This window comes from Alteromonas sp. MTD1 (genome assembly GCF_042848195.1).
Lineage (GTDB): Bacteria > Pseudomonadota > Gammaproteobacteria > Enterobacterales > Alteromonadaceae > Alteromonas.
In genome coordinates this window covers 1-57,671 of sequence record NZ_BTGG01000002.1, presented here as the reverse complement: position 1 = coordinate 57,671, position 57,671 = coordinate 1, and the positions used below count along the sequence as shown (strand labels likewise).

Sequence of the window (57,671 nt, the reverse complement as noted above, 5' to 3'; positions counted from 1 at the left end):
GTGTTCCGCGTAACTACCGTGAGACATACCGATGAAAATAATCAAAAGCGCTCTAACCGCCGCTTTACTAGTCGCAACGCTTCTATCCGGGGGCGTTAGTGCTGGTACGTTTGCAAAAACAAAATATCCAATAGTTCTAGTACATGGTTTATTCGGATACGAAGATATCCTAGGCGCTGACTATTTTTATAAAATTCCACAACGTCTAACGCGTAATGGTGCAACCGTCTTCGTCGCCGAAGTTTCTCCCGCTAATTCTTCAGAGGTTCGCGGCGAGCAACTTCTAACCTATGTGAATGAAGTCCTCGCAATCACTGGCGCACAAAAGGTAAACCTGATCGGGCACAGTCATGGCAGCCCAACGTCGCGCTATGTAGCTAGTGTTGCGCCTGAAAAAGTGGCTTCGGTTACGTCTGTTGGCGGGGTAAATTGGGGAAGTAAAACGGCAGACCAACTTCGAGAAACGTTAACAGAAGGCAGTATAGGCGAGGGAGCTGCAGGGTTAGCGGTTAACGCGTTCGCAGAGCTTATTGAACTAGCATCTGGTTCAGATCCAAGAGACAAGCCCACTGACTCACTTGCAGCGTTAAATTCGCTTACGACCGAAGGGTCAATTGAGTTCAACGAGAAATACCCAGAAGGGGTACCGTCTGCATATTGCCGTAACGACGGTAAAAAGTATGCTGAAAATGGCGTAGTGTACTTCTCTTGGAGCGGTGGAGTAACACTAACTAATATCCTCGATCCTGTAGATGGTCCGCTGACAATCACAGGTTTAGAGTACGGTGAGCCAAACGACGGGTTGGTGGCTTCATGTAGTTCACACTTAGGGCAAGTGCTTAAAGACAACTACCGAATGAATCATATGGACGAGGTGAACCAAACGCTTGGTATCACTAGCTGGTTTGAAACAAGCCCTGTAGCTGTGTTTTTGAATCATGCACAAAGACTCAAAAGACACGGCCTGTAGTGAAGAAGTATTTGATTTTGATAGCAGGGCCTTTGGCCCTGTTATTATATTTATTCCTTGATGAAAGTGGCCGAGACTCAAACTTTGCTACTGACTCCAACGACTTGGCGTACAATTATGAGAGCGACATCGTTGCGACTATAGATAACAACACCGGAGACATCTCACTATCTCTATTGTCTTCTCCTTCAACAAAGAGCGCATCGTTAATTGACTTCAAGCTACACTTCGGTCTTAAAGATGAATTTGACAGATTTATCTTGGAGCACGAGGGAGAAGAAGCAAGCACGGTCGTCATTAAATACAGCGAACAAGCAAGCAGTCGTTTTAATCAATCATCTGTCGATTATGCAATAGCATTATTTAGTCGGTATATAGACTATAAAATCGCGCTTTCTACCGAAGATGTTAACGTAGACTTAACCTCTCACGAATTATCGGATGTGTCGTATAAATTGGATTTTAGAGATGACCTTAGACACAGGTATTTTACGGCTGAAGAATATCATTATTTGTTCAGTGAAGACGCTTCTATTGATAGAGCAGCTTTAAAAAGACTGCAAATTTCAAAAGAGAAATCTCTCTCACGTGAACAACGAAAAGGCCTAATTATGGACTCGCTGAAGCATGCATCAGAAAATGAGCGCCAGGCCTTTAAACCCACAGTAGATATGTATGAACTTAAAAAAATAAAAGAAAAATATCCCGATCTATCATCTCGCTATAATGCTGTAGCTGCTCAATTTGGTAATGATGTAGCAGACCGCTTAATACAAACGTGGCAAGCACAAGAGGATTGGGATTCTCGCGTTAAGGCATATCAGAAATTCAAGCAACAACTCACAAAAGAGATTGGTGAAGGCGCTGAGCTTCTAGAAGCAGTTAGCCGCTATGAAAAGGAAAATTTTTCAGCCAATGAATTAAAGCGGTTGCGTGTTTTAACTCGCTAACGTTCATCTGAAGATTTGATTGAACTCACAGGTATAACCATAAAATTACTGAATAGTCATACCGTTATGTAGAGTGATTTGAATGATGTTCAGTGTGTTACTACTCTAGCTACATACGGTATGGATCTGGCGAGAGTAAAAATGAAAATATACGAAACAAAAACTGCTCCTAATCCGCGCAGGGTTCGCATGTTTCTGGCTGAAAAAGGCATTGATGTCGACTATGTTCAAGTTGATATTCAGAAAGGCGAAAACTTAACGGCTGAAATGCGCGCTAAAAATCCGTTAGGTAAAATTCCTATTTTAGAGCTTGAAGACGGAACCTGTATTGCAGAGACAGATGCTATCTGCACATATTTCGAAGCACTTCATCCTGAACCTTCACTCATGGGGACTACACCTATAGAGAAAGCCACAATATCGATGTGGCAACGACAGGTTGAGTTCGCTTTTATGATGCAAATTGGTATGTGCTTTCAGCACACCACAGGTTACTTTAAAGACCGCATGGTTCCCGTGCCTGAATACGGTAAAGAAGCCGGCATTAATGCAGCAAAGTACCTCAATATTTTGGAACGCAGGCTCGAGGTGAAGCCATATATAGCGGGTGATAACTTTTCAATTGCAGATATAACGGCGTTATGTGCAATAGATTTTGCACGAGTAGTAAACATTCGCGTAGGCGATAAACACGTAAACCTAAAACGCTGGTATGACAGTGTGAGCAACAGAGCGAGTGCAAAGGCCTAATGATAGATTTATATACAGCAGCTACGCCTAACGGATGGAAAGCGTCGGTAGCATTAGAAGAAATGGGGCTAGACTATACGGCGCACAGCGTAAACTTAATGAAAGGCGAACAGAAAACACCGTCTTTTTTAGCGATGAACCCCAACGGGCGTATTCCTGTTATCGTCGACCGAGAAGCCGATGGTCATGTAGTATTTGAATCTGGCGCCATCATGATTTATTTGGCAGAAAAGACAGGTAAGTTTTTACCTTCTTCACCAAAACAAAAAAGCCAAGTTATTCAGTGGCTCATGTTTCAAATGGGGGGCGTTGGACCCATGATGGGACAGGCCAATGTATTCTATCGTTATTTGGAAGAAAAAATTCCTGTTGCTATCGACCGCTATCAAAATGAGGCGAGACGCTTATTTACGGTACTAGACATGCAGCTTACAGAGAATGAATACTTGGCTGGCGAATATAGCATTGCTGATATGGCAAATTGGTGCTGGGTGAGGACTTACGAATGGTCAGGTGTAAGTATTGATGGTTTAGATAATTTAATACGTTGGAAAAACAGTATAGAAGCTCGACCAGCAGCGCGCCGAGGTGTAGAAGTACCCAATAAAATAGACAAAGAAGCGCTGATTAAAGGAGCGAAAAACGTAGTTACGCGCTAGATTTTCGTCCAACTGAAAAACACCTTTTATGTCATTCCAACTTGCCTCTTGTTTAGAGGCTTTTTTATTTTCAACCTTTTGGCTATTTGAATAGCAGCGATAAATTCGGTATTTTCCTGTTCTGATAATTAGAACTAATAAAAATAACAGGGATTCACATGAAATGGATTGCGTTTATTGCGCTTGCCTTTTTAAGCGCTAGTGCCTCATCTACTACTTTGCCCTTGGAATACTTTACCAAGCACGGCGATTATCTAGACCTAAAGCTATCTCCTGATGGTAAACATATTGCTGCTCGCGTTAGAACTGATAACCGCATAGTGTTGGCGATTCTAGAAACGAAAACCATGAAAGCAGTCAGCGGTATTCGCCCGCCCAATAACGATATTGTGCACACAGTGAATTGGGTGAACAACGAACGTTTAATATTTGAATACGCTGAAAAGTTCAGCCAGCTTGACTCACCAGTTCCAACGGGTGAGTTATTTGCGATGAATGTTGACGGAAGCAAGCGTGAACTTATTTATGGTTTTAGAGCTAGCGATGCGCAGCTGGGTAGCCGTATTTCAAATAAAGATAATACGTACGCTACGCAAGAGGTATTAAGCTATCTTGAAGGTGACGATGATCATATTCTGATAATTGAATATCCTTGGCAACTTATCGCTATGACGTATTACGACAACCGTAATAAGAAACCCATTATCAGCAAGCTCAATATCTATAACGGTAGAAAGAAGAAGCTAGAAACCCTACCACACGCGCATAGTTACGCGTTGGCAAACAAGTTTGGTGATGTGAACTTTATGGGCTGGCGTGATGAAAACGATAAATTTTACGCTGCCTACCGTGAAAACATGGATTCGCCATGGCAAAGCTTCAAAAATACCTTTGATTTTGATGACACCTACGTTCCGCTTGGTGTTAGTGAAGATGCTAAACATGTGTATTTATCGGGCAGAACAGGTGAAGATCGCATTGCAACCCTATTCAAGTTATCACTAGAGACCGGTGAATACGAAAAAGTATATGAAGACCATAGTACGGACGTAGAATTTTCAATATTTGATAAAAACAGCATGCCTGCGGTAGGCATCACTTATCCTGGAAAAAGTGAATATGTGTATGCGAAAGGTGATTCACGCACTGCACAAATTCATAAAATGCTGGTTGATGCATTCGGCAATCAAACCGTGCGGATTCCAAGTCGTACTCAAGATGGTAAAACACTGTTAGTTCATGTAAGCAGCGATGTTAATCCTGGGGAGTACTATCTGTTTGACAGAGATACCCTAAGTGCTGAGTTTATTTGGGCAAATAGTAGTTGGATAGATCCGAGAACGCTATCATCAATGAAGCCAATAAGCTTTGAAACTGACGATGGGTTAACAATTAATGGTTACCTTACCTTACCAAAGTTTGCTGAAAAGCAGGAAAAGCCGCCGCTTGTAGTAATGATTCATGGTGGCCCTCACCAGCCAGGAACACGTGACTTTTGGCGTTACAACAGTGAAACACAGTTATTAGCGAGTCGTGGCTATGCTGTGCTGCAGGTTAACTTCAGAGGCAGCGACGGCTATGGCAGTAAGTTCATTCGAAAGGGCTACCGCGAGTGGGGTGGCAAAATGATTGACGACATCAACGCTGCTACGCGCTGGACTATCGACAAAGGTTATGTTGATGGTGACAAAGTGTGTGCCTATGGAGCAAGCTACGGCGGCTACGCTGCACTCATGACTGTTGTACGTGAACCCGATATGTATAAGTGCACCGTTGGGTATGTAGGGATCTATGATTTAACCTATATGTTCACCGAAAGTGATATTCCCTCTATTTGGGGCGGTAAGTCTTACTTAAAAAGGGTTTTAGGCGATGACGAGGCTCAGCTTCGCGACTACTCTCCTATCAATCATGTTAATAAGATTAAGGCTAATGTGATGTTAATTCATGGCTCGAAAGACAAACGTGTGCCAGAGATCAACTCAGAAGCATTGGCAGACAGGCTGACAGCGGCAGGTAAAGCACCAGTATACTTGCAGTATAGACAGGCGGGACACGGTGTTTACGATGAAGAAAACCGTGCTGAATTGTATCAGGGCTTGCTCGACTTCTTAGGTGAGAATATTTAAAATTGAAAAAGAAAGGCGCAACTAGCGCCTTTCTTTCTAACCCTTTCTCATAACCTCTTTTCGAGGCGTTTTCATCTTCTTAGCTTATTGAGCTCAGCAATATGCTCAGGCCCAATACCACAGCAGCCGCCGATGACAGAAGCCCCAACGTCAACCCAGCGTTCGGCGAACGAACGATACTTATCAGGTGAGACATCTTTACGCAGGGTAGAGAGCATGGCATTAGCATCATGTTCCCTCTTAACCTCAGAAAAACTATTAGCATAAGCGCCTAGCGTAAGCGATGCATTGTGCTGGTGTGCAAGACGAATGGCATCTTCCATTTCCTCAGGCTGCGAGCAGTTAAAAAGTAAGGCATCTAGCTGATTTACTATGGCTAATGCATCGGTAAGCAACTCACCGGAACGCAGTGTTACGGGAGCTGCAAAGTCATGTCGGTTCTGTAATGAGTAGGAAAGCCAAATAGGCTTGGTCGACTTAGCTTTTATGAGTTCAATAACGCAGTTCGCCTCTTCAATGGAGCTAACGGTTTCTACAAGCCATAAGTCGATGTAGTTTTCTTGCGCGATGATTAAGGGCGAAAGGATACGCGCTAGCTGTTCGGCATCAAATAAGTCCGGGCGATATGAACCAAATGCAGGTGGAATACAGCCTGCTACTCGTATTTCGTTTTTCGTCGAAGTTTTGCTGTTGGCCTCTTCAGCACATTCTCGCGCGATGCGCGCCGCAGCGTTTGCAAGCTCAAGAGCACGTTCTGAAAACACGGGTTCAGAGATATGATAAGGCACCAGTGCATAGGTATTCGTAGTCAATATATCTGCCCCAGCGGCAATAAAATGCTGATGAACTTGTTTTATATAGCTAGGCGCTTCTATGAGTGCAAGCGCAGACCACTGAGGCTGTTCAAAAGGTGCGCCAATGCGCTGTAGTTCACGCCCCATGCCACCGTCTAGAAGTTGAAAATGTAGCGACTTCATTGCCCGTACCTCAGCTTTAATTAAAAATAATTCGCGCTTAGCGGAAGATGCGCACTGCCAATCGATTGGGCTTTGGGGCCCACTTTACCGAACGCTAGCTCCGCGTGAATAAGCCCCCGCGTATCCTGCTGAAGCAGGGCTTTTTGCGTTGCTTCGACTATGCGTGATTTTACTGCTGCGGGCATTGCTCCATCAATAATAATGCCTTCCACATCCAGTAAACTCATCGCGCAATGCGCTGCAAATGCGATACCCTCACTGGCCTTTAAGCACCAGTTAGTTAGCACATCTTCGTTACACGACCAATTACTTGTGTTCTCAAAAATGTGTTCTGCATTATCTCCACTCTCTTTTAGCATGTTGGCTAACACGTAAAGCGATGCGCCAGAGATCAGCTGCGCGTCATTCCCGATGTTAACGAAAGGGAGTGAACCAATCGCACCAGCATTTCCCGATTTTCCAGTAATAAGCGTATTATTAAGTACTACGCCACCGCCTAAGAAAGTGCCCACAAAAATGTACAAGAAACTGTTGTATTGTGCTTTGTTACCAAAATGTAGCTCTGCGTCGCATGCTGCGGCACCATCATTAAGCACAAAAACGGGAAGAGAGAACTGAGTAGATAAAACCCTTTCAATATCAAAATGCTCCCAAGAGGCAAGCGCATCTGCTGGCGCATCAATTTCATCAGCCCATTGCCAAATATGAGACGGCATGGCAACGCCAATGCCTTGAATACGGCTGACCAGCTTCTGACCCACTTTATTCGTTGCTACAACAAATGCCCGTGTCACAAAGTGCAGAAACGTGTCTACTGAGGGAAAGTCAATTTTTTCGTGGATAGTGGCTCGTACTTGCCCTTTTATATCAAGTAGCGTCATATCATAACTACGCCTACCTACTTTAAGTCCAACAGCAAAGGCGCCATCTTCATTTAAGGTAAAAGGCGTTTTAGGTTGCCCTTTAGCGCCTTGCTTAGTTGCCATTGCGCTAACCAAACCGTCTTCTTTAAGCTTTTTTATTATTACGCTAGCCGATTGCGCTGAAAGCCCCGTGTGCTTCGCAATATCAGATTTAGACAAGGCGCCATGTTGCCTCATCAGCGACAGCACAATGCGCTCGTTTGTAGAGCGTGGATCTCGTAAGTTCGAATTCGATTTGTTGTAGATAGTATCTTTATTCAAGGTATTTGAATTAGTTGTTGTATGGTTTTTGATATGACTTGAGGTTATCACAATAAAAGCGGCTTACGCTATGAAGCTTACGACCAAAATAAAGTTAATATTTACGGTAAAAGAAGCGTAGTGAATTTTTCTTTTTTTGATTAAATCAACTAAATTGAATTAATTGCTTTTATAAACGATACTGCACAGCTATATGTTGTTCTTTGCAATAGATGTTGCGTTGCAATCAAAGTGAAATGTTAAGGAGCCAAGTATGAAAGTATTGTGTTTAGGTGAAGTATTAATAGACATGCTGAGCCAAGGAGTAGCTGATACAAATGGTGAATTGCCTACCATGAAACCCTTCCAACCTTATGCAGGCGGTGCACCAGCCAATGTTGCAGTAGCTGTTGCGAAGCTAGGTGGTGAAAGTGCTATGGTTTCAAAGGTGGGAAACGACACATTTGGCGAATTTCTAAGAAACATGCTGACGTACTATAAAGTGAATACAGATCATGTGTGGGGAACCGATTTGGGCAACACAGCGCTAGCATTTGTTAACCTGGACGATAAGGGAGAGCGCTCATTCGATTTTTATATTGATAACGCTGCTCACAAGCACATCACAGAAAACGACTTGTCCACTATTCCTTGCAACGACAACACCGTACTGCATTTGTGTTCTGGTTCTGTTTCAGGCCCTGAATTATTGCCTAGCACGACTTATATACTCAAAAAAGCGCAGCGAAACGACATGATGGTGTGTTTAGACATCAACTACCGCCCTGCATTTTGGGACGATACAGGCAATGCGCCAGAGCGAATTGACGATATGGCAAAGCAAGTTAGCATCATTAAAGCTAGTCGCGAAGAGCTTATTGATTTGTATGGTGCACAACACGCCGACACGAAAGTTCAGCAGTGGTTAGAAAACGGCGTGAAGGTGGTGCTTATCACAGACGGTGGTGAACCCGTTCATTATGTGACCAGTAGTTTTACAGGTAGCCTTGCCTCACCTAAAGCAGATGTGAAAGATACTACTGCGGCAGGCGATTCTTTTATTGGAGGTTTTCTACACTTTGTCACCACAAAAGTGAGCAATACCAACGAATTTAATGATTGGGTGAGTGACTTTGAAAATGTTACTGAAGCGACAGAGTTCGCCATACGCTGCGGTGCTTACACAGTAACACAATACGGGGCGTTTGATGCACTGCCTACTAGAGCAAATTTGGTGTAGTCAACATATCTACTAATAGCTAGCGCCGCTATGTATGGCGCTAGCTATTGAGTGAATTAGTGCTTGTCGGCTCTACTTTGAAACTTGCGTTCTTCAGTGTTTACTTTAATCCATTCCCCTGTACTTATGTACTCGGGAACTTGAACGACTAAACCAGTAGAAAGCGTTGCTGGTTTGGTACGTGAAGTAGCCGAGGCGCCCTTAATCGAAGGGTCGGTCTCTACAACTTCAAGCTCTACGCTCATCGGTAGATCAAGTGCCACTGGCGCGTCGCTTACAATGAGAACTTGGATACCATCAGTTTCTTCGTTAATAAATAACGCTTCATTCTCAATACTGTCTTTGTTTAGGTGATAAGGGGTGTAGTCTTCCTTATCCATAAATACGTACTCGTCGCCATCGATATATGAGAACATAGCTGGGCGACGCGTAAGGTCTGCCATATCTAGCATGTCTGAGTCTTTAAACGTTTCATCGTACTTAGCGCCAGTTACTACGTCGTACATACGCATGCGATAGATACTGCCACCAGCTCGGCCTTGGGGCACAGAGCGTTCGATGTCGCGTACAATGCAGGTCTTACCGTCAAATACGATGGTGTTATTCTTTTTAATTTCACTCGCCTTTGGCATAACGAATTCCTATTGTTTGATAATTCAGGCGCATCAATGGCCTAGAGTCTAGAAGATTGTCCGTGATTTCCGAGCAGTTAGGAAGCTTTTGAATACTTATTTTTGTTTCTTATTCTTCGATAAGGGCTTTCACATTATCCAATGTATCGGCCTCTTGAGCAGGTTTATCCCAGCGAATTCTATGTATACGCGGAAAACGAAGGGCAACCCCGGACTTGTGACGGTTTGAAGGGTGCACGGCATCAAATGCCACCTCTAGCACCAGCGCTTTATTGACCTCACGCACAGGCCCAAATCGTCCTATTGCATTGCGCCTTACCCAGTTATCCAGCTTTTTTAACTCTTCATCAGTAAATCCCGAGTAGGCTTTTCCTATAGGCAGAAGCTGGTCTCCTTGCCATGCACCAAAGGTGTAATCAGAGTAAAAGCTTGAGCGTTTGCCGTGGCCTCGCTGTGCATACATCATAACGGCATCTACCACTAGTGGATCGCGCTTCCATTTAAACCACTGGCCTTTGGGGCGACCGGGCACATACGTGCTATCGAGGCGCTTTATCATTAGCCCTTCTACCGCCCGGTTTTCACATACCGTTTTATGTAGGTTGCGAAGTGAAGCGGGGGAATGAGCCTGTAACGTGGTTGATAGAAACAGTTGTGGTATTGCGCGCTTTGAAAACCAGTCTTCTAATTTGGCCCGTCGCACTGCCAGCGTGTGCTCGGTTAATGGTTCGCCGTCTAGCACTAGCGCATCATACACAATTAGCCCTACCGGATTTGACTGCATAAGTGTCTTTGCAGGCTTCTTTTTATTTAATCGCTGCTGCAGTGCATTGAACGTGTCTACCTCTGGCTCGGCAAATGATTCTGAAGTCGCTGCATTAGCGTTATGAATAACTAACAGTTCGCCATCAAGCACCATATTACCTGAAAGTGACTCTAGTAAATCGGGGAAAGAGTGACTTATATCATCACCGGTACGTGAATAAAGCGCAGCCTCTGGCTTGTCTTTTTCAGTATTAACGGCAAGCTGTACGCGAATGCCGTCGTACTTATTTTCTATTTGCCAGGTATTGGGCAAAAAGCTATCGATATCACTTTCTTCAATAGGGTGAGAAAGCATAACAGGGTGAAAGGTCACCGCATTTTGAATATCCGGTTTGTCTGCCTTGCCCTCTAACCATTGGAGAAGTTCGGTATAGGGCGGCTCAACAGCATGCCACAGCGTTTCTATCTCTTTAATATCTTTGCCGCCAAAGTCTGCCAAAATTTGCTTTATTGAGCGTGCGGAAACCCCAATTCGTAATCCCCGTGTACCAAGCTTTAATAGCGCCCAACGTTGCGAAGGGCTCATCATTGTGAGGTATCTCGCTAGTGTTTCAGACACTTTTTGCTTACTTACAGTAGAAAAAGTATCAACAATGCTGCTTAACGAAGGCAACTCAGTTACAGGCTCACTGTCCGGCCAAAGGTGAGCGACAGTTTCGCTGACTTCGCCTACGTAGTCATAGCTCATGGCAAACAGCTCGGGATCGGTGCGTTCGGTGATCAACTTTTTCACCGTGTTGCGCTTGAAAAAATCGAATTTTAGCGTACCTGCCATTGCCGCAATGGCCCACCCTCTATCGGGGTCTGGCGTGTTGGTAATGTAATCGGCGATAAGCTGAGCTTTGGCTTTGGTACCCGATGTGAAATACAGCTGCTCAAGTAAGTGGCTAAAGGCTTCCACTAGTCTCCCCCTTGCTCGTCTTCATCATAGCCTACCAAGGAGAGCGCTCGTGCTTTGAAGCCCATCTTTTGTGCTTGATACATTAATGCGTCTTCTCGGCCATGTGTTACCCACACTTCTTTGGGGGCCACTTCTTCAATGGTTTGAAGTAGTTCAGGCCAGTCACAGTGGTCAGATATAATAAGCGGTAATTCGGCGTTACGTTGTTTTGCCCGAGCGCGTATTTGCATCCAGCCCGAAGCCATTACTGTGCGCACATTGGGCAAGCTGCGCGACCACCTGTCGGCAAGGGCAGAGGGCGGTGCAATGACAATTTCCCCTGCCAATAATTTTTTGTCAGACACCTCTGAAACCGGAATAAGCGCTCCCAAATCAATGCCGAACTGCTGATACAGTTCGCACAGTTTTAATTGAGCGCCATGCAGGTAAATGGGTTTGGTGTAGCCCGCATCTCGCAGGGCAATGATCACGCGCTGACACTTACCCAATGCATAGGCTCCCACCAAATGGCAGCGCTCAGGAAATACGCGAAGCGAATGAAGTAATTTATCTATTTCATCTTCAATTGGTGGGTGGGTAAATACAGGCAAACCAAAGGTTGCTTCAGTAATTAATACGTCACAAGGTACCACTTTAAATGGCGGGCAGGTGGGGTCGTGTCGTCGCTTATAATCGCCAGATACCACAACGCGGTAGCCGCCGTACTCGATAAGAATTTGGGTAGAGCCCAAAATATGCCCTGCAGGGTAAAAGGTAACTGAAACATCGTTAAAGGTAATAGATTCACCCAGCGAAATAATATGCTGATGCACCGCCATATCTTCGCCGTAACGGGTTTGCATAATAGCCAGTGTTTCTGGGCTGGCGTAAACCGTATTGTGACCAGCGCGCGCGTGGTCTGCATGACCATGGGTTACCAACGCAACATCCACTTCTGACATAGGGTCGATATAAAAATTGCCGGGTTCACAATAAAGGCCTATGTCATTAATTTTTAACCACGTAGATGGATGCACTGCAGATGTCGCTCCTTTGTTTAACAATGCAATGAATACGTGTTTAATACTTAAATTCGACCAACTCTGGTTTATAAACTTTCCGCTATTTCCAACGTATAACGCTGTAAAAAATGCATGAGTATTCAATGACACCACTGCCTTCAGTCTTCGCAGATTGGTTTGCACAAAAAGGTTGGCAGCTGCGCGATTACCAGCGCGATATGCTAATAGAGAAAGACCAACATGCCTGTACGCTATTAATTGCGCCCACGGGGGCGGGTAAAACCTTATCTGGGTTTCTGCCAAGCTTGGTTGAGCTAGAAGAAACACTGCGTAACACAGAATTTAAAGGCCTGCATACCTTATACATTTCACCGTTAAAAGCGCTTACTCAAGATATTCACCGTAATTTATTGCAGCCTATTGAAGAAATGGGGCTGCCGATAACAGCAGAAACCCGCACAGGCGACACGCCGTCACACAAACGCCAGCGTCAGCGAAAGAAGCCACCACATATACTGCTTACTACCCCTGAATCGCTCATGCTGATGTTGAGCTATGCTGACGCCGACAAACTGTTTGGAAAGCTTCAGCGCGTGATCATCGACGAAACGCACAGTTTGATGGCAAATAAACGGGGTGATTTTCTATCGCTTGCGTTAGCGAGGCTAAACGTATTATCAACTAGCTTAAAGCGAGTTGGTCTGTCGGCTACCGTTGCGTTTCCTGAAACTTTAGGCGCGTGGCTAGCGGGAAGCGACGGTGAAGCACATATTGTGAAAGTGAAAGCAGGTGAAAAGCCAAAGGTAGATATGTTGCATTCAAAAGCACGTATGCCTTTTGGTGGCTTTATGGCGCGATATGCCATCGACGACATCTACCAAGCAATAGAGCAAGCGCAAACTACGCTAGTGTTTGTAAATACTCGCGCCCAGTCAGAGCTGCTATTCCAAATGCTTTGGGAGGCAAATAAAGCAGCCTTACCTGTAGCGCTGTATCACGGCAGTTTAAGTAAAGAGCAGCGTAGAAAAACAGAAGCTATGATGGCAAGTGGTATGCTGCGGGCTGTGGTATGTACGTCGGCGTTAGAGCTAGGTATAGACTGGGGGGATGTAGACAAAGTAATACAAGTGGGTGCTCCAAAAGGCGTTAGTCGATTATTACAACGTATAGGGCGGGCAAACCATAGACTGGATGAGCCAAGCGAAGCGCTTTTGATACCTGCCAATCGATTTGAAGCCTTGGAATGTCAGGCGGCTATCACAGCAATTGAAAAAGGCGAATTAGACGGTGAGTCGCCTCAGCCTGGCGCGCTAGATATTATTCCGCAGTTCATTCTAAATTGCTTATGCAGTAATGCCGATACGCCCGATACCCTTTACCAACAAATACTGCAGGCAACGCCGTATCAAGCGCTTGACCCAAGTGACTTTGAAAAGCTATGGCAGTTTACTCTTGATGGCGGTAGCGCGTTAAACGCGTATGAACGATATCAGCGACTTACTCAAAATGACGATGGTACATACTCTCCCGCCAATCGCCGCGTGATTCAGCGTCATCGACAAAACATAGGCACCATTGTTGAAGCAGGTAGGTTAAAAGTAAAACGTATTAGGCGTGGTAATCAGGGTAAAATTATTGGTGAGGTAGAAGAGTATTTTGCGCAGCAGTTAACGCCGGGTGATACCTTTTACTTTGCTGGCGAGGTGCTCAAATATGAAGCTATCAGAGATATGCAGCTTCACGCAAAGCCAGCTAAGGCGAAAGAGCCGAAAATACCCAGCTATGCGGGTGGACAGATGCCATTGTCTACCTATTTAGCTGACGGTGTTCGAGACATACTAGCAAAGCGTTCATCGTGGCGTTCGTTACCCAGTCAAGTTCAAGAATGGTTGACCTTGCAGCAAGCGTTTTCATCGCTGCCTGAGCCAGGCAGAGTATTAGTAGAACAGTTCCCTTTTAGGCAGGCGTATTACACACTGTATTACACCTTTGATGGGCGTAAAGCCAACCAAACCTTGGGCATGTTGCTTACAAGACGTATGGAAAAAATGGGCATCAAGCCACTAAGCTTTAGCGTTACCGATTATGGTTTATCGGTAGCGTCAGTAAATACCGTGTCGCAAGAGCAGCTGCAGCGATTATTTCAGCCTGATATTTTGGGTGACGAGCTTGAAGACTGGATGCTGCAAGCACCTATGCTAAAACGCTCATTCAGGCAGGTGGCAGTGGTAAGTGGTTTAACGGAACAGCGTTATCATGCAAGCCAAAAAACCATGAAGCAGGTAACGTTTTCCACCGATTTAATCTACGACACGTTGCGCGAGCATGATCCTGACCATATTTTGTTGAAGGTGGCCAGAGCGGATGCTGAACGTGAACTGCTTGACTTAAAACGCTTGGCAAACTTATTAATACGCTACGTTGATAGCGCAATGTTGGTGAATTTAGAGAAGCCTTCACCCATGGCTATTCCCATCGTGTTAGATGTGCGCAGCGAACAAGTAAAAGGAGCGGGCGCACAAGCTATTATCGAACAGGCAAACTTGTATGCGGAAGCCGAAAGCATGTTAGATGAAGTAAGGGCATTGTTGTCGGGCAACCGTGATGAGAGTGGTGGTGACAATTCTCATGACAGCAAATGAAGACAAGCGCATAACCATGCCCGGCATTGGAAAAACGGAATAAGTTTTGGCTATAAGTGACACATGGCTTACTCAGCAGTTAGGGCGTAGGCAACTGAGCATTACCAAATTCGCAGATTATCTATGGGTGCTCGACGCTCGAGGTGTAGTGTATTTGCCAGCCTGTGACTGGCTGGTGGTGTCGGACCTACACTTAGAAAAAGGCAGCTTTCTGCGAAGCTATGGTAACCCTTTACCAAGTTTAGATTCTACCGCCACATTACAGCGTTTATCACACATTATTGACGACTATAACCCTACCCGCGTCATCAGTTTAGGTGACAGTTTTCACGATAAACACAGCATGTCGAGAATGACAGAGCATGACCGTACTTACTTATGTGATTTGATAAATCGTGTTAACGAATGGGTGTGGGTTGAAGGCAACCACGACCCTGATTTACCCGAAGGCATACCTGGCACATCGTGTTTTGAGATTGTGTTAGACAACATGGTTTTTCGGCACGAGCCAGAAGTAGCTGATTCTAAAGCGCAAGTGATTGGTCACTTTCATCCTAAAATGCGCACCGCTATCAAACGACGCCGGTTTTCTGGGAAGTGTTTTGTAAACAACGAAAGCCTTTTTATTATGCCCGCTTTTGGGCAGTTCACCGGCGGCCTGGATATTGATGATGACGTGTTAAAAGCCCTTATTTCACCGTCAAAACGTGATGCTTTTATGCTGTGCGATAGCATTATTTTTAAGGTGAAATAGTGGGTTGGCTACAAGGCAGCGGTTACTAAGAGCATCTACTATTCGTAAATCTACTATTAAGAATATTTACGCCGCTGCGCTTATAGCGAGTTTGTGTAGCGAGTTAAAGCGCTTTACGCTTCCTGCTCGCACTTCATTTCAAGTTTTGAATAGGCGATTACAGGCTGTAAGGCAATGTTACTTTTACTTGGTTGAAAGTCTCTTTTCTGTAAACTTTTTTCTACCAGGCGCTGAAGTGCAGCATCTGTATTTGCTTCAATAATTTCTACATTAAAAACATCGCCATTAGAGTCAATTAAATACTTGGTTTTCACAATTATGTTTTGCTCTGCGCAAGATTCCTTCTGCTCGTAAGTTAAATATTTTAGTGGCTGTTCGTTGTTTGTTGATACCCAGTAATTACTTACGCTGTCTGGTTTAGCGAGCGGTTCAGAAGTAAGGTAGGGCGCAGAGCCTTTAGTTGCGCACGCGCCTAAAAATACTGATAAAACGAGAGGTAGATACAATTTGCGCATAAAAAATCCTTTTATTGCAGATACTTGTTATCGCTGATTAGTGCTTTTTAAAAAGCGCCCAGACGTTATCAAAGATCAGATTACCGTGCAATGCTAGCCCGACCAATTAAGCGCTTACAGCAAGTCATCATCATTCTTGTCGAAGCTTAAAACGACCACAGTAAAAATAACGTTTCACGCAAACAAAAAAATGGGACCGCTTTGGTCCCATTTTTGTTAGTAGCCCTGTTCTTGACTAGTACTGCAATCTTTAGTCGCGCCAGCGCTTAGTAAGGTCGTCGTAAGCGTCAATGCGGCGATCACGGAAATAGGGCCAGATGCGTTTTACTTTTTCTGTCCGTTCCATATCAAGTTCTACCGATAGCGTTGTTTCGCCATCTGCCTCGGCTTTTGCCAATATTTCACCCTGAGGGCCTGCAATAAAGCTTTGCCCCCAGAATTGAATACCAGGGTCGCCGTCAACAGGTGATGCTTCAAAACCTGTGCGGTTAGCTACAATTACCGGCACCGAGTTTGCCACTGCATGCGCGCGCTGAATGGTCTCCCAAGCGCCGTGCTGGCGAGCTCGCTCGTCATCAGTGTCGGTTAAATCCCATCCAATTGCCGTTGGGTAAAACAATAAGTCGGCGCCTGCCATCGCCATAAGACGTGCAGCTTCGGGATACCACTGGTCCCAACATACCAAGACACCTAATTTGCCCACGCTAGTTTCAATAGGTGTAAAGCCCATATCGCCCGGCGTGAAATAGAACTTCTCGTAAAAGCCCGGGTCGTCTGGAATATGCATTTTGCGATATTTACCCGCAATTTCTTTGCTTCTATCGAACACCACAGCGGTATTGTGATAAAGCCCTGAGCCACGTTTTTCAAAAAGTGACGTGACTAATACAATGTTGTGCTTTTCTGCAAGCTCACCAAAAAACTCAGTGGCTGGGCCTGGAATAGGCTCGGCTAGGTCAAAAGCATCCGTATCTTCCTGCTGACAGAAATAAAGCGTGCTATGCAACTCTTGCAACAAAATACACTCGCAGCCTTCGGCTGCTAACTTCGCGATTTGTTCGGCACTCTTATTCCAGTTCGTTACTTTATCGTTGTCGGCAACGGCCTGCTGAACAAGACCAACTTTTAGTTTAGTTGGGCGCATGTAGTGTCACTCCTTTATCTAAGGTGGCAATAATCGATTCTTTCAGCGTATTTGTGGGTACTTGCATAGAAATACAATGCAAACTGCCATATTGTTTAATCAGCACGCTGCAGTCGATAGGTTCGACGATATGATTTGGATGCGCCTTTTGTACAACTTGTATCGCTTCCGCGTCTTCGTGCTCACCGTAAACTGGCAGTAGAATCGCGTTGTTGCATATTAGGTAATTGGCGTATGACGCAGGTAGCCTATCGCCCTCTTCGTTTTCAATATAAGGCAAAGGCAAATGAAATTGTGCGTGCTCGGGTAATTCAAGCGCACATTCATCGCATAGCGCCTTAAGCCCTTCATAATGACTATCAAGTGGGCGGTTGTTACACGCTTGAATAACTAAGCCTTTATTTGGTGTAAAGCGCACTAGCGTGTCGATATGACCATCAGTGTCGTCACCTTCAAGATGCCCATGTTGTAATACGGTCACTTTGTTGCAGCCAAGCACGTCTTTAAACGCGTCGGCATAAGCACTTAACGACATATCGCCGTTGCGCTCAGGATTAAGCAAACACTGGGCAGTGCTTAACAAGTGACCTTCTTCGTCAATTTCAAGTGCGCCACCTTCTGCAACCACAGGACTGCTGCGTAGTACAGCCTTACAAAGTGCAGCAAGGTAACGTTGGTTGGCTAAGTTATCTTCGCTAGCATCAAACTTGTTGCCCCAGCCATTAAAACGGAATTCTACAGGCGAGCCGCTGCCATCGGTGTCTTTGCACGTAATAAAGCCATAGTCACGCATCCACGTGTCGTTATACGACGCAGGAATAATAAGTACCTTAGCGTTTTCAGGAAGCAGCGCTTTTAGGCTTTCTATATCTTCGGGTGCGCACAGCATAATAACGCCTGCGTTATTGCGATTAACCGCGGAGACTACGTTTATATATGTAGCTCTAGCGTCGTCTAACCAAGGAGCCCAATCTGTTTTTACATGTGGCCACGCCAACATCACTGCGTCGATATCGTGCCACTCAGGCGCCATTGTGCGGTTGCCTAGCATAGTAATATTCCAACAAGCTTAAAGAAGTAATAAAGCGTAGATTATAACGAGGGCATTGCACGCAACCAAGAAAAGTCGTGATGAAATTAAATGGCGGTGACGATTACCGCTAGTGCTTAACAGTGCGTTTTTTAAGCACTAGCGATTATCAAAGAGGCTTTTAGTTTGTGTTTACTACAACGGCAGACTGTTTTAGGTGCTTATCGAGAAACTTGATAAGCGCATGATAGTACACTGCTGCATTCGGTGTGTAATGAAAGCCGTGTCCGACATCGTCCAATACCATCCACTCGTGATCGATGCCGCTGTCTTTCATGGCAAAGTGCAATCGATATGCGTGTTCTATATCAACAACGGTATCGTCGGTGCCATGCGCAATAAACACGGGCTTAGTAATCTTCTTGTATTGATATAGCGGCGAATAGCTAAAGAGCTGCTTTTGCTGCGTAGTAGGGTCGCCCATAATATCAGTAAGCGCGCGAACGGTGTCGTCATCCTGCAAGTCACTGCGTTGGAAGCGAAGCGCAAGGTCGGTAACGCCTGCAAATGATGCAGCACACTCATACAACTCAGGCGAGCGAATTATACTGTAAAGCGCGGAGTAACCACCGTAGCTGCCACCAATAATACAGACTTTGTCTTTATTTACAGGGTAGTTGTCTTTGGTGTGTTGAAGCGCAAGTTCAATGTCATCTTCAATGAGTCTTCCCCACTGCTGCATGCCTTGCTTAAGAAAAGCTTTACCGTAGCCATATGAGCCGCGATAGTTTACCTGCAATGTGGCATAACCCGCGTCTACCAACACCTGTATGTTACCTGAGTAATGTCGCGAGTCGCTTATCCCAATGGGTCCACCGTGAGGGATAACAACTAATGGTGGGTTTTCTACATCAGGTATGGTCAAGAACGCTTCTAATGTAACGCCGTCTTCAGTTTCTAGCTGCAATAACCTGGTTTTGGCTAGATTCTTTTCGTTAAGCCAAGGGTACAACTCAATAAGAGGAGAAAACGCATCGGTTTGACGATTGTAATAAAACGTTTTGCCGGGGTTGGCACTGTCGTCAGCAACAAAAATCATATTATCGCCACTTGCATCCATACCTATTGCATATACGCCATCAATATCGTTTGCGCTTTTCAAACGTGAGGCAAGTTTGCTGTAGTCATCTGAAAAGTAAACTTGTTTAGTCATACCTTTTTCAACGAATGAAACACCAATAACATCTTTTGTTTCAGGGTGCGTAATTGCGCCGGTTAAATCATAGGCATCATGCTCAAAAACCGTATCAGTAAAGCTCATTTGCTCTATGTTAAAGCGCTTTAGCTTTATCTTGTCGCTATTGTGATTGGTAAGTACAAGTAGCTCTGTGCCCTCTTTGTTGCCACCTACCACACTAAGATGGTCGTTGACGTTGGTTGTGAACACCTTTTTATACCGATACTTGCGGGGCTTCGAGCCTGTACGCGCAAATAGTTCTGTTACTTGACCAACTTCACGTGTCCCAGCTAAGCGCCAGCCTTTGGCATCAAAAATCCATTCATGTAATTTCGGCCCGCTTTTATTCAGTCTTAGTTTTTTTCTGAAATCACTTCTCGTGATTTTTTTACTAATGTCGAGCTTAAACAAGTCTACGTGGTAATCGTAGTCTTCATTGGGCTCATAACTAGCGTAAATTGCTTTAGTGGGCTGATTTGGCAGTGTATCTACCCAGTAACCATTTTGTTTTATAAATGACAATCTAAACGCGGGGCTTCCTTCAGGTGTACGGTCTGCAAACTCTACTAAGACATATCGATGGAAGCGATCGTTGGAATGCTGACGTAGCGAAAGAAAATTATCAGATAGCCACTTCATTTCGTAAATTTTATTAAAGTGATTTTCCCAAGACATTATGCCGTTGCGATGGTTTACCTGCTGTTGAGCACGTTGGAAGGTAATAGGCTCATCGGCTTTCATATTTACCAAATCGTAAATAATTAGGTCGTAGGTGCGTAGCTTTGGCTCTATGAAAGCAACGGCCGTACCTGAAGGATTAACCGTGAAAAGCTTGTACTTAGCGCCCCTGAAAAAGTCTTTTAGTTTTGCTTGCTCTTCTGTCAGTGATGCTGCGTGAGTTATTGAAATAACGCTTGAAAGTGCGAGGATAAAAGCGAGCGTCAACGATATAAAAAGCTTCATTATTCGGCTCCTTCTTTCTTAGCATGCGATTGGTAAAAGCCAATGTAATGATCATTCGGATAGATGCCGTTGACCAATGGATATTGCTCTAGATACGGCGAGTGGTCTTGTTCAAGTATCTTAAGAATAATGGAGGTTCTATTGAGCAACCGTGTACGCATGGTCATGCCCATTTTATCAATCATCAACAGGCCTACGTAGTTTAACTTGCCCGCTTGAACTGTGAATGAGAGGTCTTGATCAGTTATGTCGTAATATATTTTTAGAATATTGCCTTGAGCAACAGAGCCAGTGCGCTCGTATATTTCACTCCACCTGTAGGTACCCGCAGGGAGTTTCATTACTTCAATGTGTTGTTCATAGTTTAGCGGCCCAAACTTGTGACTGTTCATTAAGCCACTGCCTTCAAGCACTATATTTTCAGAATAACCTTTTGAGTAAATAGCAATGACGGCATAACCTTCATCGGCTTCAAGAGGAGGTATGTCGCTATCTGCATAAGTGGGAGCAGATAACAAGAGGAGCAAATAAGCGATAACAGCTTTCACGTACTTCATTCCTTTGATAACTATTTTTGCAAGCGCGCTAAGGTACTTGCTGTTGATGAATTATTCAACTCCGCTTTACTAATTTAATGTTGCAGCGCGATCGCTATTTCAAATGGCGCCCGCCGTTTAAATGCAACGTTTGACCTGTTATGTAGTCGCTGTCAAATAGGTAATGCATAGCCTTTACCGCTTCTTGTGCGCCAGGAACTGTTTGTAATAGCGACTTCTTTATTGCCTTTTGTTTGTATTCCTCAGAGTCGTTCTCGTTAAACATAAGTAGTGCAGGCGCAATACTGTTTACCTTTACCTTCGGGGCCAATTTCTTAGCAAAAGACAGTGTTAGGTTGTGCAAAGCTGCTTTGCTTGCTGCATAGGCAGTATGTTTTTCACTTCCTGTGTCTTGTACGTAGTCTGTCATGTGAATAATATCTGCGCCTTCAGGGCAACGAAGCAGAGCATCTTCTAAAGCGAGATTTATTCTATAAGGCGCAATGGCATGTATGGTCATCATGCGTGCCATAAGCCCATGTTTATTGTTACTGTCTTTTTCTTGTGCCCAATCAGAAGCATTGTGAATAATGGCGCGATAGGTATTACTGATTGCCTTAATCTCATCAATTGCTCGATCAATAGCCTCCTCAGTGCTAAAATCCGCGCATATAACCGTTGCGCCTTTTTCTTTAAGTTTCGCAACTGAAGGTTTGTTGGTTCGGTAAGTAACAACCACATTTTGATGATTGTCGAGCAAGCTTTCTGCCATGGCTAAACCTAATCGTTGGCTTGCGCCTGTAATTAGTATGGGTGCGCTCAAAATGATTTCCTTCATTAAATTAACGGTTTATGTAATTTTGTGCCAAGTGCACGATTGGTAGCAACGACGTTAAATAAAAGTTTTGTTGCCGTGTAATGGATCTGTAACGACTTGGCAATCGTAGAAGATCAAAAAAGAAGTAACAACGGAAAAACACATGTTAGCAAAAGAAGCGGTAATTGTGCGTGATGCACTAGACCCCTCTATTTCAGAGTCTGCACAACGCGTACGTGATGCATTAGAAGCTAAAGGTCTTGAAACGCCTATGGCGGAAAATGGCTTGTCAGACGAGCAGAAGCGCAAGCGCATTGAAAGTGCCATGCGTGATGTTATGGAAACGCTTGGCTTAGACCTGGCGGATGATAGTTTGTGCGATACGCCAAACCGAATTGCAAAGATGTATGTGAATGAGGTCTTCAGCGGCCTTGATTATCTGAAATTTCCGAAAATAACAGCCATTGAAAACAAGATGCAAATCGACCAGCCCGTGCAGGTAAGTGACATCAGCCTTACTAGCACATGCGAGCACCACTTTGTGACAATCGATGGCGTTGCAACTGTGTCTTATATTCCAAAAGATACGGTTATTGGTTTATCCAAAATAAACCGCCTTGTAGGTTTCTTTGCGCAGCGTCCACAGGTACAAGAGCGTCTAACGCAACAGGTGTTGGTAGCGCTTCAAGCATTGACCAATACAGAAGATGTTGCCGTAAGCATTAACGCCACGCACTACTGTGTGAAAGCGCGTGGTATTCGCGATACGAATTCGTACACTAAGACAACGGCACTTGGCGGTCGATTCCTTACAGACGCAGATCTCAAGCGAGAGTTCTTCGCGAAATAGTTTTTTTTACCAAGCATCAATAGTGTTTGAGAATATTCGATTGCAAAAAAGCCGCTCACAGAGCGGCTTTTTTATTCCTGTAGAGTCGTTTTTTAAACGCAACCTATTACGCACATACGCACAGCGGCGTTTCATTTCTCCGCTTCTAAAGATTCGATAATTAAGTTTATTCTTCCGCCAATACCGTTTGCAGGCGTTAAACCCAGCACTTTTTTGCAGCAGTCGCACGACGTTTCCTGCTCATGATACATATCTCGTATTGCCGTGCGTTCAAAATTATTTATTGCACCGCAGTAGGGGCACATATACTCCAAAGCATCACTACTTTGCATAGTCTTATCCATTGCTTGTTTACATTTCCGTATGACTCAGCGTTTTAGCCGTATCGATTTTGTCAGGAGCGCACGTCTTAACGTCATGTAAACGTCATAAAAAGTAGCATGCGCTAGCTAAATACAAAACACCAAAGCAACTCTATTTGCTTACGGTAAGTATAGAGGGTATTTACATTACTGCTGATAAATACAGTAAAAATTTGATAAGTAATTGGAAGACTTAGAATTTAACTGTTTGTTAGTTTTTTGAACGGTAAAGATGTGCTAAATTCGGCGGTGAAAAACAGAGAATAAGTGCTGTTTATGCAGACTAAACACAGCGTAAACAGCACAACAAAAGCATTATTTTACATGAAGCCACATTTGCTGATAGGGCGCTAAACTGATGGATGCACTCTTACCATTAACTCGTGAACTGGTTAAAAGGTCATCGCAATCCTGATGATGAACTGCATTTAAAATTGCGCCGTTTACCTGCTGTTGGTGCTCGCTAAAATTGCACAAAACCAATAATTTTTCGCTCTGTTGCCCTTCACGAAGAAATGCAAAGCAATGCTGATTTCCTGATTCGAGAATGTGTGTTTTGGCGTGCCCAAAAATCGCATTCGACTTTCTAATATTCAGCATGTGCTGAAGACCTTGAAACACATCAATGCTGGCTTTTTCTTGAAGGGTTTTTGCGCGCTCTGGTGCAAGTGCCAACGCGGTATCGCTTTGCGTAACGGCAATGCGATTCACCCATCGATCGTCGTGTTTTTTAGCATCGTCATTGCGGTAGCTGTAGTCATTCAGTTTGGCAATCTCGTCACTAGAATACAGCAGCGGAATGCCACCAACGCTAAACGTTATACCGTAAAGCAGCAACATGCGTTTAACCGCTTCATCGATTGACGCTTTATTGTTATTTTTCAGCGCATCCTCAAGACCGCATAATGATGCAAGCGAGCCGCATACTCGACAATCACCGTTTGAAGGATTCTCGGCAAAAGGTACACCGTTGGCAAAACTTCCGCTAAATCGACCCGTGTAAAACTGATTTAAGAAATAACGATGATCAAATGAATTGATGCCAAGTTCTTGCGCCACCGCATCATCGAAAGTCCAGCCAATGTCATCGTGACAGCGAACATAGTTAACCCATGTGCATTCATCAGAAATTGGAAAACTTTTCTTCATTGAACGCGTTAACAGGCGAGTTTTACGCGTTGCCAAAGAATTCCATAACAACGCCATCAACAACGGGTTATAAGATAACTGACACTCGTCTTTATCGATGTACTTTACCACTTCGTCAGGGTGCACAATGGCTTCTGACTTAAACACCACTGCAGGAGCAGCTATTTGAAGACAGCTGTTAAAGGCTTGTATTAGCACATGTGCTTTGTCTTGGTTTTCGCAATTAGTGCCAAGTTCTTTCCATATAAAAGCAAGTGCATCTAAGCGTAGTGCTGCACAACCGATATTAGCGAGAAACAGCATTTCTGCCGTAATGGCGTTGAAGACCTCTGGATTGCTGTAATTCAAATCCCACTGAAAACTGTTAAATGTGGTCCATACCCATTTCTCCATGGTTTCGTTGTAGGTGAAGCTTCCTCGACGAACCTGCGGAAATATCTCTCTTAACGTTTGCTCATATTGATCGGGTAAGGTCCTGTCATCAAACAGGTAGTAATAATTTTGGTATTGTTCATCACCTGCGAGGGCAGCTTTAGCCCATCGGTGCTCATCTGAAGTGTGATTGAACACAAAATCGAGTACCAAATTAATCCCTTCTTTCTGCAGGGCAGTCGCAAGCTTCTCAAGCTCTTTGATAGTACCAAGCGCTGGATTAACTTTGCGATAATCACTTACTGCGTAACCGCCATCACTGTCGCCTTTTGGTGCATCATATAGCGGCATTAAATGCAGATAAGTTATGCCTAGAGCTTTGTAGTAGGGAATACGGTCGTGAAGGTCTTTAAGCGTTGGACCCATTAAATCAACATAGGCGGCCATACCCACTTGGCTTTCATCGCGATACCACAACGGGTTTTCGAGTCGGCTAACATCTAGCGCTTTTAGCGCTGGCTTGCGGTTTTTTATGCCATCTTTAAGAATGCCGACAAGCTGCTGTAGGTGGAAATAGCAATCGTATTGATGACCATACACGTGTGTGTACTTTTGAAACAACGTGGGAAAATGCGCTTTTAATCGGCGCGTAAATAACGCTGCATCTTTCTTTGAAAGATCAGATAAATCCGTAGAAGCCAATATACGGTTTAAACAAACGTTACTGTCGGCAGCATAATTCATAAGTTACTCGCAATCGCTTGGCCATCAAGCGGTTATGGCTTTTAAAAGACACAAACAATTTTTTGCTGGTCTTAAGCATATGTTAACAACTATTAACAATTATCTTAAACGATTAAGCTTGAGGTGCAAATATTTTCCTTCATAAATTTTAAAAAACAGGTCTACATGCGCGAAGTTGTATCTAAACAGCACAGTGTAAATGCTTGTCATGTTTCAAAGACTGTTTTTGAGAAAGGCCGTGTGGCTAAAAAAAGCATGTGGTTGAAAGAAGCAGTGTTGTTTAGAAAGACACAGTTGTTTATTCTCGACATTAGTCTCAACTGCATTATCTGTGTATCTGAATGGAACAATTAGAACAAGCCCAAGTACTTTATGACACCCTCATCGAATTTGCTGTGACGTACAGCTTCCAAATTGTTGGGGCGTTGTTTATTTTTCTTATCGGCTGGTGGCTATCAACTAAAATAGGCACTGCAGTTGAAAATCTTATGGTAAACCGAGATATCGATATAACGCTTAGCCGATTCACTGGCGGTGCTGTTAAAATCGTTATTCTTGCGGTCGTGACAATCATTGCTTTAGGTAACGTAGGAATTAGCGTCACGCCTCTTATTGCAGCGGTTGGCGCCATTGGCTTAGGTGCTGGCTTAGCAATTCAAGGTATGCTGGCAAATTATGCTGCTGGGTTTACCATCATCATCACTCGCCCATTTGTCTTAGGCGACACCATTCGTGTGCAGGGCGTCTCTGGCGTGGTTGATAAGGTAATGTTGCCCTACACCATATTGATTGATGAAGACAATGTACACATTCAAATACCTAATAAACTCATTGTGGGGGAGATCCTTCAAAATTCAGCCGAGCAAATGCTTATTGAGCTTGAGATAGGTGTAGCTTATTCAAGTGACGTTGATAATGTTGCAAGTATCATTACGCAAGCGGTGCAAAGCGTAGAAGGAATCTCTGACGAGAAAGTACCCACTATCGGTATTGATAACTTCGGCGACAGCAGCATTAATTTTGGTGTACGCGTATGGGCGCCAACCACTAAGCATTTTGAAACTCGCTATGCGCTGAATCAGGCAATATTTAACGCGTTACAGAGAGAAAACGTAGAAATTCCGTTTCCTCAACGGGAAGTGCGTATGCTTCAAGACTCGTAAAGCTCAAGCGGTAGTCCGTCTGGATCCTGAAAAAAGGTAAATTGCTTGCCCGTATATTCATCAATTCGCGCTGGCTCGCAAGCCACCCCTTTTTGTTCTAGCAGATCAATAACACTCATTATGTCTGTTACTTGAAAGGCAAGGTGTCTAAGCTCTTGAGCCTCTGGTCGTGATGGACGACTAGGCGCATCAGGAAAAGAAAAAAGCTCTATTTGACTGCCATCAGGTAGCGCTAGGTCGCATTTGTAAGACTTTCTTGCTTCACGATAATTCTCATCAATTACAGTAAACCCCAGTATGTCAGTGTAAAACGCCTTTGAGCGTGGGTAATCGCTGCAGATAATGGCTACATGATGAAAGCCGTTTAGCATAATGTTGTCCTTGAGTATTCAATGAAAACGAAGAATTTTTGTAGGCTTTGTCATTTATTTTTAACGTTAAATAAAGCCGGATATTGCCCTGCATCGTACAGTAGTTGGTAATTTTCAAAAAGCACTAGAAAACAAAGGTTGAAGAAATGCTGAAAAAATTCGGGTTGGTGGTTAGGTCAGTAGCAAGTGCAGCTTTGATGAGCTTCTTTTTATTTGGATGCACGGGCGTGCCCACAAATGTGAGCCCGGTACAAGACTTTGAACTTCCTCGCTACTTGGGGAAGTGGTACGAAATTGCGCGTTTCGATCATAGCTTTGAAGAGGGGCTTTCGAATGTTACAGCAACCTACACCATGCGCGATGACGGCGGTGTAAGCGTTATTAACAGAGGGTACTCAGCAGAAGAGGGTAGCTGGGATGAAGCGCAAGGCAAAGCTTATTTCGTTGGCAACAGCAGCACTGGCCATTTAAAAGTGTCGTTTTTTGGGCCGTTCTACGCCAGCTACGTGATAATGCAATTAGATAAGCAAGACTATCAGTACGCACTTATTACCGGGCCAGACAAAGACTTTCTGTGGATTTTGGCGCGCTCGCCAAACATCAGCAAGGCAACCGTAGAGGCGCTTGTACAAACTGCCAAAAACGCAGGGTATGACACAAATAAACTCATTTGGGTTGAACACGATAAAGCGTAATTTTTTAATTTAAAAAGTACTTTTTGTTTTGGGGAGAACTGCGCCATGCGGCACCATTGTGCTATTATTGCGCGCATCTTCGTTGTTTAAACAGTACTAAGAGAGTTAAGGCATGCAAACGCTTACTATTACTACCCCCGATGATTGGCACCTCCATTTTCGCGACAATGAAATGTTAGCCGAAACTGTTCCAGCAACAGCGCGCTGTTTCCAACGTGCCATCGTTATGCCTAACTTAGTACCGCCCGTGGTTAATGCAGAAATGGCCATGGCTTATAAAACACGTATTGAAGCAGCAAGGCCACAAGGCAGTAACTTCGAGCCTTTAATGACGCTGTTTTTAACCAATCAAACAACGCCACAAGATATTGTTGAAGCAAAAAAAGCAGGGGTTACCGCATGTAAGCTTTATCCTGCAGGGGCCACCACGAATTCAGATGCCGCAGTGAAAGGTATTCAAGCGCTTTACCCTGTGTTTCAGGCTATGCAAGAACAAGGGTTATTATTGCTTATTCACGGTGAAGTTACTGAACACCACATCGATATTTTCGACCGTGAAAAAGCGTTTATTGATCTTCACCTTGGCCCAATTGTTGAAGCGTTCCCCAAGTTAAAAGTGGTTTTTGAACACATTACTACCTCTGATGCAGCCAATTTCGTTGCTCAGGCGAGCGACTTTGTTGGCGCAACAATCACTCCACAGCATTTGCTACTTAACAGAAACGACCTGCTAGTTGGTGGAGTACGCCCTCATAATTACTGTTTACCTGTACTAAAGCGTAATACCCATCAACAAGCACTTCGTGAGATGGTAGCAAGCGGTAACAAAAAATTCTTTTTAGGTACCGACTCTGCGCCGCATGCCAAACATAAAAAAGAGAACGCGTGTGGGTGCGCAGGATGTTACAGTGCGTGGTCGGCTATTGAGCTCTATGCAGAAGTGTTCGAGCAATTAGGTGTGCTTGATAAGCTAGAAGGCTTCGCAAGCCATTATGGTGCTGATTTTTATGGTTTACCTAGAAATACGACTACAATGACATTAGTCAAAGAATCGTGGACGGTACCAGAGCAAGTGACCTTAGCTGATGGTACCGACATGGTGCCATTTTTTGCGGGGCAAACATTACAATGGAAATTGCGCGACGCGTTTCAAAGTTACTTCTAGTCTGTTTCCTCTTCACTAGCAGCCTGTGGAGCCATGCTCTGCAGGCGAAAAGTATATCTTTTACCTATACATTTTCTGATGACCTACAGTCAATAGTGCCTGCAGAGCAACTTAACTCAATTAACGCGTTTGCTTTAAGCTTATTGCTGTCTGCTGCCCCAACCGTTTCTTTTGAAAGCAAAAGCGCAACTCAAAAACAAAAGGGGCAAGCCTACCTGCCTCATATTATATTTAACCTTGTAAGAACAAAAGAAAACGAACTTGAATATGATTGGATCTCGCCAATGTTAGCCTACGAATGTAGCGAGTTATTTGCTTGTACCCCCAATGCGGGTAGCCAAGAAAAAGACGTTGGCGTGGCCTATATTGCCCTCGCTAAAACAGACAATAGTCTGCGAGATGCTGAGTGGCTTAGCGAGAAAGTCAGCGAGTTTAAAACGTCTTCTGAATTTGATGCGCAGGTATCACCGTTAATTGCGCAATTATCGAAAGACTTTCCCAATAGCGCAGAAAAATACGGGTTAGTTAGTTTGGTAGGTGAGTTACATGCAGATACATCAAACTTGTGGGTGATAGCCGATTTGGTGCCACTTTTTTCCGATTTAAGTGAGCGCGGTGAGTTAGAAGGCATTGCAGCAGACTTTGTTCGAGAAGTACTGCATGAAATGGGCATGTCTGATGCCATTTTATCTGCGCCATGGAAACGAATAGCAAAAGAAGCAACTACCAAGTCGAATGTGCTGGTTTTTTCCGTTATTCGAACCGATGAACGAGATGATGTATTTCATTGGGTGACACCAGTCTCAAAGAACTTGCATGGCTTATTTGGTATCGACAAGCCACGCTTTGCTGCCATTCAAGATGTACCCAAAACGTATCGGGTAGGCACGCTAGCGCAAGATTATCGTTATGACATTGCTCTCGATTTGGGATTTCAGGTGAAAGCCTATGAGTCGTGGCAAGCGCTGGTGGATGGGCTTTTTAGAAATGACATCGATGTTCTGTTCGGTTCTCAGGGGGCTGTTGATATTGGTTGTAACCCTGACGGGCTTAAATGTGAGACAATAAAGCTAACCAGTGAATACGATATTTCTACAGCTTACTTGGCACTGTCTAAAACCGACACGTGCGTGTTAGTGCTTGAGAAGCTGAAACTTGCCTCAGCCAAGGCAAGAAAAAGTAAAAAATATAATGAGCAGCTTTCTGCGTGGAGTGAAATGGTCTCGCAGAACTTTGGCATTGCTCATCATACCGAAAACGGTGTAGTACACCTGTGGAACCCAAATTAATGACAGTTGAAACAATCAAGCATCTCAATATACAACCCACCATTGTAAAAGCACTAGACGCCCAAGGCATTTACCAGCTATCTCCTATTCAAGCACAGTCACTTCCCGACGCTCTGCAAGGTAAAGATGTAATAGGCCAAGCACAAACCGGCAGTGGTAAAACACTTTGCTTTGTTATTCCCGCTTTAGAGATGATAGAAGTAAGCAATTTTTCTACGCAGGTATTAATGCTTTGCCCAACGCGCGAACTCGCTGATCAAGTGGCCGAGCAATGCAGATTGGCAGCCAAAGAAATAGGCAATGTTAAGGTAACCACATTGTGTGGTGGACAGCCCATGGGTCCTCAAATCCAGTCGCTTAAGCATAGTCCTCATATTATTGTGGGAACGCCAGGCCGTGTAATGGATCATGTGGAAAAGCGTCGTATCGATTTAAGTAATGTAAAACTGCGCGTATTAGATGAAGCCGACAGAATGTTAGATATGGGCTTTGAGGATGACCTGCGTATTATTTTCGGACAAATGCCTAGCAGCGTTCAAACCTTATTGTTTTCTGCCACATTTACCGAGCAAATTGAACGCGTAGCAAATCAGTATCTATCAAACCCTATTACATGCAAAGTAGAGGCGCAAGATAATAAGCCTGCGATCACGCAACTAGGTTACAGTGTTTTAGCGCACACCCGCACGCAGGCGCTAAAAGCAGTGCTCACTCATTATCAGCCTAAGAACGCGATTGTTTTTTGTAATCGAAAAGTGCAAGTAACCGAAGTGGTTGAAGCGCTTCAAGAAGACGGCTTCAGCGCCGCTGGGTTACAAGGCGACATGGAACAAATTGCGAGAACCGCAGTATTAATGCAATTTGCTAGCGATGCGCTGCAAGTATTGGTAGCAACGGATGTGGCGGCGCGTGGTTTAGATATTGACGACGTTGCATGTGTAATAAATTACACGGTAAGTGAAGAGCCCGAAACGCATATTCATCGAATTGGAAGAACCGCGCGCGCTGGCGCTAAGGGAATGGCGGTCACCTTGGTAAGTGACGAGGAAGAGCACTTCTTGCGAAAAATTGAAGTGCTTCAAGAAAGTGATATTCCAATTAAAGGCGCGCAAAGCCTACGTTTCCATAAAAATAAAATAACGCAGCCAGATTTCACTTGTATTTCATTAAGTGCGGGCAAAAAGCAAAAACTTCGTCCTGGTGATTTAGTGGGGGCATTAACCAAAGATGCGGGAATACCGGGTGATGACGTAGGTAAAATTGCCGTTCAAAATAGTATGAGTTTTGTGGCTGTGAAAGCCCGCAGTGTGAAAAAAGCGATGGCGCAGTTCAGAGAAGGCAAAATAAAGGGCAAGCGAATTAGAGCAAGAAAGCTTTAATTCATACGCTTATCATAAAACGCAAAAGGACATTGAGCGTGGTTGCTGAAACCGATTTGAAAATACTACTGAAAAACCTAACACCAGTAGCCAGTAAAGAAGATTACGTTTTTACAACGCTTCCTAAAGCCAAAGTGCGTAGCGAGCTTATCGCCGCTGCCAAGGGGGTGTTTCAAGAGAGTGAAGGCACTACGCTTATTATATCGGCCGCTGAGGCACAGCGCTTTGCGCTACCTTTTGAAGGGCGCTTTCGCTGTATAACCTGTGAAGTGCATTCAAGTTTAGATGCTGTGGGTATGACTGCCGCTATGTCTCGTGCGCTGGGTGACGCAGGTATAAGTGCGAACGTAGTAGCTGCTTATTACCACGATCATATTTTCGTACCTGCTGATAAGGTTGACCTTGCGGTACAGGTATTAGAAAAGCTAGGCCGCTAGTTTTTCGCTTTTAGGGTTAAACGCCGCCATTAAGCCAACAGCAAGGCAGTACTGTGCAGCGTAATAAGTGAGCATGACTAAAAACGGCGAGAATGGCAAAGGCGTACGAAATACAGACTGCGCCAATACTGCATCTGAGACAATAAATAATAGCGCACCACCAACAATCAAGCGCGTATTACTAAGCCATATTGCACTTAAACCCATGGTTAAAATAACACTTATATAAGCGAGTACCGGAAAGAAAAGTGTATTAGCTTCAGGAAGAATATGCATCGCCATAAGGAGTGCAAATATCAACACATACAGGCTAATGAGCCCTTTAGCCAATGGTGAAAATGCGTTTGTATGCTGTAAATGATCTGCGCGTTTTGTGAGGCAATAAAATGATAAAACGTAGGTGACATGTGCCAAGAAAAAGCATGCTAAACCAGCTAAAAAGCTGTGCTCGATAGGAAGCGCTAACACAACATCTCCAGCCAAGCTAAAAATTAATGCAAAAGCTAACACCACACGAGCCATACCCGATGTGCTCTTTACCACTGCTAAAGTAAGCAATGCTACAGGAAGCGCCTTAAGTACGAATTGATAAGCATAGGGGCTAAAAAGCAATGATGCTAAGTAAATACTAGACAGTACTGCATATACCACGGCTATTCTTTTTTTCATTATGTGCCTTTTAATAAAAAGCCCCACACCTGAACCGCAGATGAGGGGCTAAATTTATGCGCTTATGATTAAAAGCGCATACTATTTCACGTTGGTAGTGTTACCAAATTTTCACACGCTCTTCAGGTGCTAGATATAGTGCATCTTCTTCAGTTACGTTAAACGCTTCGTAAAACTCTGGAACGTTACGTACTGCACCATTTGTACGGAACTTAGTTGGTGAGTGCGTATCAGTTTGCACTTGGCTACGTAACGCTTCTTCACGATACTTGCTTGCCCATACTTGACCGTAACCAATGAATACACGTTGGTCGCCGGTGAAGCCGTCAAGCACGGGTGCTTCTTCACCCTCTAAAGACAAATGATATGCTTTAAGCGCAATGCTGATGCCACCTAAGTCACCAATGTTTTCACCCAAGGTATATTCGCCATTTACGTAAAGGTCAGGCAGTACCTCAAATTCGTTGTACTGTTGAATAAGGTTAGCAGTACGCGCCTCGAACTCGCCGCGATCGGCATCTGTCCACCAGTTGCGCAGTACGCCGTCACCGTCAAACGTAGAGCCTGAGTCATCGAAACCATGACCAATTTCATGGCCAATTACCGCGCCTATACCACCATAGTTAACCGCATCTTCGGCATTCATGTCGAAAAATGGCGGCTGTAAAATAGCAGCTGGGAATACAATCTCATTAAGCGGTGGGTTGTAGTAAGCGTTTACCGTTTGTGGCGTCATACCCCATTCGTGTGTCCATACCGGGCCACCTTGCTTTTTAAGCATCTCTTCATAATTTACATCGCTTGAACGCTTAAGGTTTCCGAACAAGTCAGACGCATTTACTGTAAGTGCAGTGTAGTCTTTCCACTCGTCTGGGTAGCCAATTTTTACGGTGAACTTAGAGAGCTTATCAAGCGCTTGTGCACGTGTTTCGTCTGTCATCCAATCAAGGTTTTCAATACTTTCTTTGTAAGCAAGAAGCAGGTTATTCACCATTTCCATCATGCGCTCTTTCGCTTCAGGTGGGAAATGCTGTTTAACGTAAACCTTGCCAATAAGCTCGCCCACGTGAGCATTCGACAAGCTTACTGCTCTGCGCCACTGCGGTTGCTGCTCTTCAACACCGCGAAGGACTTTGCTGTAGAAGTTAAAGTTTGCTTCATCTAGCTCAGCGTTTAAACGCGTTGCTGACGCATTTAGTAACCCCCACTGAAGAAATGTCTTCCAATCTTCCAATGCAGTTTCTTTAATCAAACCATCTATGTTTTGCATGTAATCTTTTTGCAAAATACCAAGTGCTGGAATATCTGTTACTTCCGCTTGCGCTAAATAGGCGTCCCACGCGAAATTCGGCATTAGCGCTTTAAGCTCGTCGATGGTTAACTTGTTATAGTTAGCGGCAAAATTACGTGCTTGCTCTTTTTTCATATGAAGCTGAGCAATTTGTGTTTCTAAATCGAAAAGCATTTTTGCGCTGGCTTCTGGTGCATCAAAACCAGCAATCTCAAACATGGTTTGAATGTGTTTTACGTATGCATCGCGTATTGTTTGAGAAGCTTCGTCATCTTTGAAATAGTACTCACGTTCAGGAAGACCTAAACCTGACTGCCATGTGTACATCAAATACTCTTTTGGTGACTTTAAGTCTGGGTATTGAGTTAGGCTAAATGGTGTGCCATAACCGTATCGCGCCGCGTAAGCAAAATATTCGGCAAGGTCGGTATAGTCTTCAATGGCTTCAATTTTTTCAAGTTCTGGCTTAAGCGGTGTTGTGCCAAGGGCATTGCGGTTTTCCATGTCCATGTAAGCACGATAAAAGTCACCCACTTTCTGCTCGTCACTGCCCACTTTGAAATCGCCTTCTGCTGAAGACTTAATAATATCCATTACGTGGTCTTGCGCTTCATCGCGAAGAATGACGAACGAACCATAGCTCGACTTATCAGCCGGAATTTCGAAATTATCAAACCATTTTCCATTTACGTAACTGAAAAAGTCATCACCTGGGTCTACAGACAAGTCCATGTTTTCTTTAATAATACCTGATGACAACGTTTGCTGTTGTGCCGCTTCTTTGGGAGCTTCAGTTTGTTGTTCAGGGGGGGGAGTTTGAGGGCTACACGCGGTTAACGCGAGTGCCACGCTTAAGCTTAAAACGCTTCGTAACATGGTGTGAGGTTCCTTTTTTCAATCTTATCTGTCTAGAAGTAATAGGCGTATTACCCATTCTCTGACTTTTTGTTTTGTTGCTCGAGCCTAGTAAGCCGATGTGCACTTTATTGCTAATAATGCTGCTACACATTATTGCGGCAGATCGTTGCTGCGGCACATCTGTAATACTTGCCTACTTACGGCATTTGGCTGGCTTAATTTGTAGCATGTAAGGGGTAATAGAAAAAGTGTTTATGGTGAAAATACACAGCTTGTAACAACTTGTAATGCGTAATTCGCTATAGTGGCTTTAGCTTTATTTAAGCATGCATGAATACAAGGAAAACCTTATGTCTGAGCAGAAGCTACCGTTTGATTCTATTTCGCCCTGTGAGTATGCCGATGCCTTGCCACGAGAGCAGTTTATGGATTACGTCATTAAACCGCTATGGCAAGGTATGCCTCGTATTTCAGGCCCTGCTTTTACTGTAAAGTGCGAGCCAGGCGACCATCTAATGCTGCATGCTGCCATTTATCGAGCAAGCCCGGGCGATATTATTGTGGTGCAAGCTGATGATAAATTTGCAGTCGCTGGTGGAAACGTGTGTGCTATTGCGCAATCACGAGGCATTAAAGGGTTTGTTATTGATGGTGTTATTCGTGACTTGGCCGAAACGCGTGAAAACAAGTTTCCTGTGTTTGCCCGTGGAGTAGTACCAAAGCCCGGCGCTAAAAAATGTGTCTCGCCGCTTAATCAGCCTATTCAGTGTGGCGGCGTAACGGTAAATGCTGGAGACATCATTATTGCAGATGAAGAGGGTGTTGCCGTGATTCCACAAGCTCAAGCTGCATCTGCGTTCGAAATTGCGAAAGCACGCGCTGACAAAGACGAGGCTATGTCACTCTCACAGTGGCAAGCGCAGCACTCAGAAAAAGTAGAATCTACGCTTGCTTCGCTGGGGTTTGAAGATAGCTAACGGTGAAGTTGAGTTTACGCGTACGCTAATATAGCCACGCGTAGCTAAATTTCATAAATACCGCTTGCTCGGTGCGCATTAAGCCGGGGTTCTCATCATCAGCAAAGGCCGAATCGCCGTAGCCAACAAAAAGGCGTGACAACGGGTTTATCATGTATGAGTAAATTAGTTGTGTGCCCAGGCTTCGGTCACGGGCATCTACCTGCACTAAATAGTTATCGGTGTTGCGTTTAACGTCGGCGTACACAAGTGCTAAACGCACAAACTGTTTGGCGCTAAATTGATAGCTCAATCGTAAATCAGTTAAGTTAGCGGTAAACAGCATGTCGTTATTTACGTCTATTCTGTTGTATTCATGCGAGACAGATGCTTCTAAATGGTTACCCAAATTCAGCGTAATTGAAGGCTCAAGTAGAATTTGATCTCCCAAACGGTTGTTACGCAAATCAATTCGGTCGCCAATTCGTGCAAAGTTTTCGAAATAAACGGTACGGTTAGGCTGCGCTTCGAAATAAAACGAAAACTGCTCTTCGGTAAAGCGTGTGGTGTTACCGTCTATGGCTAAGCTTGCGCCATTTTGTCTCAAGCCTACGGTATCTCGTTTAACCCACTGGAAGTTAAAATAACTCTGATAAGCAGCATTTAGCTCTACTTGAGCCTGCACTTCACGCTCTATTAACTCGCCGTTATCGTTATGCGTAATATCCCAGTCGCCGCAAAACTCAAATCGGTTCCACCACGCGTTATCTTTCCACCATACTAAACCGCCGCCTAACACGCTTTTGTGTCGATCTACCGTGCTTTCGAAACCTAAATCAGCACGAAAGTCGGCTTGTGTGCTTGTTCTATTGGCGTACATGTACCACTCACGCTCTTCGTGGCGGTAGTCAATTTTGTATGTGCTGCCAGCAAAGTCGTCGTCTTGCTGAGTACGCAGTGTAATTTCGCTTTTGTCTGTGTCTTCACTGCAGTCGTTGCGGCAAAAATCCTGAAACAACTGATTCGGATATTGTGTATCTGAACGAAGTACCTGCATGCGAAGCGTGTCGCTTGGTGTAATTTGAAAGCGAGTATCAAGGCCAGTTACTATATTGTGATAATCGTCGGCATGACGACCTGTAACAATGGCGCCCACAGATAAATCGTCTGATATGTCGTAGCGGTAGCGTGCCGCAATATTAGTACTTTCTTGATCGAGCCTTGCCACGCTTGAACCTAAGTTTCCCGGGACTAGAAACGTGGTACTTTCATCATTTGCGGCCAAAATACCAAAGGTGTGGTTATTTACTCGGCCCGTTAATTTAGTACCTAAATCGGGTGCACCAATGTTTCGTGTGTAAACCAAATCGTATTGCGTGCTAAAGAAGTCCGCGTTCTCTAAAAAGAAAGGGCGTTGCTCAGGGAAAAAGAGTGCGAAAGGGTTGTTAATGCCTAACTGTCCTGCGTCGGCTTCTACTTGAGAAAAGTCAGGGTTAACCGTTGCCTGAAGCAGCATATCTGATGAAATACCCCAGTTAATGTCTACACCTACTTCCTGATTGTTCTGATATTGCCAGTCGTTCGATGGAGCTGTGTTTGCTGCACGATTTCGAGCATAACCCGCCACCGCATAGGGTGTAATAGACAAATTCTTGCCTTGCTTGGCAGAGGCAAAGCCTTCCATTTTACCCATCTGACAAAGGTTACAAGAATTGTTCCGGTCTACAGGTCTATTAGAGATACGCAAATTGTTATCGCGTGGATAAAAGCGCACGAATTCAACGCGCCACTGCTTTGGGCCATTGCTGTTGATAAAATTCATTATGCGAAAGGGGAGCGCAATCTCTACCGTATAGCCTTCGTCGGTAAGCTGTGTTTCGGCGTCCCAAATGGCATTCCAGCTATCGCTTTCACTGCGGGTCATTTGATTTTCAATGGCGTCAGACTGGATGCCGTGTGGGTTAACGAAGAATTGATACGACAATCGGCTGTCACCAAAGGTATCTATTTTTACCCCTACAAGGTCGTTATCCCACACACTGTCTCTGTCTCGAAACAATGCGCGTATTTGAGAGGCATCGTTATCCTGGGCCGTAAACGCAATATAAATATTTTCGCCGTTTTCAAAAATGCGCGCAGTGGTTTGAACTGGCGGCGTTGTATTTTCAAAGGGGCGTGTTACGTAGTTTAACGGTATTTTCGCCGCGTCATTCCACGCATCTTCATCGATAATGCCATCCAGCTCTATTTTTTGCGCCAGAAAAGGTACTATTAGACTGTCGGTACGTTCGCTGCCGTTGTCCTTGTCATCATCGAGGTTTTCGGTCACTACTGTTGGAGGCGCCGAGGAGCCCTGTTGAGAAGATAGCTGAGAGGATTGTTGCGACACTTGTTGCGAAGATTGAAGTTGAATGTCTAAGGCCCCATTAACTTGCGTTGATGCAAGCAGGGCGCAAAAGGCAATACATAAAGCGGTTGAGCGAATTTTGTTTTGCCAACGCGTTGGCGGAAAAAGCATGGTGTCCATGAAAAATGATGTCACTTGTTTTTAGTTTTAATTCTTGTGCGCGCAAAGTATGGACAAAACCCTGCATTTGCTAAAGCAGGTTAATCGCAAATAAACGAAAACTTAGCGTGTTTATCCTTGCGCTTTGTTTATAAACACAAATATTCCTGCACGGTAATTCGCAGATTGTACGTTGGCGTCATCACATTCAATGAACATATCGTGTAGAATTACGTACTGATTCTGATATACGAAACGCACTTACGCGTTTGCCACCAAATAACAGACGAGTTCTACATGTTTTCATTTTTTGAAAGGCTTACTCAGCCCTTTCCCGATACACCACCTACTCAGCCACCTACGGGTATAATTGCGTTTTGTAAATACTACACCCAAGGCATGTGGGGCGTTATTTTAACGGTATCTGTGTTAAGTGCTATAGTTGCTATGTTGGAAGTAGCACTGTTTGGTTTTCTTGGGCAACTTGTAGATTGGTTCTCACAGCAGAACCGAGAGACTTTCTTAGCCGATCAAAAGTTCACGCTTATAGGTATGGGGCTCACTGTTTTGGTGTTCATCCCTTTATTCATTCTGCTGCGTTCGCTGTTTTCGCGTCAGTCGTTAATGGGCAATTATCCCATGCGCATACGTTGGCAGGCTCATCGTTACTTGCTTGGGCAAAGCCTTACTTTTTTCCACGATGAATTTGCTGGGCGCGTAGCTACTAAAGTTATGCAAACCGCGTTATCTGTACGTGAAACAGTAACAAAAGTACTCGACTTGCTGGTTTATATCAGTGTGTATTTTATCTCCATGGTTGTGCTTATTTTCAGTACAGACTGGCGATTAGCGATGCCATTAATTGTATGGTTCTTTGTTTACATCGGCATTTTGCGTGTCTTAGTTCCCAAGCTTAAAGACGTGTCTCAGCGTCAAGCTGACGCCCGCTCACTCATGACTGGCCGCATTGTAGACAGCTACACCAATATAACCACGGTCAAGCTTTTCTCGCACAGTAGGCGCGAAGCTGATTATGCCAAAGAGAGCATGGATGGGTTCCTAAAAACGGTTTACCCCCAAATGCGCTTGGTAACTGTTTTAGAATTTTGTGTAGAAATGGCCAATGCCATTTTGATATTTGCCGTAGGTGCATTATCTGTGTACTTGTGGATGGAAAACATTGCAAGCCCTGGTGATATCGCTATTGCCATAAGCTTATGTTTGCGTTTAAACGGTATGTCGCATTGGGTAATGTGGGAAGTTTCTGGTTTGTTCGAGAACTTGGGAACGGTGCAAGATGGTATGAATACATTAGCGCAGCCGATCACCGTTAAAGATAAGCCCAAAGCTAATGCGCTTGAGGTAAGTGGCGGCGGCATTAACTTTGAAAAAGTCGATTTTTCTTACTCTGGCGCCGACGATAAACCCATCGATGTTTTCAAAAAGCTCGATTTGACTATAAAACCAGGTGAAAAAGTAGGGTTAGTGGGTCGCTCAGGTGCGGGTAAATCTACACTTGTGAATTTACTTATGCGTTTTTACGACACACAAAGCGGTAAAATTGTTATTGATGGTCAAGACATTACCGATGTTGGTCAAGAGACGTTACGTGCAAAAATAAGCATGGTGACGCAAGACACTTCACTGATGCACCGCTCGGTGAGAGATAATATTTTATACGGCCGTACCGATGCTACCGAAGACGATATGATCAGGGCTGCGAAGCAGGCAGAAGCACACGACTTTATTCTCACACTTACCGATAGTCATGGCCGCACTGGTTATGATGCACATGTAGGCGAACGAGGCGTGAAACTTTCTGGCGGTCAGCGTCAGCGTATTGCTATAGCGCGCGTCCTATTAAAAGATGCACCAGTATTGGTGTTAGATGAAGCTACTTCAGCCCTTGATTCAGAAGTAGAAGCAGCCATTCAGACCTGCTTAGATAAAGTCATGGAAGGGAAGACAGTAATGGCTATAGCTCATCGTCTCTCAACTATAGCGCAAATGGACAGGTTACTTGTTCTAGACAAAGGGAAAATAGTAGAGCAGGGCACCCATGCAGAGCTTATTGCGCATAATGGCATATACGCCAAGCTATGGGCGCATCAAACGGGTGGCTTTTTAGGTATTGAATAAGTAGACGGGGCGTATTATACCCATTTTAAACCTACCTGATTACTTGCTAGGTGAAGAGATAAACCGCTTGTATCTTGAAAGTGGTTAAGTATAATACGCGTCCCTCCCTTGCGATACCGCACTTTCCTTCGAAAAGACGCACAATTCACAAGGGTAGTGTAAGTAAATTTTGTCACTTAGACACCACAGGGGTGTAGTTCGAATTGGTAGAACAGCGGTCTCCAAAACCGATGGTTGGGGGTTCGAGTCCCTCCACCCCTGCCAAATTTACTTATGAACAAATTTATTAGTTGCGCCCTTTTAGGTGCGCAAGACAACGACGCTGTAGTGCTAGGATCGTAACATGAGCGAAAAGACGGAAAATCAGTCCAACTCATTGGACATGTTTAAGTGGGTAGTGGTATTTGCACTACTTGCCGGTTTAGTAACCGCAAATACAGTTTACGGTGAGATCTCGGTGCTTTACCGTGCTATCGCTGCTGTTGTAGTAGTTGCTGTTTCAGGCTTTATTGCTGCTTCTACACTTAAGGGAAGCACGTTTTTAAGCTTTGCTAAAGAGTCTCGCACTGAAGTTCGTAAGGTAGTGTGGCCGACTCGCCAAGAAGCAAACCAAACTACGCTTATCGTACTTGCAGCGACGTTGGTTATGGCACTGATTTTATGGGGACTAGACGGCATTATCGTTCGTGTAGTTGGCTTTATTACTGGAATAGGAGCATAAGCGTATGTCTGAAGAAGAAGCAGTAAAGAAAAGATGGTACGTGGTTCAAGCCTATTCACAATATGAGTCTCGCGTTAAGAAGACCCTGCTTGAATACATTAAAATGCACAACATGGAAGACTTATTTGGTCAGGTATTAGTACCTACTGAAGAAGTGGTTGAAATGCGTGCTGGTCAGAAGCGTAAGTCTGAGCGTAAATTCTACCCAGGTTACGTTTTAGTTGAAATGGCAATGACTGAAGAGTCTTGGCACTTAGTGAAAAGCGTCCCACGTGTACTTGGCTTTATTGGTGGCACCTCTGACCGTCCAATGCCTATTTCACAGAAAGAAGCTGACGCTATTCTAAATCGCCTTGAAGAAAACGTTGATAAGCCAAGACCGAAAACACTGTTTGAACCAGGTGAAGTGGTTCGCGTTACAGACGGTCCATTTGCAGACTTCAATGGTGTAGTAGAAGAAGTAGACTACGAGAAGAGCCGCGTAAAAGTATCGGTACTTATCTTTGGTCGTTCTACACCAGTAGACCTAGAGTTTGGTCAGGTAGAGAAAGGCTAAGCTTTTCGAAGAATTAAAAAAAGACGGTTTATCCGTCTTTTTTTGTACCTGTAATTCGCATTATGTGAAGTATGTTGAATCACATAGGAAAGTTAAACGACGTTAAACAACAAACAATAGGGCAGTCAGCATCGCAATGAAAATAAACGTATACTGCGCTATCAGGCCGTGACAACTGCTAAAACGCTTTGTATCTGCACACGACGCCCAAAAACTCACTCGATAAAAGCGCTTCAGTGCGTGGTTGCTTATCAATAAGCTTAAAAGCCATATCAGAAATGTAGCCAATACTAATTATCCATTTATGTATTTTCTCTTCCCTCTAAAAATTTATATAGCCCAACCAATAGTGCTACTGCGAAAATCAAAATGTACCATTTATACTCGTCACTGAAGAGTGATCCACAGGTGAGTGTTGTGATGAACATAAAAGTTGGTGCGACTATCCTTCTCAATTTCAAATAGTATTTTTTGCTTGTTGTTCGTCGTGGTTGGATTAAACGAACCCACAGGATCAATAAAACTCCAATCTGATTTAAAATCAGAAGCGGATAATTGTTATCTATAAAGGCTGATGCTGTGAAAAGGCCCAACATGGCGCATGCCATATTGAGCTTTACTGATTGAGACAGGTTCACTTACTCGTCCAATGTATCACTGTAGTCTGACACTGCATCTGCTGTGCCTACAATTGTGCCAACTCCAGTACCAATAAGTCCGCCTATTAGTGCTCCTACTGGTCCGGCAAAACCCCCAAGGGTTGCGCCAATCCCTGCACCTGTAGCAGCGCCTCCCATGGCTCCTTCAAAAGCGGCTTCCGATATATTTCCCCCGGAAACCGCTTTGATCTGGTCCTCTGTAAGAACATTCGAATTATTCATCATCTGTAAAATACTCCCAAGCTGCACCTAAGGCTGCCCCGGTAGCTATCACACCAAACGCAACAGGAAAAGTTACAGTAAAACCTACTGCTACAGCAATGCCAACGCCAGTGGCGCCTACACCACCTCCAGTGAGTCCACCTGATGCGACATCCCAGCCATCACCACCAGATATTTGGTTGAGTTCCTCTTTGGTAAGTAACTCCATTTATCTTTCTCCAAATGTAAAATATTGATTTTAAATTAGCGCTTAAGCGCGTTAAGAATATTTACTTATTTGAATATTTAAAAATACTGTCCCTTAGATGGTTTTTTATCCTAATTAGCCCTTGCATAGTAATTGGTCACCTTATATAATGCGCGCCCTTTTAAATGGAAACGGGAAGCTGATTGAGCAAATAAACTCTGTATTTGCGAGGCGTTAGACCCAAACAAGAGAGCATGTAAAATGGCTAAAAAAGTAAGCGGTATTATCAAGCTTCAGGTTGCAGCTGGCGCTGCTAACCCAAGTCCACCGGTTGGTCCTGCACTAGGTCAGCACGGTGTAAACATCATGGAATTCTGTAAGGCTTTCAATGCGAAAACTGACAGCCTTGAGAAAGGTGCTCCGGTACCAGTAGAAATTACTGTATACGAAGACCGTTCTTTCACATTCGAAACTAAGACTCCTCCTGCGTCTTACCTGCTTAAGAAAGCAGCGGGCATCAAGAGTGGTTCTGGCCGTCCTAACACTGAAAAAGTGGGTAAAGTTACTCGCGCTCAGTTGGAAGAGATTGCTAAAACTAAAGAGCCAGATCTTACTGCAGCTGACCTAGATGCAGCGGTACGCACTATCGCGGGTTCTGCTCGCTCAATGGGCTTGAACGTAGAGGACTAATCGAATGGCTAAATTAACTAAACGCGCTCGCCTAATCCGCGACAAAGTTGACTCTGCTAAAGAGTACGAAATCAACGAAGCAGTTGCGCTTCTTAAAGAACTAGCTACTGCTAAGTTCGCAGAAAGCGTTGACGTAGCAGTTAACCTTGGTATCGATGCGAAGAAATCTGACCAAAACGTTCGTGGTGCAACTGTACTACCTAACGGTACTGGTAAAGACGTTCGCGTTGCAGTATTCACTCAAGGTGCAAATGCTGAAGCTGCTAAAGAAGCTGGTGCAGACATCGTTGGTATGGACGACCTAGCTGAGCAAGTTAAGAAAGGCGAAATGAACTTTGACGTAGTAGTTGCTAGCCCAGACGCGATGCGTGTTGTTGGTCAACTAGGTCAAATCTTAGGTCCACGCGGCCTAATGCCTAACCCTAAAACTGGTACTGTAACGCCTGACGTTGCAACAGCAGTTAAGAACGCGAAAGCTGGTCAGGTACGCTACCGTAACGATAAGAACGGTATCATCCACGCTAGCATCGGTAAGATTGCGTTCGAAGCGAACCAGATTCAAGAAAACCTTGAAGCGCTACTTGAAGCATTGAAGAAAGCTAAGCCTTCTTCTGCTAAAGGTACATACATCAAGAAGATCAGCCTAAGCACTACGATGGGTGCTGGTGTTGCTCTTGATAAGGCTTCTGTAGGTCTTTAATTCCTTTGGGCGAAAGCTCGATGGAATCTCTTAAAGGTTATGGGTTGGAGCTGTTCATTTAGCAGTGCTAATAAGCAGCTCCCGTCCTAGACCGCAGGTGCGGTGTGGTGAAAGAGGTAAGAGAACTTTCACAATCAACATACTGCTTAATACAACAACCTGCGCAGACGGTGGTTTGACTCAGACTCTCTGGGGTAACAAACACCGTAGAGCGGTATCAATCATGAGGATTGGTATCAATCTGTGAACCCTGATGGCGTATGTAGATAACTACAAACAAAGTCAGATACAAAGAGGTGAACTCAGTGGCACTAGGTTTAGCAGCAAAAAAAGAGATCGTAGCAGAAATTTCTGATGTTGCGTCTCGCGCTCTATCCGTAGCCGTTGCTGAATACCGTGGGATGGAAGTTGGTGAACTGACTGAACTACGTGTTAAAGCTCGTGAGCAAGGCGTATACCTAAAGGTTGTACGTAACACTCTTGCAAAACGTGCTCTAGCAGACAGTCAATTTGCAGACTTAGACAGCGCCTTAACTGGTCCGCTTATCTATGGTTTCTCTATCGACGCACCAGGCGGTGCGGCACGTCTTTTCAAAGACTTCGGTAAGACTAACGATAAGCTTAAAGTTACTGCACTTTCAATTGGTAGCGGTCTTCTTGGTCCAGAGAAATTGGACGCAGTTGCAGCACTACCTACCCGCGACGAAGCGCTTGCGAAACTACTTGCAACCTTCAAAGCACCAGTTGGGAAATTCGTTCAAACAATCAACGAAGTTCCTGGCAAGTTTGTGCGCGTATTGGCGGCGGTCAAAGACACCAAGTAATTGGCGTTTTTGGCATATTGATTTTTTTAACATTTTATACCCAGGAGTTTAGAGAAAATGGCTCTAACTAAAGAAGATATCTTAAACGCAATCGCTGAAATGCCGGTAATGGAACTGGTAGAACTAATTGAAGCGGCTGAAGAGAAATTCAACGTATCTGCTGCAGCTGCTGTTGCTGTTGCTGGTCCAGCTGCTGGCGGCGACGCTGGTGCAGCTGAAGAGAAGACTGAATTCGACGTTGTAATGACTTCATTCGGTGGCAACAAAGTTGCAGTTATCAAAGCAGTTCGCGGCGCGACTGGCCTAGGTCTTAAAGAAGCTAAAGAAGTAGTTGAGTCTGCTCCTAAAGCTATCAAAGAAGGCGTAAGCAAAGATGAAGCTGAAGCACTTAAGAAAGAGCTTGAAGAAGCTGGTGCAGAAGTAGAAATCAAGTAATTTGACATAGTCAAATTATTGCCTGAGACGGCAAGGCTGGTGGTTTTTTAAACCACCAGCCTTTTTGCGCTGTATAGTGTGTAGAATTTAACCCTTGTCTACACTACATAAAAGCGCCATTCGGACATACCCATAAAAAGCATAAAAATCCAACAAGTTAACTAATAATTGGTTAAATTTTGTTGTATGCTGGTGTATCTGCCCGAAAAAGGGTTGTGGAAGTTTGTTGCTTATTGCGCCATTTAGAACGTAGCTTTTAGCCCATAGCACGCGTTTTAAAGCATTTAGCAGCAGGTTGGGTCAAAAATCAGCAGGCTGAGGAACCCATGGTTTACTCTTATAGCGAAAAGAAACGTATCCGTAAGGATTTTGGCAAACGCCCACAGGTATTGGAAATTCCATACCTTCTTTCAATTCAGCTTGATTCTTTCAAAAAGTTTATTGAGATCGACGCAGATGCTCAATACGGTTTGGAAGCAGCATTTCGTTCCGTTTTTCCAATTAAAAGCTACTCAGGTAGCTCAGAGCTTCAGTATGTAAGCTATCGCCTGGGAGAGCCGGTATTCGACGTTAAAGAATGTCAAATTCGTGGCGTCACATTCTCTGCTCCGTTAAGAGTAAAACTACGGTTAGTGTTGTTCGATAAAGACGCTGCGCCAGGTACAGTAAAAGATATTAAAGAACAAGAAGTGTACATGGGCGAGATCCCATTGATGACTGAGAACGGTACGTTCGTTATCAATGGTACTGAGCGTGTTATCGTGTCACAGCTACACCGTTCACCTGGTGTATTCTTTGATCACGACAAAGGTAAAACCCACTCGTCAGGTAAAGTGCTTTATAACGCACGTGTAATTCCTTACCGTGGTTCGTGGTTAGACTTCGAGTTTGACCCGAAAGATAACCTATTCGTACGTATCGACCGTCGTCGTAAGTTGCCTGCAACTATTATCTTACGCGCGCTTGAAATGTCGTCTGAAGAAATCCTAGATACCTTCTTCGACAAAGTAGCGATTCGTATAAATAAAGACAAATTGATGATGGAAATCGTGCCAGACCGCCTACGTGGTGAAACGGCTGCTTTTGATATCATCGACGGTGAAGGCAACGTTGTTGTTGAAACTGGTCGTCGTATTTCTGCGCGTCATACACGTGCACTTGAAAAAGCCGGTCTTACTGAGCTTGAAGTGCCAGCCGATTACCTAATTGGCCGTGTTTATGCAGCAACCTACGTAAACGAAGACACAGGCGAAGTAATTGTAAGTGCGAACGAAGAACTAACACTTGAAAACCTAGCGGCGCTAAGCCAAGCGGGTATCAAAGAATTCGAAACGCTTTACATCAACGAGCTAGATCACGGTTCATACATCTCAGATACACTACGTATCGACTCTTCAACTAACCGCCTAGAAGCGCTAGTTGAAATCTATCGTATGATGCGTCCTGGTGAGCCACCAACAAAAGACGCAGCCGAAACGCTATTCGATAATTTGTTCTTCTCTGATGAGCGCTACGACCTATCTTCAGTTGGTCGTATGAAGTTCAACCGCCGTCTAGGCCGTGAAGAGCTAATCGGTTCAGGTACACTAGACAAAGACGACATTATTTCTGTTATGAAGCAGCTAATAATGATTCGTGACGGTAAAGACGAAGTAGATGATATCGATCACCTAGGTAACCGTCGTATCCGTTCTGTTGGTGAAATGGCAGAGAACCAGTTCCGCGTTGGTCTTGTACGTGTAGAACGTGCAGTTAAAGAGCGTCTAAGCTTAGGCGACCTAGACAACGTAATGCCACAAGATCTTATTAACGCTAAGCCTATCTCGGCAGCGGTTAAAGAGTTCTTCGGTTCATCACAGCTTTCTCAGTTCATGGACCAAAACAACCCGCTATCAGAAGTAACGCATAAGCGTCGTATTTCTGCATTAGGCCCGGGTGGTCTTACACGTGAACGTGCAGGCTTCGAAGTTCGAGACGTACACCCGACTCACTACGGTCGTTTATGTCCAATCGAAACGCCGGAAGGCCCGAACATCGGTCTAATTAACTCATTGGCAAGCTTCGCGCGTACCAATGACTTCGGTTTCCTAGAAACGCCGTTCCGTCGCATCGTAGACGGTGTGGTAACTGACGAAATCGATTACTTATCTGCAATTGAAGAAGGTCAATTCGCAATCGCTCAGGCTAACATCGCGTTAACTGAAGCAGGCGAGTTGGTAGACGACCTAATTCCATGTCGTCACCGCGGTGAAACTACCTTGATGCCTAAAGAAGACATTAAATACATGGACGTTTCACCTCAGCAAATCGTTTCAATTGCTGCAAGTATTATCCCATTCCTAGAGCACGATGATGCGAACCGTGCACTAATGGGTGCGAACATGCAACGTCAGGCAGTACCAACACTACGCGCTGATAAGCCGCTAGTTGGTACCGGTATGGAAAGAACTATCGCGGTTGACTCAGGTGTTACTGTAGTTGCTAAGCGCGGTGGTGTGGTTGATTACGTTGATGCCAGCCGTATCGTTATTAAAGTAGACGAAGACGAAATGCTTCCAGGTGAAGCAGGTATTGATATCTACAACCTGACTAAATACACGCGTTCAAACCAAAACACATGTATCAATCAGAAGCCTACCTGTAGTGTTGGCGACCCGATTGTTACTGGTGACGTGCTAGCTGACGGTCCTTCAACAGATCTAGGTGACCTTGCACTAGGTCAGAACATGCGTATCGCATTCATGCCTTGGAATGGTTACAACTTTGAGGATTCAATCCTTATTTCTGAGCGTGTAGCGCAGGAAGACCGTTTCACTACTATCCACATTCAAGAGCTTAGCTGTATCGCTCGTGATACCAAGCTTGGGCCAGAAGAAATTTCTTCTGATATCCCGAACGTGGGTGAATCTGCACTAAGCAAGCTTGATGAATCAGGTGTTGTTTACATTGGTGCGGAAGTGAAAGGCGGTGACATCCTTGTAGGTAAAGTAACGCCTAAGGGTGAAACTCAGCTTACGCCAGAAGAAAAGCTACTACGTGCAATCTTCGGTGAAAAAGCGTCTGACGTTAAAGATACGTCTCTACGTGTACCTAACTCTGTTCACGGTACCGTAATCGACGTTCAAGTATTTACCCGTGATGGTGTAGAGAAAGATAAGCGTGCGCTAGAGATTGAAGACATGCAGCTACGTCAGGTTAAGAAAGACCTTACTGACGAGTTTGAAATTCTTGCAGACGGTATCTTTGCCCGTGCTCAAACTGCACTTCTACGTGCTGGTGTTGACCAAGCTAAGCTTGACAGCCTTCCGCGTGAAAAGTGGTTTGAAATTGCACTTAACAGCGAAGATGCACAGCTAGAGCTAGACCAAATTGCTGATCAACACGCTGAAATCAAACTTGATTTCGATAAGAAGTTTGAAACTAAGCGTCGTAAGATCACTCAAGGCGATGACCTAGCACCTGGCGTACTTAAGATCGTTAAGGTTTACCTTGCGGTTAAACGTCACATCCAACCTGGTGACAAGATGGCCGGTCGTCACGGTAACAAAGGTGTTATCTCGACTATCCAGCCTGTAGAAGACATGCCATACGATGCTGACGGTACGCCTGTAGATATCGTTCTTAACCCACTAGGTGTACCGTCTCGTATGAACATCGGTCAGATCCTAGAAACGCACTTGGGTATGGCTGCACACGGTCTTGGTGTGAAGATTGATCGCATGATTAAAGAGCAGCGTGAGCTGGCTGAACTACGTGAGTTCTTGAAAAAGGTGTACGAGCTTGGTGAGAATCACCAAGAAGTTGACATCGATAGCTTCACAGACCACGAAGTACGTCGTCTAGCTGAAAACCTTCGTAAGGGTGTTCCAGTAGCAACGCCTGTATTCGACGGTGCACGTGAATCTGAAATCAAAGAAATGCTGAAGCTTGCTGATATTCCAGAAAGCGGTCAGATTTCATTGTTCGACGGTCGTACAGGTCGCGAGTTTGAGCGTCCAGTTACGGTTGGTTACATGTACATGCTGAAACTGAACCACTTAGTAGACGACAAGATGCACGCGCGTTCTACTGGTTCTTACAGCCTTGTTACACAGCAGCCTCTTGGTGGTAAAGCACAGTTCGGTGGTCAGCGCTTCGGTGAGATGGAAGTGTGGGCACTTGAAGCATACGGTGCAGCATATACCCTTCAGGAAATGCTTACTGTTAAGTCAGATGACGTTAACGGCCGTACCAAGATGTACAAGAACATCGTCGATGGCGACCACAGAATGGAGCCTGGCATGCCAGAGTCATTCAACGTACTACTTAAAGAAATTCGCTCGTTGGGTATCAACATCGAGCTTGAAGAAAAGTAATACGGCAATCGCCGCGTAATGTTATGAGATGGCCCGGTGCTTGCGCCGGGCTCTAGAGACTGACTCCGCTGGGAGAGTAATGTGAAAGACTTATTAAAGTTTCTAAAGCAACAAAACAAGACTGAAGAATTCGATAATATTCGAATCGGTCTGTCTTCACCTGACATGATCCGTTCATGGTCATTTGGTGAAGTTAAAAAGCCTGAAACAATTAACTACCGTACGTTCAAGCCTGAGCGTGACGGTCTGTTCTGTGCGCGTATTTTTGGTCCGGTTAAAGACTATGAGTGTCTTTGCGGTAAGTACAAGCGCCTTAAGCACCGTGGTGTTATCTGTGAGAAGTGTGGCGTTGAAGTTACACTGACTAAAGTACGTCGTGAGCGTATGGGTCACATCGAGCTAGCAAGCCCGGTTGCACACATTTGGTTCCTTAAATCACTTCCGTCTCGTATCGGCCTAATGCTTGATATGACACTTCGTGATATTGAACGTGTACTTTACTTCGAATCATACGTGGTTACAGAGCCAGGTATGACTACGCTTGAGCGCAGCCAACTTCTTAACGAAGAAGAGTACTTGGATGCACTTGAAGAGCACGGTGATGAGTTTGAAGCTAAGATGGGTGCTGAAGCAGTATTCGATCTTCTTACAGCACTAGACGTAGACGCAGATGTTGCGGCTATGCGTGAAGAGCTGCCTTCAATCAACTCTGAAACTAAGCGTAAGAAAATTACTAAGCGTCTTAAGTTGCTTGAGTCATTCCAACAGTCTGGTAACAAGCCAGAGTGGATGATCATGACGGTACTTCCGGTACTTCCACCAGACCTACGTCCTCTAGTACCACTAGATGGCGGCCGTTTTGCAACGTCTGACCTGAACGACCTTTACCGTCGTGTAATTAACCGTAACAACCGTCTTAAGCGTCTTCTAGACCTAGCTGCTCCAGACATTATCGTACGCAACGAAAAGCGTATGCTTCAAGAGTCTGTAGATGCGCTTCTAGATAACGGACGTCGTGGTCGTGCGATTACCGGTTCTAACAAGCGTCCACTTAAGTCGCTTGCAGACATGATTAAAGGTAAGCAAGGTCGTTTCCGTCAAAACCTTCTTGGTAAGCGTGTTGACTACTCAGGCCGTTCTGTAATTACAGTTGGTCCTACGCTACGTCTTCACCAGTGTGGTCTTCCTAAGAAGATGGCACTTGAGCTATTTAAGCCGTTTATCTACGGTAAGCTTGAAGCACGTGGTCTTGCGACAACAATTAAAGCTGCTAAGAAGCTAGTAGAGCGCGAAGCACCAGAGGTTTGGGACGTACTAGACGACGTTATCCGTGAACACCCGGTACTACTTAACCGTGCACCTACACTTCACCGTTTGGGTATCCAAGCATTCGAACCAACACTAATCGAAGGTAAAGCGATTCAGCTTCATCCGCTAGTGTGTGCGGCGTACAACGCCGACTTCGATGGTGACCAAATGGCGGTACACGTTCCGTTGACAATCGAAGCACAGCTAGAAGCACGTGCACTTATGATGTCGACGAACAACATTCTGTCACCTGCGAATGGTGAGCCTATTATCGTACCTTCACAGGACGTTGTATTGGGTCTTTACTACCTAACGCGTGACAAAGTAAACGGCTTAGGCGAAGGCATGGTATTCACCAGCCCGAATGAAGCAGAAAAAGCATACCGTACAGGTAATGCTGAGCTTCACTCACGCGTTAAAGTACGTATTACTGAATATGACATCGATGAAGATGGCAACAAAACTGAGAAAGTAACACTGACAGACACTACTGTTGGTCGTGCAATTTTCTCATTGATCCTTCCAAAGGGTCTGCCGTTTGAAATCATCAACCAAGCGATGGGCAAGAAGCAAATTTCAAAACTATTGAATGCTTGTTACCGTACGCTAGGTCTGAAAGACACAGTAATTGCTGCTGACCAAATCATGTATACCGGTTTCCACTACGCGATGATCGCGGGTGCGTCTGTTGGTATCGACGATATGGTTATCCCTGCTGCTAAGAAAGACATTATCGAAGCTGCAGAAGCAGAAGTTATTGAAATTCAGGAACAGTTCCAAAACGGTCTTGTTACCGCGGGTGAGCGTTACAACAAAGTTATCGATATCTGGTCAAATGCCAACGAAAAAGTTGCTAAGGCCATGATGGATAACCTTAAGACTGACATCGTAATTAACCGCGATGGCGAAGAAGAAGAGCAATCATCATTTAACTCTGTTTACATGATGGCCGACTCGGGTGCTCGTGGTAGTGCCGCTCAGATTCGTCAGCTAGCTGGTATGCGTGGTCTGATGGCTAAGCCAGATGGCTCAATCATCGAAACCCCAATTACGGCGAACTTCCGTGAAGGTCTGAACGTACTACAGTACTTCATCTCAACTCACGGTGCTCGTAAAGGTCTTGCGGATACCGCACTTAAGACAGCTAACTCGGGTTACCTAACGCGTCGTCTAGTAGACGTTGCACAAGACTTGGTAATCACTAACGACGACTGTGGCACATTCGAAGGTGTTCAAATGACACCACTAATCGAAGGTGGTGACGTTGTTGAGCCACTACGCGAGCGTGTACTAGGTCGTGTGGTAGCAGAAGATGTACTTAAGCCAGGTACTAACGAAGTACTCGTAGAGCGTAACGTTCTTCTAGACGAAGCGTTAGTAGACATGCTTGAAGCTAACTCAGTTGACCAAATCATGGTTCGCTCGGTAATCACTTGTGACAACGACTTCGGTGTTTGTGCTAAGTGTTACGGTCGTGACCTTGCACGTGGTCACATGGTGGGTAGCGGTGAATCGGTTGGTGTTATTGCAGCACAGTCAATCGGTGAGCCAGGTACACAGCTTACCATGCGTACGTTCCACATCGGTGGTGCGGCATCAAGAGCATCTGCTGAGAACAGCGTACAAGTTAAGACAGCGGGTAGCCTTAAGCTACACAATGCGAAATTCGTACGTAACTCTGACGGCAAAGTGGTTATCGTTTCTCGTTCAACAGAACTTACTGTTATCGACGAGCAAGGCCGAGAGAAAGAGCGCTATAAAGTACCTTACGGTGCTGTACTTAGCGTGGATGACGGTGCAACTATTGCAGCTGGCGACGTTGTTGCTAACTGGGATCCGCATAGTCACCCAATCATCACTGAACGTGCAGCTAAGATTAGCTTCGCAGACATTGATGACTCAAATACCGAAATGCAGCAAGACGAGCTTACTGGTCTTACCCGTATCGTTGTTAAAGACCTTGCGAAAGTAAACTCTAAAGAGCCTAAGCTAATTCTTGAAAGCGACGAATTCGGTCTTCAAGAAATTCGTCTTCCAAGCTTCACAACCATCGAAGCGAAAGAAGGCAAAGTGGCTAACGAAGGTGACGTGCTAGCACGTATTCCTCAGGAAAGCTCGAAGACTCGTGATATCACAGGTGGTCTACCGCGCGTTGCGGACCTATTTGAAGCACGTAAGCCTAAAGAGCCTGCAATTCTTGCAGAAATCTCAGGTACTATCGGCTTCGGTAAAGAGACCAAAGGTAAGAAGCGTCTTGTAATTACACCTGCTGAAGGTGATGCATACGAAGAGATGATTCCTAAGTGGCGTCAGCTTAACGTGTTCGAAGGTGAGAAAGTGGAAAAAGGCGAAGTTATCGCTGATGGTCCAGAGTCTCCGCACGATATCTTACGTCTACGTGGTATCTCAGCAGTAGCAAACTACATCGTGAACGAAGTTCAGGAAGTATACCGTCTACAGGGTGTTAAGATTAACGATAAGCACATCGAAGTAGTTATCCGTCAGATGCTACGTAAGTGTATTATCACTAACCCAGGCGATACGCAGTTCCTTGAAGGCGAACAGGTTGAAGTATCGAACGTGAAAGTGGCTAACCGTGAAATTGAAAAACACGGCAAGATTCCAGCGCAGTACGAAACACAGCTGCTTGGTATCACTAAAGCGTCACTGTCTACTGAGTCATTTATCTCAGCGGCATCGTTCCAAGAAACAACACGTGTTCTAACTGAAGCTGCGGTTCAAGGTAAAGAAGATGACCTACGCGGTCTGAAAGAAAACGTAATCGTTGGTCGTCTAATTCCAGCGGGTACAGGTTTCGCTTACCACGAGCGCCGTGCACAAAAACGCAAAGAGCAAATCGAAGAGATGTCAGTATCTGCTGCTGAAGCAGAACAGGCACTAACCGAAGCGCTTAATGCAGGTGCAGACGAAGATACTGCCGAATAAGGCATGATCATGGGAGCGCGTTAACGTGCTCCTAACAAATTGGCATGTCAGGCGTACAAAAAGCATGAAAACTTTCTGCTTAACCTTTGTACACCTTGACAGTCAGGGCGATGATCATTAATATTCCGCGACCCGATTTTTGATAGCCTAAATTTGGCACTAGAAACGGTCGCGGTTTTTTGTATTAGCGCCTAGTGAATGTTGACGAGCACAATGTTCACAACAACAGGGCGACAATGTTAAAAAGTCGCAAGTATAGGACCCAATCATAGTGATTGGGTTTTCGTAGTTTTTAATCAGGAGCTAGTTAATGGCAACAGTTAACCAGTTAGTGCGCAAGCCGCGTAGAAAGCCCGTTGAAAAAAGCAACGTAGCTGCTCTACAAGCTTGTCCACAAAGACGTGGTGTATGTACTCGTGTATATACTACTACGCCTAAGAAACCAAACTCTGCACTACGTAAAGTATGTCGTGTACGTCTAACTAACGGTTTTGAAGTTTCTTCATATATCGGTGGTGAAGGTCACAACCTACAAGAGCACAGTGTAGTTCTTATCCGTGGTGGTCGTGTTAAAGATCTACCAGGTGTTCGTTATCACACAGTTCGCGGTACTCTTGACTGCGCAGGTGTAAACGATCGTAAACAAGCCCGTTCTAAGTACGGCGCGAAGAAGCCTAAGTCTTAACGGTTCTCCGTTAGTAAGGCCAAACTGAAGTTTTAGAGTTTTGGGTTTTCCCTGAATTCATACGGAGAATAGAAAATGCCAAGAAGAAGAGTCGTAGGTCAACGTAAAATCCTACCAGAGCCAAAATTTGGTTCACAACTGCTTGCGAAATTCATGAATGTCGTAATGCTCGACGGCAAAAAGTCAGTCGCTGAAAAAATCGTTTACGGTGCGCTTGATATTGTTGCTGAAAAAACCGGCAAAGCACACCTAGATATCTTCGAGGAAGCGCTTGATAACATCCGCCCAACAGTAGAGGTTAAGTCTCGTCGTGTTGGTGGTTCAACTTATCAGGTTCCAGTTGAAGTACGTCCAGTTCGTCGTAACGCGCTAGGTATGCGTTGGATGGTTGAAGCTGCACGTAAACGTGGCGAAAAGTCTATGGCACAACGCCTAGCGGCTGAAATGCTAGACGCAGCAGATAACAAAGGTTCAGCGGTTAAGAAACGTGAAGACGTTCACCGTATGGCCGAAGCAAACAAAGCGTTTGCTCACTACCGTTGGTAATCAACGTTATTTAACTGAGAGAGATTTATGCCTCGTAAGACCTCGATTGAGCGTTATCGCAATATTGGTATTGTGGCTCACGTGGACGCGGGTAAAACCACGACCACAGAGCGTGTTCTGTTTTATACAGGACTGTCTCACAAAATCGGTGAAGTGCACGATGGTGCTGCTACCATGGACTGGATGGAGCAAGAGCAGGAGCGTGGTATTACTATCACGTCTGCTGCAACGACTTGTTTCTGGTCTGGTATGGAGCAACAGTTCGATCAACACAGAATCAACATTATCGACACCCCTGGACACGTTGACTTTACTATCGAAGTAGAGCGTTCATTGCGTGTACTAGACGGTGCAGTGGTTGTTTTCTGTGGGTCTTCTGGGGTAGAACCTCAATCAGAGACAGTCTGGCGACAGGCTGACAAATATCAAGTGCCACGCCTAGTGTTCGTTAATAAGATGGACCGGGCTGGCGCTGATTTTGAACGTGTTGTGGGTCAAATCCGCAAGCGTTTAGGCGCAAACTGTGTTCCGATTCAAATCAACATGGGCGCTGAAGAGAATTTCCACGGCGTCATCGACCTTGTGAAGATGAAAGCCATCAACTGGAATGAAGACGACATGGGTATGACATTTACCTATGAAGACATTCCGGCTGAATATTTAGATACTGCTGAGCAGTACCGTACCGAAATGATCGAAGCGGCTGCTGAAGCATCAGACGAGCTAATGGACAAGTACTTGGAAGGCGAAGAGCTAACCGAGGAAGAAATCCGTTCAGGTCTTCGTCAGCGTACCCTGAACAACGAAATTGTTCTTGCCACGTGTGGCAGCGCCTTCAAAAACAAAGGTGTTCAGGCTGTACTAGACGCTGTTATTCAATACCTTCCATCTCCTACTGAAGTTAAGGCCATTACAGGTGTGCTTGACGATAAAGACGAGACCGAAGCTGAGCGTCATTCAAGCGACGACGAGCCATTTGCAGCTCTAGCATTTAAAATTGCGACCGACCCATTCGTGGGTACGCTTACATTCTTCCGCTGCTACTCTGGTGTAGTAAATACGGGTGATACGGTATACAACCCCGTAAAAGGCAAGCGTGAACGTTTCGGTCGTATCGTGCAAATGCACGCTAAAGACCGCGAAGAAATCAAAGAAGTACGCGCAGGTGACATTGCTGCCGCTATAGGCTTAAAAGATGTTACCACCGGTGATACGTTGTGTGATCCTAATCATGTAATCACACTTGAGCGTATGGAATTCCCAGAGCCGGTAATTTCAATTGCGGTTGAGCCCAAGTCACAAGCTGACCAAGAGAAAATGGGTATTGCCCTAGGTAAGCTTGCGGCAGAAGATCCGTCGTTTAAAGTGAAAACTGACGATGAAACAGGCCAAACAATCATCTCTGGTATGGGTGAACTTCACCTTGATATCATTGTCGACCGCATGAAGCGTGAGTTCAAAGTTGAATGTAACGTAGGTAACCCTCAGGTTGCTTATCGCGAAACCCTTCGTAAATCTGTCGAAGTTGAAGGGAAGTTCGTTCGTCAGTCAGGCGGCCGCGGCCAGTTTGGTCATGTATGGTTACGCATTGAGCCTCAAGAAGAAGGGGCTGGCTACGAGTTTATGAACGAAATCGTCGGTGGTGTGGTTCCAAAAGAGTTCATTCCAGCGGTCGATAAAGGAATTCAGGAGCAGATGCGAAGTGGTGTTCTTGCAGGGTATCCGGTACTTGATGTAAAGGTTACTTTGTTCGACGGTTCATACCACGATGTTGACTCTTCTGAAATGGCGTTTAAGATCGCCGGCTCTATGGGTTTCAAAAAAGGCGCCGCAGAAGCAAATCCGGTGTTACTTGAACCCACAATGAAAGTTGAAGTGACTACTCCAGAAGATTGGATGGGTGACGTTGTAGGTGATCTTAATCGACGTCGCGGCATGATCGAAGGTATGGAAGATGGCGTAGCAGGTGTTAAAATAATACGTGCAAAAGTGCCGCTTTCAGAAATGTTTGGGTACGCAACTGATTTGCGTTCACAAACACAAGGTCGTGCTTCATACTCTATGGAGTTCTTCAATTATTCTGAGGCGCCTAACAATGTGGCGCAGGCTATTATTGAATCTAGAATTTAATCTAAATGAAGGTTCGGTCCGGTCTATTTGTGGGTCGGACTTTTAACTTAGGAAACGAGAAAAATGGCAAAAGAAAAGTTTGAACGTACGAAACCCCACGTAAACGTGGGTACAATCGGCCACGTTGACCACGGTAAAACTACCCTAACTGCAGCAATCACTACAGTTCTTTCTAAGACTTACGGTGGTAACGCACAGGCATTCGATCAAATCGATAACGCTCCTGAAGAAAAAGCACGTGGTATCACCATCTCTACTTCGCACGTAGAATACGATACTCCTACTCGTCACTACGCACACGTAGACTGCCCAGGACACGCTGATTACGTTAAAAACATGATCACTGGTGCTGCTCAGATGGACGGTGGTATCCTAGTAGTAGCTGCGACTGATGGTCCTATGCCACAGACTCGTGAGCACATCCTACTTGGTCGTCAGGTTGGTATTCCTTACATCATCGTATTCATGAACAAGTGT

At 44.7% G+C, this 57,671-nt stretch carries 48 protein-coding genes and 1 tRNA gene; 30 read left to right on the top strand and 19 right to left on the bottom strand.

The window, feature by feature from the left end; all coding sequences use genetic code 11:
* The first annotated feature begins 31 nt into the window (after window positions 1–31).
* The 5 genes from ACGHAV_RS02885 (at window position 32) to ACGHAV_RS02865 (ending at window position 5,458) form a co-directional block, all read left to right on the top strand.
* Window positions 32–970, top strand: a complete 939-nt coding sequence (locus ACGHAV_RS02885) for an esterase/lipase family protein (protein WP_390376199.1) — start codon at window positions 32–34, stop codon at window positions 968–970.
* A gap of 32 nt (window positions 971–1,002) precedes the next feature.
* Window positions 1,003–1,920 carry a lipase secretion chaperone gene (locus tag ACGHAV_RS02880; protein WP_390376196.1) on the top strand — a complete coding sequence of 306 codons (918 nt, stop codon included), beginning with the start codon at window positions 1,003–1,005 and terminating at the stop codon, window positions 1,918–1,920.
* 141 nt (window positions 1,921–2,061) lie between these two features.
* Complete coding sequence (locus ACGHAV_RS02875) at window positions 2,062–2,670, top strand: glutathione S-transferase family protein (RefSeq protein ID WP_390376194.1); 609 nt, start codon at window positions 2,062–2,064, stop codon at window positions 2,668–2,670.
* Window positions 2,670–3,329, top strand: a complete 660-nt coding sequence (locus tag ACGHAV_RS02870; protein ID WP_390376191.1) for a glutathione S-transferase family protein — start codon at window positions 2,670–2,672, stop codon at window positions 3,327–3,329. Before ACGHAV_RS02875 ends, ACGHAV_RS02870 begins: the two co-directional genes overlap by 1 nt.
* A gap of 158 nt (window positions 3,330–3,487) precedes the next feature.
* Window positions 3,488–5,458 (top strand): prolyl oligopeptidase family serine peptidase, encoded by a 1,971-nt coding sequence (locus ACGHAV_RS02865; protein WP_390376188.1) that lies wholly within the window; start codon window positions 3,488–3,490, stop codon window positions 5,456–5,458.
* 71 nt (window positions 5,459–5,529) lie between these two features.
* On the opposite strand, the gene ACGHAV_RS02860 is transcribed toward ACGHAV_RS02865, so the two are convergent.
* Window positions 5,530–6,435, bottom strand: a complete 906-nt coding sequence (locus ACGHAV_RS02860) for a homocysteine S-methyltransferase family protein (RefSeq protein WP_390376185.1) — start codon at window positions 6,433–6,435, stop codon at window positions 5,530–5,532.
* A 20-nt stretch (window positions 6,436–6,455) separates the two neighbouring features.
* Window positions 6,456–7,670 (bottom strand): ROK family transcriptional regulator, encoded by a 1,215-nt coding sequence (locus ACGHAV_RS02855; protein ID WP_390376182.1) that lies wholly within the window; start codon window positions 7,668–7,670, stop codon window positions 6,456–6,458.
* A gap of 202 nt (window positions 7,671–7,872) precedes the next feature.
* On the opposite strand from ACGHAV_RS02855, the gene ACGHAV_RS02850 reads away from it, so the two are divergent.
* The gene (locus ACGHAV_RS02850; RefSeq protein WP_390376179.1) at window positions 7,873–8,838 is read left to right on the top strand and encodes a carbohydrate kinase; all 966 of its coding nucleotides are present in this window, start codon (window positions 7,873–7,875) and stop codon (window positions 8,836–8,838) included.
* Window positions 8,839–8,894: 56 nt separating this feature from the next.
* Here ACGHAV_RS02850 and yeiP read toward each other — a convergent pair whose 3' ends face one another.
* The 3 genes from yeiP to ACGHAV_RS02835 all read right to left on the bottom strand — a co-directional run bounded on the left by yeiP (window position 8,895) and on the right by ACGHAV_RS02835 (window position 12,212).
* Window positions 8,895–9,470 (bottom strand): elongation factor P-like protein YeiP, encoded by a 576-nt coding sequence (gene yeiP, locus ACGHAV_RS02845; RefSeq protein ID WP_390376176.1) that lies wholly within the window; start codon window positions 9,468–9,470, stop codon window positions 8,895–8,897.
* A 109-nt stretch (window positions 9,471–9,579) separates the two neighbouring features.
* Window positions 9,580–11,196 (bottom strand): cisplatin damage response ATP-dependent DNA ligase, encoded by a 1,617-nt coding sequence (locus ACGHAV_RS02840; RefSeq protein WP_390376173.1) that lies wholly within the window; start codon window positions 11,194–11,196, stop codon window positions 9,580–9,582.
* Window positions 11,196–12,212 carry a ligase-associated DNA damage response exonuclease gene (locus ACGHAV_RS02835; protein ID WP_390376170.1) on the bottom strand — a complete coding sequence of 339 codons (1,017 nt, stop codon included), beginning with the start codon at window positions 12,210–12,212 and terminating at the stop codon, window positions 11,196–11,198. The genes ACGHAV_RS02840 and ACGHAV_RS02835 overlap by 1 nt, the downstream gene beginning before the upstream one ends.
* Before the next feature lie 128 nt (window positions 12,213–12,340).
* Here ACGHAV_RS02835 and ACGHAV_RS02830 point away from each other — a divergent pair, with 128 nt between their 5' ends.
* Window positions 12,341–14,839, top strand: coding sequence for a ligase-associated DNA damage response DEXH box helicase (locus ACGHAV_RS02830; RefSeq protein ID WP_390376167.1), 2,499 nt, complete (start codon window positions 12,341–12,343; stop codon window positions 14,837–14,839).
* Window positions 14,840–14,885: 46 nt separating this feature from the next.
* On the top strand, window positions 14,886–15,593 hold the full coding sequence (gene pdeM, locus ACGHAV_RS02825) for a ligase-associated DNA damage response endonuclease PdeM (protein ID WP_390376164.1): 708 nt from the start codon (window positions 14,886–14,888) through the stop codon (window positions 15,591–15,593).
* 113 nt (window positions 15,594–15,706) lie between these two features.
* Here the strand turns inward: pdeM and ACGHAV_RS02820 are convergent, their stop codons facing one another.
* The 6 genes from ACGHAV_RS02820 to folM all read right to left on the bottom strand — a co-directional run bounded on the left by ACGHAV_RS02820 (window position 15,707) and on the right by folM (window position 21,841).
* The gene (locus tag ACGHAV_RS02820; protein ID WP_390376161.1) at window positions 15,707–16,108 is read right to left on the bottom strand and encodes a hypothetical protein; all 402 of its coding nucleotides are present in this window, start codon (window positions 16,106–16,108) and stop codon (window positions 15,707–15,709) included.
* A gap of 250 nt (window positions 16,109–16,358) precedes the next feature.
* Window positions 16,359–17,252, bottom strand: a complete 894-nt coding sequence (locus ACGHAV_RS02815; RefSeq protein ID WP_390376158.1) for a carbon-nitrogen hydrolase — start codon at window positions 17,250–17,252, stop codon at window positions 16,359–16,361.
* Complete coding sequence (locus ACGHAV_RS02810; RefSeq protein ID WP_390376155.1) at window positions 17,239–18,303, bottom strand: agmatine deiminase family protein; 1,065 nt, start codon at window positions 18,301–18,303, stop codon at window positions 17,239–17,241. Before ACGHAV_RS02810 ends, ACGHAV_RS02815 begins: the two co-directional genes overlap by 14 nt.
* A 160-nt stretch (window positions 18,304–18,463) precedes the next feature.
* Complete coding sequence (locus ACGHAV_RS02805) at window positions 18,464–20,482, bottom strand: alpha/beta hydrolase family protein (protein ID WP_390376152.1); 2,019 nt, start codon at window positions 20,480–20,482, stop codon at window positions 18,464–18,466.
* The gene (locus ACGHAV_RS02800) at window positions 20,482–21,030 is read right to left on the bottom strand and encodes a hypothetical protein (RefSeq protein ID WP_390376149.1); all 549 of its coding nucleotides are present in this window, start codon (window positions 21,028–21,030) and stop codon (window positions 20,482–20,484) included. Before ACGHAV_RS02800 ends, ACGHAV_RS02805 begins: the two co-directional genes overlap by 1 nt.
* 103 nt (window positions 21,031–21,133) lie before the next feature.
* A complete protein-coding gene (gene folM / locus ACGHAV_RS02795) occupies window positions 21,134–21,841 on the bottom strand; it encodes a dihydromonapterin reductase (RefSeq protein ID WP_390376147.1) in 708 nt (235 codons plus the stop codon).
* Window positions 21,842–21,998: 157 nt separating this feature from the next.
* On the opposite strand from folM, the gene folE reads away from it, so the two are divergent.
* Window positions 21,999–22,685: a GTP cyclohydrolase I FolE gene (folE, locus tag ACGHAV_RS02790; RefSeq protein WP_390376144.1), complete on the top strand. Its 687-nt coding sequence runs from the start codon at window positions 21,999–22,001 to the stop codon at window positions 22,683–22,685.
* Window positions 22,686–22,816: 131 nt separating this feature from the next.
* Here the strand turns inward: folE and ACGHAV_RS02785 are convergent, their stop codons facing one another.
* Together ACGHAV_RS02785 and ACGHAV_RS02780 are read right to left on the bottom strand one after the other, a co-directional pair.
* Window positions 22,817–23,029 carry a hypothetical protein gene (locus ACGHAV_RS02785; protein WP_390376141.1) on the bottom strand — a complete coding sequence of 71 codons (213 nt, stop codon included), beginning with the start codon at window positions 23,027–23,029 and terminating at the stop codon, window positions 22,817–22,819.
* A 333-nt stretch (window positions 23,030–23,362) separates the two neighbouring features.
* Window positions 23,363–25,312 (bottom strand): amylosucrase, encoded by a 1,950-nt coding sequence (locus tag ACGHAV_RS02780; RefSeq protein ID WP_390376138.1) that lies wholly within the window; start codon window positions 25,310–25,312, stop codon window positions 23,363–23,365.
* Between the two features lie 341 nt (window positions 25,313–25,653).
* Here ACGHAV_RS02780 and ACGHAV_RS02775 point away from each other — a divergent pair, with 341 nt between their 5' ends.
* Window positions 25,654–26,475: a mechanosensitive ion channel family protein gene (locus ACGHAV_RS02775; protein WP_390376135.1), complete on the top strand. Its 822-nt coding sequence runs from the start codon at window positions 25,654–25,656 to the stop codon at window positions 26,473–26,475.
* Here the strand turns inward: ACGHAV_RS02775 and ACGHAV_RS02770 are convergent.
* The gene (locus ACGHAV_RS02770) at window positions 26,463–26,846 is read right to left on the bottom strand and encodes a VOC family protein (RefSeq protein ID WP_390376133.1); all 384 of its coding nucleotides are present in this window, start codon (window positions 26,844–26,846) and stop codon (window positions 26,463–26,465) included. The two genes, ACGHAV_RS02775 and ACGHAV_RS02770, sit on opposite strands and share 13 nt — an antisense overlap.
* 197 nt (window positions 26,847–27,043) lie before the next feature.
* Here ACGHAV_RS02770 and ACGHAV_RS02765 point away from each other — a divergent pair, with 197 nt between their 5' ends.
* The 5 genes from ACGHAV_RS02765 (at window position 27,044) to ACGHAV_RS02745 (ending at window position 31,811) form a co-directional block, all read left to right on the top strand.
* On the top strand, window positions 27,044–27,541 hold the full coding sequence (locus ACGHAV_RS02765) for a lipocalin family protein (RefSeq protein WP_390376979.1): 498 nt from the start codon (window positions 27,044–27,046) through the stop codon (window positions 27,539–27,541).
* 112 nt (window positions 27,542–27,653) lie between these two features.
* On the top strand, window positions 27,654–28,706 hold the full coding sequence (gene pyrC, locus ACGHAV_RS02760) for a dihydroorotase (RefSeq protein WP_390376130.1): 1,053 nt from the start codon (window positions 27,654–27,656) through the stop codon (window positions 28,704–28,706).
* Window positions 28,670–29,995, top strand: coding sequence for a substrate-binding periplasmic protein (locus tag ACGHAV_RS02755; protein ID WP_390376128.1), 1,326 nt, complete (start codon window positions 28,670–28,672; stop codon window positions 29,993–29,995). The genes pyrC and ACGHAV_RS02755 overlap by 37 nt, the downstream gene beginning before the upstream one ends.
* Window positions 29,995–31,374, top strand: a complete 1,380-nt coding sequence (dbpA, locus tag ACGHAV_RS02750; RefSeq protein WP_390376125.1) for an ATP-dependent RNA helicase DbpA — start codon at window positions 29,995–29,997, stop codon at window positions 31,372–31,374. Before ACGHAV_RS02755 ends, dbpA begins: the two co-directional genes overlap by 1 nt.
* Window positions 31,375–31,412: 38 nt before the next feature.
* On the top strand, window positions 31,413–31,811 hold the full coding sequence (locus ACGHAV_RS02745) for an ACT domain-containing protein (RefSeq protein WP_390376122.1): 399 nt from the start codon (window positions 31,413–31,415) through the stop codon (window positions 31,809–31,811).
* Here the strand turns inward: ACGHAV_RS02745 and ACGHAV_RS02740 are convergent.
* Window positions 31,800–32,480 carry a lysoplasmalogenase gene (locus tag ACGHAV_RS02740; protein WP_390376119.1) on the bottom strand — a complete coding sequence of 227 codons (681 nt, stop codon included), beginning with the start codon at window positions 32,478–32,480 and terminating at the stop codon, window positions 31,800–31,802. The two genes, ACGHAV_RS02745 and ACGHAV_RS02740, sit on opposite strands and share 12 nt — an antisense overlap.
* A 100-nt stretch (window positions 32,481–32,580) precedes the next feature.
* Entirely contained in the window at window positions 32,581–34,647 is a 2,067-nt protein-coding gene (locus tag ACGHAV_RS02735; RefSeq protein WP_390376116.1) for a M13 family metallopeptidase, read from the bottom strand.
* Between the two features lie 332 nt (window positions 34,648–34,979).
* Here ACGHAV_RS02735 and ACGHAV_RS02730 point away from each other — a divergent pair, with 332 nt between their 5' ends.
* Window positions 34,980–35,606, top strand: coding sequence for an RraA family protein (locus ACGHAV_RS02730; protein ID WP_390376113.1), 627 nt, complete (start codon window positions 34,980–34,982; stop codon window positions 35,604–35,606).
* A 25-nt stretch (window positions 35,607–35,631) separates the two neighbouring features.
* On the opposite strand, the gene ACGHAV_RS02725 is transcribed toward ACGHAV_RS02730, so the two are convergent.
* A complete protein-coding gene (locus tag ACGHAV_RS02725) occupies window positions 35,632–38,112 on the bottom strand; it encodes a DUF5916 domain-containing protein (RefSeq protein WP_390376110.1) in 2,481 nt (826 codons plus the stop codon).
* A 276-nt stretch (window positions 38,113–38,388) separates the two neighbouring features.
* On the opposite strand from ACGHAV_RS02725, the gene ACGHAV_RS02720 reads away from it, so the two are divergent.
* From ACGHAV_RS02720 to nusG, 4 genes are all read left to right on the top strand, one after another.
* Window positions 38,389–40,230: an ABC transporter ATP-binding protein gene (locus ACGHAV_RS02720; protein ID WP_390376107.1), complete on the top strand. Its 1,842-nt coding sequence runs from the start codon at window positions 38,389–38,391 to the stop codon at window positions 40,228–40,230.
* A gap of 187 nt (window positions 40,231–40,417) precedes the next feature.
* Window positions 40,418–40,494 (top strand) — tRNA-Trp (locus tag ACGHAV_RS02715).
* Window positions 40,495–40,573: 79 nt separating this feature from the next.
* Window positions 40,574–40,951, top strand: coding sequence for a preprotein translocase subunit SecE (secE, locus tag ACGHAV_RS02710; RefSeq protein WP_390376104.1), 378 nt, complete (start codon window positions 40,574–40,576; stop codon window positions 40,949–40,951).
* A 4-nt stretch (window positions 40,952–40,955) separates the two neighbouring features.
* Window positions 40,956–41,507 (top strand): transcription termination/antitermination protein NusG, encoded by a 552-nt coding sequence (gene nusG, locus ACGHAV_RS02705; protein WP_390376101.1) that lies wholly within the window; start codon window positions 40,956–40,958, stop codon window positions 41,505–41,507.
* A 638-nt stretch (window positions 41,508–42,145) separates the two neighbouring features.
* Here nusG and ACGHAV_RS02700 read toward each other — a convergent pair.
* Complete coding sequence (locus ACGHAV_RS02700) at window positions 42,146–42,391, bottom strand: Blp family class II bacteriocin (protein ID WP_390376098.1); 246 nt, start codon at window positions 42,389–42,391, stop codon at window positions 42,146–42,148.
* Entirely contained in the window at window positions 42,381–42,596 is a 216-nt protein-coding gene (locus ACGHAV_RS02695; RefSeq protein ID WP_390376095.1) for a bacteriocin, read from the bottom strand. Before ACGHAV_RS02695 ends, ACGHAV_RS02700 begins: the two co-directional genes overlap by 11 nt.
* Window positions 42,597–42,836: 240 nt before the next feature.
* On the opposite strand from ACGHAV_RS02695, the gene rplK reads away from it, so the two are divergent.
* The 10 genes from rplK to ACGHAV_RS02645 all read left to right on the top strand — a co-directional run.
* On the top strand, window positions 42,837–43,265 hold the full coding sequence (gene rplK / locus ACGHAV_RS02690; protein WP_032097749.1) for a 50S ribosomal protein L11: 429 nt from the start codon (window positions 42,837–42,839) through the stop codon (window positions 43,263–43,265).
* A gap of 4 nt (window positions 43,266–43,269) precedes the next feature.
* Complete coding sequence (rplA, locus tag ACGHAV_RS02685) at window positions 43,270–43,965, top strand: 50S ribosomal protein L1 (protein ID WP_390376091.1); 696 nt, start codon at window positions 43,270–43,272, stop codon at window positions 43,963–43,965.
* Window positions 43,966–44,270: 305 nt separating this feature from the next.
* Window positions 44,271–44,789 carry a 50S ribosomal protein L10 gene (gene rplJ / locus ACGHAV_RS02680; RefSeq protein WP_159625694.1) on the top strand — a complete coding sequence of 173 codons (519 nt, stop codon included), beginning with the start codon at window positions 44,271–44,273 and terminating at the stop codon, window positions 44,787–44,789.
* Between the two features lie 57 nt (window positions 44,790–44,846).
* Entirely contained in the window at window positions 44,847–45,224 is a 378-nt protein-coding gene (rplL, locus tag ACGHAV_RS02675; RefSeq protein WP_071816179.1) for a 50S ribosomal protein L7/L12, read from the top strand.
* A gap of 326 nt (window positions 45,225–45,550) precedes the next feature.
* Complete coding sequence (gene rpoB, locus ACGHAV_RS02670; RefSeq protein WP_390376086.1) at window positions 45,551–49,579, top strand: DNA-directed RNA polymerase subunit beta; 4,029 nt, start codon at window positions 45,551–45,553, stop codon at window positions 49,577–49,579.
* Window positions 49,580–49,660: 81 nt separating this feature from the next.
* Window positions 49,661–53,833 (top strand): DNA-directed RNA polymerase subunit beta', encoded by a 4,173-nt coding sequence (gene rpoC, locus ACGHAV_RS02665; protein WP_390376083.1) that lies wholly within the window; start codon window positions 49,661–49,663, stop codon window positions 53,831–53,833.
* A 310-nt stretch (window positions 53,834–54,143) separates the two neighbouring features.
* Window positions 54,144–54,518: a 30S ribosomal protein S12 gene (gene rpsL / locus ACGHAV_RS02660; protein ID WP_014951037.1), complete on the top strand. Its 375-nt coding sequence runs from the start codon at window positions 54,144–54,146 to the stop codon at window positions 54,516–54,518.
* Window positions 54,519–54,593: 75 nt separating this feature from the next.
* Window positions 54,594–55,064: a 30S ribosomal protein S7 gene (gene rpsG, locus ACGHAV_RS02655; protein ID WP_014951036.1), complete on the top strand. Its 471-nt coding sequence runs from the start codon at window positions 54,594–54,596 to the stop codon at window positions 55,062–55,064.
* Between the two features lie 27 nt (window positions 55,065–55,091).
* The gene (gene fusA, locus ACGHAV_RS02650) at window positions 55,092–57,194 is read left to right on the top strand and encodes an elongation factor G (protein ID WP_390376075.1); all 2,103 of its coding nucleotides are present in this window, start codon (window positions 55,092–55,094) and stop codon (window positions 57,192–57,194) included.
* Between the two features lie 63 nt (window positions 57,195–57,257).
* A partial coding sequence (locus ACGHAV_RS02645; RefSeq protein WP_390376072.1) for a GTP-binding protein occupies window positions 57,258–57,671 on the top strand: 414 nt, incomplete at its 3' end.

What these genes read in the sequence shown, in the direction of transcription:
- ACGHAV_RS02805 (WP_390376152.1), bottom strand. Translation starts at nt 20,482, where the DNA reads ATGAAGCTTTTTATATCGTTGACGCTCGCTTTTATCCTCGCACTTTCA.
- ACGHAV_RS02700 (WP_390376098.1), bottom strand. Translation starts at nt 42,391, where the DNA reads ATGATGAATAATTCGAATGTTCTTACAGAGGACCAGATCAAAGCGGTT.
- ACGHAV_RS02770 (WP_390376133.1), bottom strand. Translation starts at nt 26,846, where the DNA reads ATGCTAAACGGCTTTCATCATGTAGCCATTATCTGCAGCGATTACCCA.
- ACGHAV_RS02850 (WP_390376179.1), top strand. Translation starts at nt 7,873, where the DNA reads ATGAAAGTATTGTGTTTAGGTGAAGTATTAATAGACATGCTGAGCCAA.
- dbpA (WP_390376125.1), top strand. Translation starts at nt 29,995, where the DNA reads ATGACAGTTGAAACAATCAAGCATCTCAATATACAACCCACCATTGTA.
- pyrC (WP_390376130.1), top strand. Translation starts at nt 27,654, where the DNA reads ATGCAAACGCTTACTATTACTACCCCCGATGATTGGCACCTCCATTTT.
- ACGHAV_RS02740 (WP_390376119.1), bottom strand. Translation starts at nt 32,480, where the DNA reads ATGAAAAAAAGAATAGCCGTGGTATATGCAGTACTGTCTAGTATTTAC.
- rplL (WP_071816179.1), top strand. Translation starts at nt 44,847, where the DNA reads ATGGCTCTAACTAAAGAAGATATCTTAAACGCAATCGCTGAAATGCCG.
- folE (WP_390376144.1), top strand. Translation starts at nt 21,999, where the DNA reads ATGTTAGCAAAAGAAGCGGTAATTGTGCGTGATGCACTAGACCCCTCT.
- rpsL (WP_014951037.1), top strand. Translation starts at nt 54,144, where the DNA reads ATGGCAACAGTTAACCAGTTAGTGCGCAAGCCGCGTAGAAAGCCCGTT.
- ACGHAV_RS02830 (WP_390376167.1), top strand. Translation starts at nt 12,341, where the DNA reads ATGACACCACTGCCTTCAGTCTTCGCAGATTGGTTTGCACAAAAAGGT.
- ACGHAV_RS02755 (WP_390376128.1), top strand. Translation starts at nt 28,670, where the DNA reads ATGGAAATTGCGCGACGCGTTTCAAAGTTACTTCTAGTCTGTTTCCTC.
- ACGHAV_RS02815 (WP_390376158.1), bottom strand. Translation starts at nt 17,252, where the DNA reads ATGCGCCCAACTAAACTAAAAGTTGGTCTTGTTCAGCAGGCCGTTGCC.
- yeiP (WP_390376176.1), bottom strand. Translation starts at nt 9,470, where the DNA reads ATGCCAAAGGCGAGTGAAATTAAAAAGAATAACACCATCGTATTTGAC.
- rpsG (WP_014951036.1), top strand. Translation starts at nt 54,594, where the DNA reads ATGCCAAGAAGAAGAGTCGTAGGTCAACGTAAAATCCTACCAGAGCCA.
- ACGHAV_RS02865 (WP_390376188.1), top strand. Translation starts at nt 3,488, where the DNA reads ATGAAATGGATTGCGTTTATTGCGCTTGCCTTTTTAAGCGCTAGTGCC.
- ACGHAV_RS02695 (WP_390376095.1), bottom strand. Translation starts at nt 42,596, where the DNA reads ATGGAGTTACTTACCAAAGAGGAACTCAACCAAATATCTGGTGGTGAT.
- ACGHAV_RS02810 (WP_390376155.1), bottom strand. Translation starts at nt 18,303, where the DNA reads ATGCTAGGCAACCGCACAATGGCGCCTGAGTGGCACGATATCGACGCA.
- ACGHAV_RS02780 (WP_390376138.1), bottom strand. Translation starts at nt 25,312, where the DNA reads ATGAATTATGCTGCCGACAGTAACGTTTGTTTAAACCGTATATTGGCT.
- rplA (WP_390376091.1), top strand. Translation starts at nt 43,270, where the DNA reads ATGGCTAAATTAACTAAACGCGCTCGCCTAATCCGCGACAAAGTTGAC.
- ACGHAV_RS02875 (WP_390376194.1), top strand. Translation starts at nt 2,062, where the DNA reads ATGAAAATATACGAAACAAAAACTGCTCCTAATCCGCGCAGGGTTCGC.
- rplK (WP_032097749.1), top strand. Translation starts at nt 42,837, where the DNA reads ATGGCTAAAAAAGTAAGCGGTATTATCAAGCTTCAGGTTGCAGCTGGC.
- ACGHAV_RS02720 (WP_390376107.1), top strand. Translation starts at nt 38,389, where the DNA reads ATGTTTTCATTTTTTGAAAGGCTTACTCAGCCCTTTCCCGATACACCA.
- ACGHAV_RS02860 (WP_390376185.1), bottom strand. Translation starts at nt 6,435, where the DNA reads ATGAAGTCGCTACATTTTCAACTTCTAGACGGTGGCATGGGGCGTGAA.
- ACGHAV_RS02730 (WP_390376113.1), top strand. Translation starts at nt 34,980, where the DNA reads ATGTCTGAGCAGAAGCTACCGTTTGATTCTATTTCGCCCTGTGAGTAT.
- ACGHAV_RS02725 (WP_390376110.1), bottom strand. Translation starts at nt 38,112, where the DNA reads ATGGACACCATGCTTTTTCCGCCAACGCGTTGGCAAAACAAAATTCGC.
- ACGHAV_RS02885 (WP_390376199.1), top strand. Translation starts at nt 32, where the DNA reads ATGAAAATAATCAAAAGCGCTCTAACCGCCGCTTTACTAGTCGCAACG.
- ACGHAV_RS02870 (WP_390376191.1), top strand. Translation starts at nt 2,670, where the DNA reads ATGATAGATTTATATACAGCAGCTACGCCTAACGGATGGAAAGCGTCG.
- nusG (WP_390376101.1), top strand. Translation starts at nt 40,956, where the DNA reads ATGTCTGAAGAAGAAGCAGTAAAGAAAAGATGGTACGTGGTTCAAGCC.
- fusA (WP_390376075.1), top strand. Translation starts at nt 55,092, where the DNA reads ATGCCTCGTAAGACCTCGATTGAGCGTTATCGCAATATTGGTATTGTG.
- ACGHAV_RS02735 (WP_390376116.1), bottom strand. Translation starts at nt 34,647, where the DNA reads ATGTTACGAAGCGTTTTAAGCTTAAGCGTGGCACTCGCGTTAACCGCG.
- ACGHAV_RS02775 (WP_390376135.1), top strand. Translation starts at nt 25,654, where the DNA reads ATGGAACAATTAGAACAAGCCCAAGTACTTTATGACACCCTCATCGAA.
- ACGHAV_RS02765 (WP_390376979.1), top strand. Translation starts at nt 27,044, where the DNA reads ATGAGCTTCTTTTTATTTGGATGCACGGGCGTGCCCACAAATGTGAGC.
- ACGHAV_RS02820 (WP_390376161.1), bottom strand. Translation starts at nt 16,108, where the DNA reads ATGCGCAAATTGTATCTACCTCTCGTTTTATCAGTATTTTTAGGCGCG.
- rpoB (WP_390376086.1), top strand. Translation starts at nt 45,551, where the DNA reads ATGGTTTACTCTTATAGCGAAAAGAAACGTATCCGTAAGGATTTTGGC.
- ACGHAV_RS02785 (WP_390376141.1), bottom strand. Translation starts at nt 23,029, where the DNA reads ATGGATAAGACTATGCAAAGTAGTGATGCTTTGGAGTATATGTGCCCC.
- secE (WP_390376104.1), top strand. Translation starts at nt 40,574, where the DNA reads ATGAGCGAAAAGACGGAAAATCAGTCCAACTCATTGGACATGTTTAAG.